Origin of the sequence: Phocaeicola sp. RTP21198st1_B8_RTP21198_201120 (genome assembly GCF_040929485.1) — a bacterium.
GTDB lineage: Bacteria > Bacteroidota > Bacteroidia > Bacteroidales > Bacteroidaceae > Phocaeicola > Phocaeicola dorei.
In genome coordinates this window covers 32,055-77,568 of sequence record NZ_JBCOCI010000014.1, presented here as the reverse complement: position 1 = coordinate 77,568, position 45,514 = coordinate 32,055, and the positions used below count along the sequence as shown (strand labels likewise).

The 45,514-nt window shown below is 42.8% G+C and carries 39 protein-coding genes and 3 tRNA genes; 14 read left to right on the top strand and 28 right to left on the bottom strand.

Going from position 1 to position 45,514, the window contains the following annotated elements; all coding sequences use genetic code 11:
* Positions 1–19: 19 nt before the first annotated feature.
* The 4 genes from AB5935_RS08695 to AB5935_RS08680 all read left to right on the top strand — a co-directional run bounded on the left by AB5935_RS08695 (position 20) and on the right by AB5935_RS08680 (position 1,176).
* Positions 20–823, top strand: a complete 804-nt coding sequence (locus AB5935_RS08695; protein WP_007835774.1) for an MBL fold metallo-hydrolase — start codon at positions 20–22, stop codon at positions 821–823.
* 88 nt (positions 824–911) lie between these two features.
* Positions 912–984: transfer RNA gene (locus AB5935_RS08690), tRNA-Lys, on the top strand.
* 25 nt (positions 985–1,009) lie between these two features.
* Positions 1,010–1,082: transfer RNA gene (locus AB5935_RS08685), tRNA-Lys, on the top strand.
* 21 nt (positions 1,083–1,103) lie between these two features.
* Positions 1,104–1,176, top strand: a tRNA-Lys gene (locus AB5935_RS08680).
* Between the two features lie 135 nt (positions 1,177–1,311).
* On the opposite strand, the gene AB5935_RS08675 is transcribed toward AB5935_RS08680, so the two are convergent.
* The 4 genes from AB5935_RS08675 to AB5935_RS08660 all read right to left on the bottom strand — a co-directional run bounded on the left by AB5935_RS08675 (position 1,312) and on the right by AB5935_RS08660 (position 5,216).
* On the bottom strand, positions 1,312–1,530 hold the full coding sequence (locus AB5935_RS08675; RefSeq protein ID WP_007835775.1) for a hypothetical protein: 219 nt from the start codon (positions 1,528–1,530) through the stop codon (positions 1,312–1,314).
* Between the two features lie 460 nt (positions 1,531–1,990).
* Positions 1,991–2,575: a DUF6845 domain-containing protein gene (locus AB5935_RS08670; protein ID WP_007844193.1), complete on the bottom strand. Its 585-nt coding sequence runs from the start codon at positions 2,573–2,575 to the stop codon at positions 1,991–1,993.
* 52 nt (positions 2,576–2,627) lie between these two features.
* On the bottom strand, positions 2,628–2,876 hold the full coding sequence (locus AB5935_RS08665) for a DUF6965 family protein (RefSeq protein WP_007835778.1): 249 nt from the start codon (positions 2,874–2,876) through the stop codon (positions 2,628–2,630).
* A 15-nt stretch (positions 2,877–2,891) separates the two neighbouring features.
* On the bottom strand, positions 2,892–5,216 hold the full coding sequence (locus tag AB5935_RS08660) for a BamA/TamA family outer membrane protein (protein ID WP_007844188.1): 2,325 nt from the start codon (positions 5,214–5,216) through the stop codon (positions 2,892–2,894).
* 101 nt (positions 5,217–5,317) lie between these two features.
* Between AB5935_RS08660 and AB5935_RS08655 the strand changes: the two genes are divergently transcribed.
* A complete protein-coding gene (locus tag AB5935_RS08655; protein ID WP_008656623.1) occupies positions 5,318–6,073 on the top strand; it encodes an RNA methyltransferase in 756 nt (251 codons plus the stop codon).
* Positions 6,074–6,144: 71 nt separating this feature from the next.
* Here AB5935_RS08655 and AB5935_RS08650 read toward each other — a convergent pair whose 3' ends face one another.
* From AB5935_RS08650 to AB5935_RS08610, 9 genes are all read right to left on the bottom strand, one after another.
* The gene (locus tag AB5935_RS08650; RefSeq protein ID WP_007835783.1) at positions 6,145–6,468 is read right to left on the bottom strand and encodes a hypothetical protein; all 324 of its coding nucleotides are present in this window, start codon (positions 6,466–6,468) and stop codon (positions 6,145–6,147) included.
* 15 nt (positions 6,469–6,483) lie between these two features.
* Positions 6,484–7,458 carry a DUF4296 domain-containing protein gene (locus AB5935_RS08645; RefSeq protein WP_008656620.1) on the bottom strand — a complete coding sequence of 325 codons (975 nt, stop codon included), beginning with the start codon at positions 7,456–7,458 and terminating at the stop codon, positions 6,484–6,486.
* A gap of 3 nt (positions 7,459–7,461) precedes the next feature.
* A complete protein-coding gene (locus tag AB5935_RS08640; protein WP_007835786.1) occupies positions 7,462–8,100 on the bottom strand; it encodes a lipoprotein signal peptidase in 639 nt (212 codons plus the stop codon).
* Between the two features lie 102 nt (positions 8,101–8,202).
* Positions 8,203–8,583, bottom strand: a complete 381-nt coding sequence (locus AB5935_RS08635) for a TraR/DksA family transcriptional regulator (RefSeq protein ID WP_007835788.1) — start codon at positions 8,581–8,583, stop codon at positions 8,203–8,205.
* A gap of 23 nt (positions 8,584–8,606) precedes the next feature.
* Positions 8,607–12,095, bottom strand: coding sequence for an isoleucine--tRNA ligase (gene ileS / locus AB5935_RS08630; protein ID WP_038609570.1), 3,489 nt, complete (start codon positions 12,093–12,095; stop codon positions 8,607–8,609).
* Positions 12,096–12,304: 209 nt separating this feature from the next.
* Positions 12,305–13,138, bottom strand: coding sequence for a helix-turn-helix domain-containing protein (locus AB5935_RS08625; RefSeq protein ID WP_007835792.1), 834 nt, complete (start codon positions 13,136–13,138; stop codon positions 12,305–12,307).
* 500 nt (positions 13,139–13,638) lie between these two features.
* Complete coding sequence (locus AB5935_RS08620; RefSeq protein WP_038609566.1) at positions 13,639–14,457, bottom strand: M48 family metallopeptidase; 819 nt, start codon at positions 14,455–14,457, stop codon at positions 13,639–13,641.
* Between the two features lie 254 nt (positions 14,458–14,711).
* Positions 14,712–15,386 (bottom strand): bifunctional 4-hydroxy-2-oxoglutarate aldolase/2-dehydro-3-deoxy-phosphogluconate aldolase, encoded by a 675-nt coding sequence (locus tag AB5935_RS08615; RefSeq protein ID WP_007835796.1) that lies wholly within the window; start codon positions 15,384–15,386, stop codon positions 14,712–14,714.
* A gap of 110 nt (positions 15,387–15,496) precedes the next feature.
* A complete protein-coding gene (locus tag AB5935_RS08610) occupies positions 15,497–16,519 on the bottom strand; it encodes a sugar kinase (RefSeq protein WP_038609564.1) in 1,023 nt (340 codons plus the stop codon).
* 242 nt (positions 16,520–16,761) lie between these two features.
* Here AB5935_RS08610 and AB5935_RS08605 point away from each other — a divergent pair, with 242 nt between their 5' ends.
* From AB5935_RS08605 to AB5935_RS08595, 3 genes are all read left to right on the top strand, one after another.
* Positions 16,762–17,835, top strand: coding sequence for a LacI family DNA-binding transcriptional regulator (locus tag AB5935_RS08605; protein ID WP_007835804.1), 1,074 nt, complete (start codon positions 16,762–16,764; stop codon positions 17,833–17,835).
* Between the two features lie 21 nt (positions 17,836–17,856).
* A complete protein-coding gene (locus AB5935_RS08600; RefSeq protein ID WP_007835805.1) occupies positions 17,857–19,347 on the top strand; it encodes a UxaA family hydrolase in 1,491 nt (496 codons plus the stop codon).
* A gap of 145 nt (positions 19,348–19,492) precedes the next feature.
* Positions 19,493–20,797, top strand: a complete 1,305-nt coding sequence (locus AB5935_RS08595) for a Na+/H+ antiporter NhaC family protein (protein ID WP_038609561.1) — start codon at positions 19,493–19,495, stop codon at positions 20,795–20,797.
* A gap of 161 nt (positions 20,798–20,958) precedes the next feature.
* Here AB5935_RS08595 and AB5935_RS08590 read toward each other — a convergent pair whose 3' ends face one another.
* Positions 20,959–21,810: a DUF4373 domain-containing protein gene (locus AB5935_RS08590; RefSeq protein WP_007835807.1), complete on the bottom strand. Its 852-nt coding sequence runs from the start codon at positions 21,808–21,810 to the stop codon at positions 20,959–20,961.
* Between the two features lie 626 nt (positions 21,811–22,436).
* Between AB5935_RS08590 and AB5935_RS08585 the strand changes: the two genes are divergently transcribed.
* Together AB5935_RS08585 and AB5935_RS08580 are read left to right on the top strand one after the other, a co-directional pair.
* Complete coding sequence (locus AB5935_RS08585) at positions 22,437–22,715, top strand: LysO family transporter (protein ID WP_005846617.1); 279 nt, start codon at positions 22,437–22,439, stop codon at positions 22,713–22,715.
* On the top strand, positions 22,712–23,335 hold the full coding sequence (locus AB5935_RS08580) for a lysine exporter LysO family protein (protein ID WP_007844166.1): 624 nt from the start codon (positions 22,712–22,714) through the stop codon (positions 23,333–23,335). The genes AB5935_RS08585 and AB5935_RS08580 overlap by 4 nt, the downstream gene beginning before the upstream one ends.
* Before the next feature lie 86 nt (positions 23,336–23,421).
* On the opposite strand, the gene AB5935_RS08575 is transcribed toward AB5935_RS08580, so the two are convergent.
* The 3 genes from AB5935_RS08575 to uvrA form a co-directional block, all read right to left on the bottom strand.
* Complete coding sequence (locus AB5935_RS08575) at positions 23,422–25,083, bottom strand: peptide MFS transporter (RefSeq protein WP_005853244.1); 1,662 nt, start codon at positions 25,081–25,083, stop codon at positions 23,422–23,424.
* Between the two features lie 106 nt (positions 25,084–25,189).
* Positions 25,190–25,675, bottom strand: a complete 486-nt coding sequence (gene ybaK / locus AB5935_RS08570; protein ID WP_007849745.1) for a Cys-tRNA(Pro) deacylase — start codon at positions 25,673–25,675, stop codon at positions 25,190–25,192.
* 14 nt (positions 25,676–25,689) lie between these two features.
* Positions 25,690–28,518, bottom strand: a complete 2,829-nt coding sequence (gene uvrA, locus AB5935_RS08565) for an excinuclease ABC subunit UvrA (protein WP_007835818.1) — start codon at positions 28,516–28,518, stop codon at positions 25,690–25,692.
* Between the two features lie 154 nt (positions 28,519–28,672).
* Between uvrA and AB5935_RS08560 the strand changes: the two genes are divergently transcribed.
* Together AB5935_RS08560 and AB5935_RS08555 are read left to right on the top strand one after the other, a co-directional pair.
* Positions 28,673–30,481 (top strand): LysM peptidoglycan-binding domain-containing protein, encoded by a 1,809-nt coding sequence (locus AB5935_RS08560; RefSeq protein WP_007844153.1) that lies wholly within the window; start codon positions 28,673–28,675, stop codon positions 30,479–30,481.
* Positions 30,481–31,164, top strand: coding sequence for a porin family protein (locus AB5935_RS08555; RefSeq protein ID WP_007835820.1), 684 nt, complete (start codon positions 30,481–30,483; stop codon positions 31,162–31,164). Before AB5935_RS08560 ends, AB5935_RS08555 begins: the two co-directional genes overlap by 1 nt.
* A gap of 107 nt (positions 31,165–31,271) precedes the next feature.
* On the opposite strand, the gene AB5935_RS08550 is transcribed toward AB5935_RS08555, so the two are convergent.
* The 3 genes from AB5935_RS08550 to AB5935_RS08540 form a co-directional block, all read right to left on the bottom strand.
* Positions 31,272–31,724, bottom strand: a complete 453-nt coding sequence (locus AB5935_RS08550; RefSeq protein ID WP_007844149.1) for a DUF4293 domain-containing protein — start codon at positions 31,722–31,724, stop codon at positions 31,272–31,274.
* A 249-nt stretch (positions 31,725–31,973) separates the two neighbouring features.
* The gene (locus tag AB5935_RS08545; RefSeq protein ID WP_005846636.1) at positions 31,974–32,309 is read right to left on the bottom strand and encodes a DNA-directed RNA polymerase subunit omega; all 336 of its coding nucleotides are present in this window, start codon (positions 32,307–32,309) and stop codon (positions 31,974–31,976) included.
* A 16-nt stretch (positions 32,310–32,325) separates the two neighbouring features.
* Entirely contained in the window at positions 32,326–33,162 is an 837-nt protein-coding gene (locus AB5935_RS08540) for an outer membrane protein assembly factor BamD (RefSeq protein ID WP_005853238.1), read from the bottom strand.
* A 166-nt stretch (positions 33,163–33,328) separates the two neighbouring features.
* Between AB5935_RS08540 and uvrB the strand changes: the two genes are divergently transcribed.
* Positions 33,329–35,362 (top strand): excinuclease ABC subunit UvrB, encoded by a 2,034-nt coding sequence (uvrB, locus tag AB5935_RS08535; protein ID WP_007844146.1) that lies wholly within the window; start codon positions 33,329–33,331, stop codon positions 35,360–35,362.
* Between the two features lie 78 nt (positions 35,363–35,440).
* Here the strand turns inward: uvrB and AB5935_RS08530 are convergent, their stop codons facing one another.
* The 3 genes from AB5935_RS08530 to AB5935_RS08520 all read right to left on the bottom strand — a co-directional run bounded on the left by AB5935_RS08530 (position 35,441) and on the right by AB5935_RS08520 (position 37,770).
* Positions 35,441–36,454 carry a porin gene (locus tag AB5935_RS08530; protein WP_038609558.1) on the bottom strand — a complete coding sequence of 338 codons (1,014 nt, stop codon included), beginning with the start codon at positions 36,452–36,454 and terminating at the stop codon, positions 35,441–35,443.
* A gap of 191 nt (positions 36,455–36,645) precedes the next feature.
* Entirely contained in the window at positions 36,646–37,248 is a 603-nt protein-coding gene (locus tag AB5935_RS08525) for an IMPACT family protein (RefSeq protein WP_007835825.1), read from the bottom strand.
* 33 nt (positions 37,249–37,281) lie between these two features.
* Positions 37,282–37,770, bottom strand: a complete 489-nt coding sequence (locus AB5935_RS08520) for a 3'-5' exonuclease (protein WP_368327392.1) — start codon at positions 37,768–37,770, stop codon at positions 37,282–37,284.
* A 197-nt stretch (positions 37,771–37,967) separates the two neighbouring features.
* On the opposite strand from AB5935_RS08520, the gene AB5935_RS08515 reads away from it, so the two are divergent.
* Positions 37,968–40,187 (top strand): patatin-like phospholipase family protein, encoded by a 2,220-nt coding sequence (locus tag AB5935_RS08515; RefSeq protein ID WP_008656600.1) that lies wholly within the window; start codon positions 37,968–37,970, stop codon positions 40,185–40,187.
* On the opposite strand, the gene uxuA is transcribed toward AB5935_RS08515, so the two are convergent.
* The 5 genes from uxuA to AB5935_RS08490 form a co-directional block, all read right to left on the bottom strand.
* Complete coding sequence (gene uxuA / locus AB5935_RS08510; RefSeq protein ID WP_038609555.1) at positions 40,170–41,348, bottom strand: mannonate dehydratase; 1,179 nt, start codon at positions 41,346–41,348, stop codon at positions 40,170–40,172. The genes AB5935_RS08515 and uxuA overlap by 18 nt on opposite strands.
* Positions 41,349–41,408: 60 nt before the next feature.
* On the bottom strand, positions 41,409–43,403 hold the full coding sequence (gene pulA / locus AB5935_RS08505; protein WP_007835840.1) for a type I pullulanase: 1,995 nt from the start codon (positions 43,401–43,403) through the stop codon (positions 41,409–41,411).
* Positions 43,404–43,407: 4 nt separating this feature from the next.
* Complete coding sequence (gene ruvC / locus AB5935_RS08500; protein ID WP_005846654.1) at positions 43,408–43,977, bottom strand: crossover junction endodeoxyribonuclease RuvC; 570 nt, start codon at positions 43,975–43,977, stop codon at positions 43,408–43,410.
* Positions 43,974–44,279, bottom strand: a complete 306-nt coding sequence (locus AB5935_RS08495) for a DUF4286 family protein (RefSeq protein ID WP_038609550.1) — start codon at positions 44,277–44,279, stop codon at positions 43,974–43,976. Before AB5935_RS08495 ends, ruvC begins: the two co-directional genes overlap by 4 nt.
* Positions 44,280–44,814: 535 nt before the next feature.
* Positions 44,815–45,060, bottom strand: a complete 246-nt coding sequence (locus AB5935_RS08490) for a DUF6722 family protein (protein WP_057250729.1) — start codon at positions 45,058–45,060, stop codon at positions 44,815–44,817.
* Positions 45,061–45,514 lie beyond the last annotated feature (454 nt).

Here is a 45,514-nt window from a genome sequence, read left to right as displayed (position 1 = left end):
GAATTGGGTGAGCAACAAAATGAAAATCAAATTTATAAGTCTCGCAAGCGGAAGTAGCGGCAACTGCTATTTTCTCGGAACAGACAGATATGGCATATTGGTGGATGCAGGCATTGGCATCCGTACAATAAAAAAAACATTAAAAGAACTTGGAATCGGACTGGATATTATCCGGGCAGTATTCATAACACACGATCATGCCGACCACATCAAAGCAGTAGGGCATTTAGGAGAGAAATTTGGAATTCCTGTTTACTCTACTCCGGAAGTACATGCAGGAATCAACAAAAGTTATTGCATGACCGAGAAATTATCGACCTGCGTACACTACCTGCACAAAGGTGAGACAATGGAATTGGAAGATTTCGCAATTACTGCCTTTGAAGTGCCTCACGACGGAACAGACAATGTTGGCTATTGCATAAATATAGACGGTAAAATATTTTCTTTCCTTACTGACTTGGGGCATATCACTCCCACTGCCGCCGAATATATATGTAAAGCAAACTATTTGGTATTGGAAGCGAATTACGATGAAGAGATGTTGAAAATGGGACCTTATCCCCAATATTTAAAAGAACGTATTGCCGGGCCTAATGGACACATGAGTAACCGCGAAACCGCCGATTTTTTGGCAGAAAATATCAATGAAAGTCTTAAATATATTTGGCTTTGTCATCTTAGCAAAGACAATAATCACCCCGAACTGGCATATAAGACAGTAGAACTCTCACTACGAAACAAAGGGATTATCGTTGGCAAAGATGTGCAAGTCATTGCCTTAAAGCGGAATACGCCTTCAGATATTTATGAGTTTGAATAAATTTCGATGAAAAGGTGAAAAAATGATGCAAAATGTTGGATGTTTAAAAGAAAACACCTACCTTTGCAACCGCAAATCAGAAAAGAATGCACTCTTAGCTCAGTTGGTAGAGCAACTGACTCTTAATCAGTGGGTCCAGGGTTCGAATCCCTGAGGGTGTACAAAAGAAAAAATAGTTTGTATTTTGCACTCTTAGCTCAGCTGGTAGAGCAATTGACTCTTAATCAATGGGTCCAGGGTTCGAGTCCCTGAGGGTGTACGGAAAAATAGTTTGCATTTTGCACTCTTAGCTCAGTTGGTAGAGCAACTGACTCTTAATCAGTGGGTCCAGGGTTCGAATCCCTGAGGGTGTACGAAAGGAGTAACAAAAGTTATTCCTTTTTTGTTATAAGTCCATCAAACAAAAGCGGCTACCCCTCCCGGGCCACCGCTTTAAAATACAAATGAGCGTACAGCCATCAATGACTGCACAAGGAAAATCAGTTATCTTATATTTTTAATAATTCGCTAAGTCTGCTCAAAACTCCCATATCCAAATCCTTTAACTCAATAACATTTAATGTATCTGTAATATAAAGGTCATTGCCTAAAAATAAATATTTTGCATGGAATATCCTATTATTATAAGAGAAATCCAAAGCTATCTCTCTGTCATTCTTTTTATTGCATAATTCTTTAATTCTATTTATAACATACGATTTTTCCATAACAAATAATATTACAGCACTTTTTTACAATTAATCTGCTACAAAGATAAAAAACACCTTATTAAACTTCACATTATTTATAGAAAAGTTATGTGAAAGTTATTAACAATTTTATTAAATTCAACCCATTAAATGGACAATTAAAACAATATCAGCAATCCATCTGAGTTCTATTTATCCTATATACATACCCTTTTGGCTTTTTCATCATTATAGCATAAACTTAAACAATAAAAATCTACAAGCAAGCATCTCCTACCGGAATGTCAAGTTTCTCTAAAGGGGAACGTATAAAAGATATATCTAAAAATAGTTCTTGAACAGACTGAAAATATTTAAGAGAAAAAATCAAGAAGATTGGAAATGAAATAGCTTCCTTAACAACAAAGCAGAGAACAACAAGGATTTAATTCACATAATACAATCCAAACAGGCAACCTTCCAGCTGCCTGTTATACTTCTATTTATCTTTAACATCTCCCTTTATAGGAGTCAGAGTTATTTTAGCCCCCTCAACCATCGGAGTTAATATATCAAAAATAACCTGTTTGTATTCAGATAAAGCAATACTCAATAATAGCTCCTCTTTTCTTATTTTATCCGCCAAAGCATTATTATCCTTTTTATATGATTGATCCTGCATATACAGCCGGTAAGTCTTATAGTTCTCATAAAATGCAGAAATCGACCGGAACAAACGGCCATAATTTTCCTTCAGATTCTGACGGTCATTCTCGTTGAAGTAATTTCCCGGATTAGAAACAAACACTGTATCTTGAACAGAAACCACAGGCTGTGATACCACAGGCAGAGAATCTACCGGCATCTTCTGATCCAAGTAGCCCAGCACCGCTTTTATCTCATTCTCATTAACTAAGTCTTTCAAGATTTTCAATGAGGTATCATAATACTTCATCACTTCATTCGCATTCTCCACACTCATGCTACTGCTATCCATAACGTGACTACTCTTGGAACCACCGGAACAAGAGGACATGGAGAGGGCGCAAAGAAATACACCATACAATAATAAATTCTTCTTCATACTGTCAGTATTAAATTATAATACCTTGATAACAATATGAAATGCTAATTGCTCACGCTCCTGCCCCGTTTTTTTCCAAATTGCTCTTAATTTTCTCTAACAAATAAAGACATCCCTGCATTTTAGGATTTTCGTAACATACATAGGCCTGCTCAAACAGCATATCTACCGTATCCTTTAAATTAGGAGTAAAAGCAGCCTTATCTATCTGCATTGTTGGAGGAAGTGATTGAGAATCAAACCATTTTTTCAACTCATTAACCTCCTCCTCAGTATATGTTCTCTTTCTTTCTTTCATCATATTATATATTTTTCTTTAAAATGGATAACCTACTGCAAAGTGAAAAGCAAAATCACGGCTAAAGCGCGGTCGGATAACAGGATATCGTTTTTTACCTGTTTCCACAGGATTTATGGCCTTCATGCCACCATCAAAACGCAAAATCAAATAATCCAGATCAAAACGGATTCCCAAACCGTATGCTACAGCTATCTGTTTATAAAACTCGTTAAATTTGAATAAACCACCTTCCTGTCCGGAGTCATCACGAATAGTCCAGATATTACCGGCATCCACAAAAGCCGCTCCATTCAATTTCCAAAACAAATGAGTACGATATTCTATATTCAAGTCCAATTTAATATCACCAGCCTGATTGATAAAGTCCATTCTCCCATCCTCACTACCTTTATAAACACCAGGCCCCAAAGAACGCACAGACCACCCACGTACACTGTTCGCGCCACCGGAAAAATATCTCTTTTCAAAAGGAAGCATTTTGGAGTTACCATACGGATAGGCCACCCCCACTCCTATATGAAACACAAATGAGTTACGCGGATCTATCATGAAATTCTTTGCAAAATCAAAATCTGCTTTCACATATTGAGCAAAAGGAATATTTGCCAGCACATAATCTTCTCCATCTTTCGGATTAGGGTGAACCAATTTGGAAGCAACATATAGTAAATTACCAGCCTCTTCAATATTGGCACGAATAGAATAGGAATTTTTAGTAGGTGTACGCATCATGGCGTTTCCTGCACTGTTATAGGTAAAGCTGTACCCTGTACGCACAACAAGCTGATTTTCATAACTGGCTTTCAAAGCTGAATTCCTCAGACTCATGCTGTCCAAATATTCCTGAAAAGCCGATGACTTTCTAGGCATATATACATAATTGACATCTACCAAATCCAAACGGTGTTGCATACGTTTCCTGTCAGTCCATTTATAACTCCATGAAGCAGAAGCCAGTGTACGCGAGAATTCCGGACGAACTTGCGATGTGAACTTTAAGCCGACCTCTGAAGTAGCTCTAATTTTCTTTTTAAAATTCGATGATAGAAAAGGAAACATGAACTGAGGGAAATTCAAGCTGCTTTCTATCCCATACTCCATGTAATTATCATTCACATAATCCTGTGAAGCCACCCCCAATCCCGTAATGGCCTCATAAGCGCCACGTACTTTCATCATAAAAGTTTCGGAACCTTTGAATACATTGCGGTGCTGAAAAGAAACCGAGGCAGCCGCTCCCAAGTCACCAGCCGAATTAGTTCCTTCTACTTCAAACGCCATGGATTTATTTTTGTTCTTTGCCAAAAATACGTACGCGTCCAGTTGCGTACCATTTTCTCCATTCACTTCACGAAAACGAATATTAGAGTATTTCAAGGCACGCAAACGCCCCAGATTGGAATAGGTGTTTTGCACATCCTGTTCACTATACAGTTCTCCCGGACGGATACGATTGAAATCAACCAACACTTGCGGACGGAGAAAAGCCTTTCCCTTGTAATACATACTATATCCTTTGTATCGCAAAGAGTCAAATTCTTCCAAAGTTCCTTCCTGCACCGACATGATTTCATCATCCGCCAGAAAGTTCACCTCCCCCACCTTGTATTGTCTATGCTTCCGCGGCAAATCTTCTTTTCTACGCTGATAAGGAAGTAATCGTAGAGTCAAATCCACCAAATAGGTATTTCTAGCCGTATCCGCCTGATAGACCAAAAAATCCTTGTTGAACTTATAATACCCCTTATTTTGCAATAATTTGGTAATCCGCTGCCGTTCAGTATCCAGCACATTCACATCAAACAACATACCGGGCGCCAACAAACTTTGGGCAGAGTCCTGCCGCATGTAGTTACTGATAACCAAATCATCTATATCATACACCACATGACGTACCCTATAAGGATGCCCGGCATGAATACGGTAAGCCAATTTTAATTTGTTCTTCTTCGTTTTTTTATCCAAGTGCACAGTAGCCCCCATATACCCCATATTACGTACCGCTTTCTCTATTTCCTCCTGGGATTTCAGGGCAACAGATTCATCATAGATTACCGGAGCATCACCAATCTTCCTAAAAAAACGATTAATCCATTTAGTGGAGTCCACGCCTGAGACGCAATAAGTGCGCATAGGTATCTTAACCAAATTAAACCATTTGGCATTAGGATTCTGACGAATATATGAATTGAATAGTGACGGCTTCACCTCTTTCGTCTCAGATACAATCCTGACCTCATCCAATAAATATTTATCCTCAGGAATAAATTTACTGACCGAACACGAGGTGCATAGTGCTATAATAAATGTGCATATATATGGGCGTGCGCTTTTCTTCATACAAATCCGTAACCTTCGCAAATTTATCTACAAAGATAGATATTAATTGAAAATATCTTCTTAGCTTTGCTCCAAATATTTGTTATTAAATAGAAATTATCATGCTGAGCAAAAACAAAATAAAATATATCCGTTCGTTGGAACTGAAAAAAAAACGCAAAGAAGAACAAGTTTTTGTGGCCGAAGGACATAAATTGGTAGGCGATTTATTAGGCTACTTCCCCTGCAAGTTACTGATTGCCACTTCCAATTGGCTGAAAATAAACCACCCTGTCACGGCCAACGAAATTATTGAAGTAACACAAGAAGAGTTGTCACGTGCCAGCCTTCAAAAGACCCCCCAAGAGGTATTGGCCGTTTTTGTACAACCTTTTTATGATTTAAATCCGGAAGTTATTAAAAGTTCTCTATGCCTGGCGTTGGACGATGTACAAGATCCCGGAAATCTGGGAACCATTATCCGCTTGGCAGACTGGTTTGGCATTGAGCATATCTTCTGCTCGGCAGGGACAGCAGATGTGTATAATCCCAAAACCGTACAGGCAACCATGGGGGCATTGGCTAGAGTAAAAGTTCATTACTGTTCTTTACCACAGCTTATTGAAAGCCTGGCCGATATTCCTGTATACGGCACTTTTTTAAGCGGGAACATTATTTATGCAGAATCCCTATCGGCTCATGGATTGATTGTCATGGGAAACGAAGGAAAAGGAGTAAGTCCTGAAGTAGAGAAGCTGATAAACAAGAAGTTATACATTCCCAATTATCCTCAAGAACGGGAAACCTCCGAATCATTGAATGTGGCAATTGCCACAGCAGTGGTTTGCTCGGAGTTCAGAAGACGTTTATTACCTTAAAATTCATATTTCCATCGGCATATCCAATAATTTCTGAATGAGAAATACTACAGCTCTACCCAAAGCATACATTATAAGCGTACCAGTCTGCTTCCTGCTGTAAACTCCTTTCCCGGCAAATCAAAATCAGCTATATGCCATGCATATACAGGTTGCTCAAGTTCTGTTTCCAGCATGGCACGGTGCAGGAAATCAACAAATTTCTCTCCGGAACAAATATCCAACTCATACATCGGAGAAATAATAATCACTCCGCCTATCCATTGTGTCGCACTAATCTCCTCCTTCAATGGAAAATATGCACGCACTCTATCGCTATCTTCCAACTCCACTACATATTTAGAATAACAGCCATCTGCCGAAACATAAAGATAATGACAAGCAAAACGTCTCATACCCACAAAAAATAATTAATTTCTGCGCTTGATTCTCTGAGGACGATCTGAGTGAGAATGATCTGCCGCATTATTCTCCTTCATCTCACGTGGATTCATACGGACGGGAACATTTTTCCTGATATCCACCGATTGAATCGAATCTGCTTTTTTCTCTGTTACCATCGAATCTGTTCCAACACGCCGTTCCACAGCCAAACTATCCTTTCCGGCAACTGTCATTGTATCTACCGGTTCATGATAACGGGTCAAAGTAATATTATTGATAATCAGTCCCGGCTTATTCGTTGACGAATCACTATCCATATAGTAAATAAATCCGTTCACACTCTTGATGGCAAAAGCAGAATCAGGCTTTATATACAAGGTCTGCACACCAGAACACGTGATATCCTTCACACGTCCCACCACAGAATCATTATCAAACAAAATATTGAACCCCATAGTGGCTCTCCGTTCTCCTTCCGAAAGGAATATACAATCAGCCGACCACAGGAAAGCATCCTTTGCTTTGAAATTACTATCAGCGGGAATCTCAAAAGTCACCTTATTCGCCAACGGAACATCTGTCAGCCAATAAAGTTTACGGTCATACCATACATCCACAGTATCTCCCGGCAACGATACAGCCGGTTTATTCTCACGCAATGCCAGTAACTCCTGCATGTGTTTTTTTTCACTGCGGAAGCGTTCCCCCAGCTTTTTATAGAGGCTGGCAAGTTCCTCTGTGTGACGTGTGTACCACACCATGGACGAATCGAATTCAGCTTCAGTAATATGATGCTTCTCGAAAACATAGTTCTTATATGCTTCCTTTTGATAATTATCAGAATAACTCAGATTATTGCCCATGGAGATACTTAAATGATAATCGTACAAGATATTCTCCATCCTGTCCGGCTGGATAATATTTTCAGGCACTTGCTTACCACACCCCACCATAAAAGCCGCACCCAGCAGCCACACCCAAGTAATATTCTTGCGACGCATCATTTATTCTTTAATTTCTTCTGCTGACGGGTGAATATTCTTATTCAGATATTTACCGTAAAATAACAACAACGCCACAATACCGCAACTGATGGCGGCATCGGCAAAATTAAATATCGGACTGAAAAATATGAAATGTTCCCCTCCTATTCCCGGTATCCATTCGGGCCAGTTGGTTTCAATAATGGGAAAATAGAACATATCCACCACTTTACCATGTAACCATTCCGAATACCCTTCACCTACCGGAACAAAAGAAGCGATGGTACTATGAGTACTTTCATTAAAAATAACTCCATAGAACACACTGTCTATAATATTACCGATAGCCCCTGCCAAAATTAAAGAGATACATACAATATAACCAGTCTTATAATTCTGTTTCACGATTTTTGCCAGATACCAGATAATCAATCCCACAGCTACAATACGGAAGGTAGTAAGGAATAACTTTCCAAATATTTCCATACCGAAAGCCATGCCGTTATTTTCTGTAAAATAGATATAAAACCAATCTGTTATGCGGATACTCTCATGCCAGTACATATTGGTCTTTACCAATATCTTTATTATCTGGTCGATAATCAGAATTCCAAAGACAATAAGAACAGAGAGCTGCCCCTTGGTGAGTAGTTTCTTCATTTATTAAATTGAAAATTAATTAATGGTTAATGATTAGCGGTTAATACTGTAACATGACAGTGAAACTCATTAACTATTAATCACTAACCATTAACCACTATTTTATTTCTTTCCTTCGTTCTTTGCCTCAATGCTCAGTGTTGCATGAGGTACTGCACGAAGCCTTTCCTTCGGAATCAACTTACCGGTTTCACGGCAAATACCATAAGTTTTATTTTCGATACGTATCAGTGCCGCCTGCAATCCTTGGATAAACTTCAGCTGACGTGCCGCCAACCGGGTTGTTTCTTCTTTAGACAATGTATTAGCACCTTCTTCCAAAACTTTATAAGTAGGGGAAGTATCGTCCGTATCATTACCGTCCTTATTCATGATACTACTTTTCAGTCTATCATAGTCGCGCTGAGCCAATTCCAGTTTTTCCATGATAATAGCACGGAATTCCTCAAGTTCCGCATCTGAATATCTAGTTTTTTCAGCCATATAACTTAGTTTTAAAAGGTTAATTATTCTTTTACGACACTCACATAAAGTGAGAAATCATCAAAATTTAATTCTGTACCGTTCTTCACTTCATCCACTAATTCCAAGGAGTTAGCAAGAACTTGGTTACAAATATAAGTATTATATTCATTTACCGCATCATCGGTTTGAGGATTTTTAGATAATGCCACTTTTATTTTGTCTGTTATCTCAAAACCACTACTCTTACGGATATTCTGTATACGGTTTACCAACTCACGGGCAACCCCCTCACGACGCAGTTCTTCGGTTACGGTAACCTCCAAAGCCACAGTCAGTTTGCCTTCATTGGCAACCAGCCATCCCGGAATATCCTCACTGAAGATCTCCACATCCGTTGTTTCGATAACCGTTTCCGCACCATCAAGCATAAAGGTATATTTACCATTTTTCTCCAATTCGGCAATAGCTTCTTGCGACATTCCGGCTACGGCTGCGGCAACAGCTTTCATCTGTTTGCCGAATTTCGGACCCAGTTTTTTAAAGTCACATTTCACCTTTTTCACCAATACGCCTGCAGCTCCGTCTACAAACTTGATTTCTTTCACATTCACTTCGTTCATAATCAAGTCTTTTACGGCTTCGATGTGCATTTTCTGCTCTTCGTCCACCACCGGAACCATGATACACTGCAACGGCTGGCGCACTTTGATATTGACTTTACGGCGCAATGCCAATACCATAGAAGTAACATCCTGAGCCATCTGCATACGCGCTTCCAGTTCTCCGTCTATCAATGCCTCATTACATTCCGGGAACTTGGCCAAGTGTACAGAAACCACGGTGTCACGACCTGTAACGGCAATCAAATCTGTATACAAACGGTCGGCATAGAACGGAGCGACAGGTGCCATCAGCCTAGCCACTGTTTCAAGACAAGTATACAATGTCTGATAAGCGGACAGCTTATCCTGTGACATAGCATTACCCCAGAAACGTTTACGGTTCAAGCGCACGTACCAGTTACTCAAATTATCATTTACGAAGTCTGTAATCAAACGTCCTGCCTTGGTCGGTTCGTAATCGTTGTAACAAGCGTCCACGTTCTTCACCAATGAATTCAGAACAGACAGAATCCAACGGTCTATCTCGGGACGTTCATTTACCGGCACTTCTGCTTCCTGATAAGCGAAACCATCCACATTGGCATAAAGTGCAAAGAACGAATAGGTATTATATAAGGTACCGAAGAATTTACGACGAACCTCATCCACCCCATCGGTATCAAATTTCAAGTTATCCCACGGAGAAGAATTGGTAATCATGTACCAACGCAAAGGATCGGAGCCATACTGTTCGATAGCGCCGAACGGATCCACCGCATTGCCCAGACGTTTTGACATTTTGTTTCCGTTCTTATCCAAAACCAAGCCATTAGAGATTACGTTCTTGTAAGCCACACTGTCGAATACCATCGTAGCGATAGCATGTAGCGTAAAGAACCAGCCACGGGTCTGATCCACCCCTTCTGCAATGAAATCCGCAGGATAATAAGTACGGTTGTCCACAATTTCCTTATTTTCGAACGGATAGTGCAACTGCGCGTAAGGCATCGCACCGGAGTCGAACCACACATCAATCAAGTCGGCCTCACGTTTCATCGGCTTGCCGCTTTCAGACACCAAGATGATATCATCCACATACGGACGGTGAAGGTCTATCTTATCATAGTTCTCCCCGTTATATTCGCCCGGAACAAAACCTTTTTCCTTATAAGGATTGGCGGTCATAAATCCGGCAGCTATTGATTTTTCTATTTCATTATACAATTCCTCTACAGAACCGATACAAAGCTCTTCTCCCTCTTCACTGCGCCAGATAGGCAGCGGAGTCCCCCAATAACGAGAACGGCTCAAATTCCAGTCATTCAAGTTTTCCAACCACTTGCCGAAACGGCCTGTCCCGGTAGATTCCGGTTTCCAGTTGATAGTCTTGTTCAGTTCCATCATGCGCTCTTTGGCTGCGGTAGATCGGATGAACCAACTGTCCAGCGGATAGTAGAGCACCGGTTTGTCAGTACGCCAGCAGTGCGGATAATTGTGCACATGCTTTTCTATCTTGAACGCCTTGTTGCCGGCTTTCATCATCATACAGATATAGATATCGAGTGATTCGGCGGCAGCGGCAGCTTTTTCATCGTACTTGCCATCTACAGTAAACTGAGGATCGTAAGCATTCTTCACCCACCGACCCTGATATTCCTTATATTTCTCTACGTCCACACATTCCTTCACGAAAGTCTCGTCCAGTTCGTCCAACAGATAGAATTTACCAGTCAGATCCACCATAGGACGGGTTTCACCCTTCTTGTTTATCATGAACAGAGAAGGAATACCTGCCGCACGTGCTACAAAAGCATCGTCCGCACCGAATGTCGGAGCGATATGTACGATACCCGTACCATCTTCGGTAGTTACATAGTCACCGAGAATGACACGGAATGCCTGACCGGCCGCTTCTTGCCATTTTCCGTTTTCATCTACCGTCACCGGTTTCACCCAAGGAATAAGCTGTTCGTATTCCATGCCTACCAGATCCGGTCCTTTATATTCACCCACTACTTTGAACGGAATCAGTTTGTCACCCGGCTTATAGTCTTCCAAGGCAAGTTCCTCCGCTTTCTTGTTAAAGTGAGTATAGAGCAAGGCTTTTGCCAATACTACAGTCATCTTTTCTCCGGTATATCCGTTGTAAGTCTGCACGGCCACATAGTCTATTTTCGGTCCTACGCACAATGCCGTATTCGAAGGCAATGTCCACGGAGTAGTTGTCCACGCCAGAAAATAAGGAGTTCCCCATTCCGCCATCTCGGGTTTCGGATTCTTCATCTTGAACTGTCCTACCACAGTGATGTCTTTCACATCACGGTAACAGCCCGGCTGGTTCAACTCGTGCGAGCTCAATCCTGTTCCGGCAGCCGGAGAGTAAGGCTGGATGGTGTAGCCTTTATACAGCAGACCTTTGTTATAAAGCTGCTTCAAAAGCCACCACAACGTTTCAATATAGCGGTTGTCATAAGTGATGTATGGATTCTCCAAGTCCACCCAGTAACCCATCTTATGAGTAAGGTCTGTCCACTCTTTGGTAAACTTCATCACGTCCTTACGGCAAGCCGCGTTGTACTCGGCAACAGAAATGGTCTTTCCGATATCCTCCTTGGTGATATGCAATGCTTTTTCCACACCCAGTTCCACAGGCAGTCCGTGAGTATCCCATCCGGCCTTGCGTTTTACCTGGAACCCTTTCATGGTTTTATAGCGGCAGAAAGTATCTTTAATGGTACGTGCCATCACGTGGTGAATACCCGGCATACCATTAGCCGAGGGAGGTCCTTCGTAAAACACGAAAGAAGGACATCCTTCACGTTCTGTCATACTCTTGGCGAAAACATCGTTTTCATCCCACTTCTTCAGCACATCTTTATTGACCTGTGATAGGTTGAGTTGCGAGTGTTCAGCAAATTTCTTACTCATAATTTTATATCGTTTTCTTGTATTCTCTAACTAAAAGGCAATACCTTCCAAAAATTAAGGTGCAAATTTACAAGAAAATTAGATAGATAGAAAGTTTTGATGCTTGTTTTTTTAATCAGATAACGGATACTGTTTCAGAATAACTACATAAAACATGGAAAAAGTCCCTGTTTTTATCAAAATTAATAGCAATAAGAACCGGTTCTTATTTATTGCAATCTTTTCCGGTATGCCGAGGTATTTTCCCCCGTCATATTCTTAAAGAAGCGGCTGAAAGTACCCACACTTTCAAAGCCCAAAATCACCGATATTTCTTTGATGCTATGCGAGGTATGCAGCAACAGCCGTTTCGCTTCGGTCACCACTCGTTCTTGTATAATCTTCAAAGGGGAAGGCATACCGTATGCGGCAAATAAATTGGAAAGCGTCTTGGGAGAACGATGCAACAAAGCAGCATATGCCTGTACCTGCTTTTTCTCCTTGAAATGATTGTCCACCAACACATAATAACGCTGGATGATGTCAAAACCTTTTTCATTAACCGGAAAGCCGGACAACTGCTTACGGGCCAACCGGGTACACAGAATGATGAAACGTTTCAGCAGCAGGCGGAGCATTTCTCCCTGCAGGTTATCCCGCAGAATGTATTCGGTAACCATTCTGTCCACCACCTCGTGCAACAGTTCGGAATCGGTTATCGGGAGCCGCAGATGCACTATACCGGAAGTTCCGCTAAACAGCACTCCACTGCACGACACTTCTTTCTCATGCTTGTAAATGCCGTAAAAATTCTCGTTGAAAAGAAGAGCAAGATACCTGCCCGATACATTCTTGAACTCCGTGCGGTGAAGATTACTCACAGAGATGATTTCATCCTGCTCCATCTCTATTTCCACATGGTCTACTATCAATGTCAGTTTGCCTTCCTGGACCCATATAAACTTATACAGACTACCATTGTCACAGATGACCCTGTCTGTGTGAAACGCTTCAGTCAGTATCATCGTTTCCTGCAAAGATGTATCGTATGCGTAATTCATCATGGCTAAACTGTTTTGTGCATTTCTTTCTGCTGGTTTATACAAAGATAGTGATTTTCACTTATATTAAGCCACCCTATTTTTGCATAGTCTAGAAACAATATACACTATTAACCTTCTGATTTACAACACATAGCATATAGCACAATGTAAAGAGAAGGCAAAGTATCAGAAAGAAAAAAGGAATTTTTGCCATCATTTTAGGAAATCTAGCTATGATATAACCCTACAGGGAATTCGGCAACCATTAAAATAAGCGTATCTTTGTACCAAGAGATTTCCTTCTATAATCTAGACGAAAAAGAACACTTGATTCTTTTAACCTGAACTTTGGACTTTGATTTTCTCCCAATAAGGATTTCTCTCATAATAAATTCAGATTTTATCCCGCCGGGAGGCAAGATAAGGTCATGCAAAAAAATCTCCCAAAAAAGAAGAGGGTGTCCACCATTGAAATGGACACCCTCTATTATGTGTATAACACCTACATTGCCGGAAACCATTTATTTCGCTGTTTCCTCCATCGTGTTTGCAGGTTTCTCAATACCTTCGCTTGTAGCACGTTCCTCCATACGCTGGATACGTGCGTCAAGATCGGGATGAGTAGAGAACAACTGATTCAGCTTGCTGCTTTTCTGTGCTCCTGCCTCTTCTTGCAATTTTTTCAATTTCTGGAATGATAATGCCATCGCCCAAGGATTCTTACCTGCTTTCTTCAGAAACTCGTAACCATAATCATCGGCGGCGCGTTCCTGTTTTTGTGAATAAGTAGCATTAACCAATGCCTCTCCCAAGTCACCCAACTGGGAATCTGTCAGGGCAGCCGCTTTTCCTCCTTGTGATGAAATACCATCTTTCAATGCCGATGTCAGCAATGCGGTACGGAAACCGTTCTTTGAGTCTTTGTGTGCCACATGACCTACCTCATGGCCTATTACTCCCAACAACTCTTCATCTGTCATGATATCCATCAGTGAAGAAAACACACGCACGCTGCCGTCGGCACAAGCAAACGCGTTTACATCAATCACATAATATACTTTGAAATTCAGCGGCATCCCTTCCACTTCGGTCAACCCTTCAGTCAGTTTTTTCAAACGGACAGTATACGGATCATCGTCCGCACAAACCTGATTATGCTTATCCATCCAGTCAATGTACTCCTTTACATACTCTGTCATCTGCTCATCGGTCAAAGTCACCGCCTTTGCAGCCTTTACGGCTCCCCCCACTGCCTTCTTCAAATTAAACTGGGCCATTACAGGAGTTACCCCCGCCAAACATAACAACATGACGGTTACCTTTAATAATGCTTTTTTCATTTTTGTGTGTTTTAGATTAAACGCTTCATTTTATTTTTTTAAGAAATGGTGCAAAAGAACAAATTTTTATTCTATCTACCAATCTTTACAAGAATATTTTTACCACCATCCCGCTTCAAGCACACGCCGGAAAGTGAAAAGCCACCGCGAATACACTTCGCGATGGCCCTTACCCATTTTATATACACCTTTAAACAAAATGATACTCACGCCCTAATTCACTAACCCCTTGCGGGCATGAGCTGATCTTTTTCTTATTTATTTGCGCGGGCTTCTGCAATGTAGCCTAATGCCTCTTTACACTTTGCAGTTACATACGCCCAGTCTTCTGCGGCTACCTTGTCGCCAGGGAACAATTTAGAACCCATACCTACACAGAACACACCTGCCTTAATCCAAGAAGTCAGATTTTCCTGAGTCGGCTCCACACCACCGGTCACCATCAGTTTAGACCAAGGCATCGGAGCCAGCAAACCTTTAACCAATTTTGCTCCCAATACATCACCCGGGAATATTTTGCAAAGATCACAACCTACTTCCTGAGCGAAACCCACCTCGGACACGCTTCCGCATCCCGGAGTATAAGCCACCAAACGACGGTTGCACACTTTAGCGATTTCTGGATTAAACAACGGACCTACCACAAAGCAAGCGCCTAGCTGCAAGTAAAGAGCAGCAGTAGCAGGATCAACGATAGAACCTACTCCCATAGCCATTTCAGGACATTCCTTTGCCGCGTATTTCACAACTTCCGCGAATACTTCATGAGCAAAGTCACCACGGTTTGTAAATTCAAATGCACGAACTCCGCCATCATAACAAGCTTTCACCACTTTCTTTGCCACTTCTGCATCTTTATGGTAGAACACAGGAACCATTCCGGTTGAACCAATCTTGTTCAACACTGCTATTTTATCAAAACGAGCCATAATTTCATATTTTAGTTTAAATGAAAGATTGGAACACAAATGATACAAATAAAACATGTATCAAAAATTTGCGTTATTTGCGTCATTCATGTTCCTTATAAAAAACAAATTTAGCGTTGTACACGTCCGCTGGCATCGCCACCGGCCAATGCTTCCACTTCGTCTACAGATACCAAATTGAAGTCACCGTTGATAGTATGCTTCAAAGCAGAAGCGGCAACAGCGAATTCAAGGGCGACACCTTGATTCGGTTTAGTCAACAGACCATGAATGATACCTCCGGAGAATGAGTCGCCACCACCTACACGGTCAATAATCGGGTTGATGTCATAGCGTTTTGATTCATAAAATTCTTCTCCGTTGTAAATCATAGCCTTCCAACCGTTATGAGTAGCCGAGAATGATTCACGCAAGGTAGACACTACATATTTAAAGCCGAATTCCTTTGCCATAGCCTTAAAGATTCCTTTGTAACCTTCCGCATTGGTTTCACCGGCTTCCACATTCGCTTCCGGTTTGAATCCCAGACAAAGTTCAGCATCTTCTTCGTTACCTATACATACATCTACATACTGCATCAACGGTTTCATGATAGACTGTGCTTTTTCTTTTGTCCACAGTTTCTTGCGGAAATTCAAGTCAACAGACACAGTAACACCATGACGTTTTGCAGCTTCACAAGCCAGCTTGGTCAGTTCAGCAGCCTTGTCAGAAATAGCCGGAGTGATACCTGACCAATGGAACCAGTCCGCACCTTCCATGATAGCATCAAAATCGAAATCGCAAGGATCGGCTTCGGCGATAGCCGAGTGGGCACGGTCATAAATTACTTTGCTAGGACGCATGGAAGCTCCTGTTTCCAGATAATAGATACCTACGCGGTCGCCACCACGACTGATGAAATCGGTCTTCACACCATATTTACGCAATGCATTCACAGCAGACTGTCCTATTTCGTGTTTCGGCAATTTGGTTACGAAATAAGCTTCGTGACCGTAGTTCGCGCAGCTCACCGCTACGTTCGCTTCACCACCGCCATAAACAACATCAAATGAATCCGACTGTACAAAACGTGTGTTTCCCGGAGTTGACAATCTCAACATAATTTCACCTAAGGTTACTACTTTTCCCATAATTTCGTGATTTTAAATTGTTATATATTTATTCGTTTAACTTCTAATCCAATTAAATTACTGGTTTACACACTTATAGACGAATCACATCATAACCTTGTACTCAACGGAGCACTCAAATAATTCATCCGTGTGCGTGCACAAAGGTACTATTTATTTTTTTAAAACCAAAAATTGTTATATATTTGTGTCGAAAAAAAATAAATTATTAGTGTGTACGAGCACAATATATATAATAAGGTATGAATAAACTGCCCGAAAGAATCAGAATTAAGGATATCGCCCGCCTGGCAGATGTATCAGTCGGCACAGTGGACCGTGTATTGCATGGCCGCACAGGAGTATCCGAAGCCAGCCGGAAACGGGTGGAAGAAATATTGAAGCAACTGGACTATCAGCCCAATATGTATGCCAGCGCTTTGGCGTCCAACAAAAAGTATCTGTTCGTCTGCCTGCTGCCACAGCACAAGGAAGGCGATTACTGGACCGATGTGGAGATGGGGATGAAAAGAGCCGTAGAGACTTTTTCTGATTTCCACATCACCCTGTCCGTGGTGTACTATGACCAATATGAATATTCCTCCTTCATCAACGCCGGTGAGGACATACTGAGAAAAGAGCCGGACGGCGTATTGCTTGCCCCCACTATTCCTGAAATGACGGCCAGATTTACCAACAAATTACAAGAACGGGAAATACCTTATATATTTATAGACTCCAATGTGGACAGTCTGAACCCACTGGCATTCTTCGGGCAGAAATCCGATCAAAGCGGATACTTTGCCGCCCGCATGGCCATGATGCTGGGAGAATGTCCCAAGGAAATTGTTATCTTCAGACAAATCAACGAAGGACGCCTGGGATCGAACCAGCAGGAAAACCGTGAAAAAGGATTCAGAAAATATATGCAGGAGCATTTTCCCGACTGCAAGATAGTGGAACTGAATCTCTATGCCAAGCGCCCGGACGAGGACGAGGCACTGATGAACCGCTTCTTCCAGGAGAACCCACAGATTACGTGCGGCATCACGTTCAACTCGAAAGTATACATTGTAGGCGAATATCTCATCGGACACAATATGAAAAATTTCAAACTGATTGGGTACGATTTGTTACGCCGGAACGTCTCTTGTCTGAAAGAGGGTGCTGTAGATTTCCTGATCGCGCAGCAACCTACCGCACAAGGATACAGCGGCGTAGAGAGCCTGTGCAACCACCTGATATTCAAAAAAGAGGTGAAGCAATGTAACTATATGCCTATCACCCTGCTTGCGGTGGAGAATGTGGATTTCTATCTGGACGCACATAAAAAGTAAATCTAATAACTAAAAATAGAAATGGAAACAAAGTATTTGAAAATTAATCCGGCTGATAACGTAGTGGTGGCTATCTCGGATTTAAAAGCAGGCGAAACCATCACGGTAGATGGTCATGTCATCACTTTGAAAGAAGACGTGCCCGCCGGCCATAAGGTGACACTGAAAGATTTCGCCCAGGGCGAGAACATCATCAAGTATGGCTACCCCATCGGCCATGCCCTGACCGCCGTGGAACAAGGACACTGGATTAACGAAAATCAGATAAAGACTAATCTTGCCGGTCTGTTGGATTATACCTACAATCCGGTCAGCGTAGACCTCAATATCCCGAAGAAAGACCTGACGTTCAAAGGATACCGCCGCAAGAACGGTGATGTGGGGATCCGTAACGAGGTATGGATTATCCCTACCGTGGGTTGTGTAAATGGTATCATCGGCCAACTGGCCGAAGCGTTACGCCGCGAAACCAACGGTGAAGGCGTGGACGCCATCATGGCTTTTCCTCACAACTATGGCTGTTCGCAGTTGGGTGATGACCACGAGAATACCAAGAAAATTCTCCGCGACATGATTCTGCATCCCAATGCAGGAGCCGTACTGATTGTCAGTCTGGGTTGCGAGAACAACCAGCCGGATGTTTTCCGCGAGTTTTTGGGTGATTATGACACAGACCGCGTGAAATTTATGGTAACTCAAAAAGTGGGGGATGAATTTGAAGAAGGCATGAAGATTCTGCGTGAGCTGTATGCCAAGGCCAAAGCCGATGTACGCGAGGACGTTCCTCTGTCTGAATTACGTGTAGGTTTGAAATGCGGTGGTTCGGACGGTTTCTCAGGGATCACCGCCAATCCGTTGCTGGGCATGTTCTCTGACTTCCTGATTGCTCAGGGTGGTACTTCGGTACTGACAGAGGTTCCCGAAATGTTTGGTGCGGAAACGATCCTAATGAACCGCTGCCGCACTAAGGAGTTGTTCGAACAGACCGTACATCTGATTAATGATTTTAAGGAATATTTCCTGTCACACGGCGAACCTGTGGGCGAAAATCCGTCACCAGGCAACAAGGCAGGTGGTATCTCCACCTTGGAAGACAAAGCGCTGGGATGTACCCAGAAATGCGGCAAGGCATACGTTGACGGCGTTATGGGCTATGGTGACCGCCTGAAAGTGAAAGGTTTGAACTTGCTTTCCGCACCGGGCAACGACTTGGTAGCGGCTACCGCCCTCGCCTCTTGCGGTTGTCACATGGTGCTCTTCACTACCGGCCGCGGTACTCCGTTCGGTACGTTTGTTCCCACCATGAAGATCTCTACCAACTCCACTCTGGCTAAAAACAAACCGGGATGGATTGATTTCAATGCCGGAGTCATCGTAGAAAACGAACCGATGGAAAAGACTTGCGAGCGTTTTATAGACTATATCATCCGGGTTGCCAGCGGAGAACCGGTAAATAATGAAAAGAAGAATTATCGTGAAATCGCTATCTTCAAGACAGGCGTGACACTATAATCCAATCTTATACTCAACTTTCCCAATACCCTTACAGCCCTGCCTTTCTTATTACGAAGGTGGGGCTGTGACCTTTTTCTCGCATATATTGTTATAAAACAAGTCTTTTTGTAACTTTGCACCTCATTTTATAAAATACAAATTCATGAACGGTGAAAAATTAACCCCAATAACAAATAAACCCAGCTTATGGGCACTCAGTCCATTACTGGTATTTCTATGTCTGTATCTGGTGACATCTATCATCGTAGATGATTTTTATAAAGTCCCCATCACGGTTGCTTTCATGGCATCTTCGGTTTATGCAGTATGCATCCCCAAAGGGCTGAGCCTGAACGAGCGCATGCTGCAATATTCCATCGGCGCAGCCAACAAGAATATCATGCTGATGATCTGGATTTTCATCCTGGCAGGCGCATTCGCCCAAAGCGCCAAAGATATCGGGGCCATTGACGCAACCGTGAATCTTACGCTTCTTCTGCTGCCGGACCATCTGCTGCTGGCAGGCATCTTCCTGGCCGCCTGTTTCATCTCGCTCTCCATCGGAACCTCGGTAGGAACCATCGTGGCATTAGTCCCCGTGGTAGCAGGCATTGCGGATAAAACCGATATGAACCTGGCCTTCATGGCGGGTATCGTGGTGGGAGGAGCCTTCTTCGGCGACAACCTTTCGTTCATTTCGGATACTACTATCGCCGCCACCCGCACCCAAGGATGCGCCATGCGTGACAAGTTCCGGGTGAACTTCATGATAGCCCTTCCGGCCGCCCTGATGGTTTTCGGCTACTACATCTTCAGGGGAATGGACGTGATGACCACCCATGACATCCAGTCGGTGGAATGGATCAAAGTCCTCCCCTATCTGGTTGTGCTGGGAACCGCCATAGCAGGGATGAATGTAGCACTCGTACTGATACTGGGCATCGCCACAACGGGAGTGATCGGCCTGCTCACAGGCAGTATCAGCCTGTTCGACTGGCTTGGCTCCATGGGCACAGGAATCACCGGAATGGGCGAACTCATCATCATCACCCTGATGGCAGGCGGTATGCTGGAACTGATCCGCTTTAACGGCGGAGTGGACTATATTATCCAAAAACTGACCAAACATGTCAACAGCAAACGCGGAGCCGAACTTTGCATCGCAGCTTTGGTGAGCATCGCCAATTTCTGTACAGCCAACAATACGATAGCCATCATCACAGTGGGACCATTGGCCAACGACATCGCTACCCGTTACAGGGTGGACAAACGCAAGAGTGCAAGTATCCTGGATACTTTCTCGTGTGTCATCCAGGGCATCATCCCTTACGGAGCGCAAATGCTGATTGCCGCCAAGCTGGCTTCCCTTTCTCCTCTGAGCATCATCGAATACTTGTATTATCCGGTAGCTATCGGAGTATTTGCTCTGCTGAGCATTTTTTTGAGATATCCCAAACGATACTCGTGAAAACAAGGGCAGGCGGTTATATTCCGCCACCGACAGCCCGGCTGAATCCATCTGCAACATCCAGACGATGAAGGCGAAAGATATATAATCTTACAGCTGTAAGATATAGCATCTTGCACGTGTAAGATCTATATCTATTCTCCGTAGTTAACGGCGGATACTTAGTGGTCAATAACTCTCAGCAATCCATGTGACGCGTAGTTTTTCTTGGGTGGTCCAATTCCCCTTTCTTCCAGAACCGACATCATACGCGCTGTAGCCGCCTGAGTCCGGACGGGGAAAGCCTCATTGATATAGCGTTTCCACCGAGGTGTAAATTCTATGTTTCTGAAAAGTTCAGCAACAACAGCAATTTTTCCGTCGACGTCGATGTTTCTTTGTATGATGTTTACATCATCTTTCTTTTTCTTCTCTTCTCTATTCTTTTCTTCTCTTATAAAGTTTTGCTTAACGCTTGCTTGCGAACACTCATTAACACATTCATTATCAATATATTGAATCGTATTTTCGGCTATATTTTCATCATCACTTTTTTCAATCGTATTTTTCATGCATTTTGCACCGTTTTCCTTATTGTTTGCTTCGTCATCCGCTTCTTTATCTGCTGCCACCAGCACAGTAGAAGTGATTACTTTTTCAGCTATTTGCGCAGTCTTTTTCTTGCTGCTTCTTCCGCCTTTGCTACCGGCGGCTGCACGTTGCTCCGAAAGCTTATTCTGATAACCCATCACCTCATCCAGATACAGGCATCGGAAATATCCGTCCTCCGTTATGACGAACAAGTTAAAGTCTTTAATGAGATGCTGCAAATTTTCCACTGTAGCCCCCCATTGTTCAGCCAACAAATCCAACTCGTTAAAATCGTGTTTGTATTCCTGTTGCCTTCGCAGGAACAATATCATTTGAATATATAATCCTATTCCCATGCATTTCATTTCGGCATTCAGCTTCATCATTTTGTAATCTGACATCAAGCTGCAATTCAGCCGGATAAACTGTTCGGTGTAATCCATTCCTTTGGTGTGTTAGTATATAAATAGATTACAAAGAAACAAAAAATATCAATAGGGTGTATAGATAATTGCCACCAATTATGACATTATCTTCATTTTTATCTCAAACAAATATAAACAACTAGTATACAAATACTTACATAGCATATTCAATTCAATAAAAAAGTATAATTCTCAAGAAAAGATAAAGTTCTTCTCCCCCTGCAATTCATGAATATTTTTTATCGCCAGAATTCGGAGATAAATTCCCAATAAATGATCCTATATTAAAAGACACGATGTATTCGGATAGAGGTAACAGAAGAAGATTTATGAATATTTATTTTGAAAATATGCACAAAAGACTTATCTTTGCACCGCAAATGAACGATTGATATGAACCAATTACAAACTACATACAGCATACATTGTCTTACACGGGGAAATAAAGCTCTGCGGAAGCATTTCATCGTGCACGTACATTGGTTCAGTGGATTTATTTAAATCCCCCATCTCACCCTTCATTTAATTACCAAACTTTCATCCGGCCTACCCCATGTGTACTTGATGAAAGACAGACTGCATGATGGTTTTATCTGATAAAACCACCTGGTTATATATGTGTTACTTTTAAAAAATTGATTGCTATGTTTACTATTATATCTATTATGTTTGTTGGTATCGGTATAGGATATGTATTGCGCAACTTACAGTTTTTACAAAAGATAGAAAAGAGTACCTCACTCACTATCTTCCTGCTGCTGTTTGTTTTGGGAATCTCCATCGGCTCCAACAGCTTAATCATTAACAATTTAGGTAGATTCGGATGGCAGGCGGCTATATTGGCTACATTAAGCATTTTGGGCAGTATGCTAGCTTCCTTCCTGGTATTTCATCTGTTTTTTAAGAAAGGAGGCAAACAATGAAAGGTAGTTTGGTTGTTGTCGCATTTTTTTGTGCAGGATGTATGATTGGAGCTGTCAATAATTTCCAGTATGACATGCACTCTGTTTCCATGTATGTGCTTTATGCACTGATGTTACAAGTAGGAATCAGCATAGGCAGCAATAAGAAATTGAAAGAACTGATTAAAAGCTTACGGTTGAAAATGCTCCTGGTGCCGATAGCTACCATTACGGGAACCTTGCTTTTCTCGGCACTTGCCAGCCTGCTATTAAGCCAATGGAGTGTATTCGACTGTATGGCGGTGGGTAGCGGCTTTGCCTATTATTCGCTTTCCTCCATCCTGATCACACAGTTCAAGGAACCGTCTATCGGGTTACAACTGGCCACCGAATTGGGAACCATTGCATTACTGGCCAATATTTTCCGGGAAATGATGGCCTTACTCGGCGCTCCGCTCATACGGAAATACTTTGGACAGCTGGCCCCTATCTCGGCTGCCGGAGTGAACTCGATGGATGTATTGCTGCCATCCATCACACGCTATTCGGGAAAAGACATGATTCCCTTAGCCATATTCCACGGAATACTGATTGACATGAGCGTTCCTGTTTTCGTATCTTTTTTCTGTAATTTAACGTAAGCCTGAGGATTCGCGCTAAATTACAAAAAAGGAAGCCCGCTTGCAAATCAAGCGGGCTTCCTTTTTTAATCTATATAAGGCATGAATTATTTCGCAACCTTTTCCAATTTCTTCATGATAGAGAAGATGAACAATGCAGAAAGCAAACAACATACGATCAATACACTCCATACCATCCACAACTGCATATCGCCCCACAAATAACCGATGATAGCCACCAGATAGTTACCGATAGCAGTAGCTACGAACCAAAGTCCCATCATAGCACCTTTATACTTGGGAGGAGCTACTTTGGAAACAAACGAGATACCCATCGGTGACAGGAACAATTCAGCAAAAGTCAATACCAAATAAGTTGAAATCAGCCAGTTGGGTGAAACCAATGCACTTTCGGCAATACCGTTCGCTTCTACTTCTGCAGGAGTAGGCAGACCGAATGAGCCAAACGCCAACAGCATGAAACCTACTGCGGCAATCACCATACCGATACCGATTTTACGCGGAGCTGATGGCTCTTTTCCTTTCTTTGCCAACGAACCGAATACAGCCAGTGATACCGGAGTCAGAGCTACTACGAAGAAGGGGTTAAACTGTTGGAAAATCTGAGGAAGAATAGGCAATGTAGGGTCCATAGTACCATAATTGACTCCTAAAACCACAAGAGCCAAGGTAGCAATAACGCCTGAAATCAATTTGCCCTTGCCTGTCTTGGACTGGAACAGTGAGAAACCTGCATAAACGGTTACAATAAGCAGAGCCAGATTCCATACGCTGAAGCCAAGGCGATCCAGACCGGTTACCTCATGTGCCGTGTAGTCACGGGCGAAGAAGGTCATGGTAAGACCGTTCTGATGGAATGCCATCCAGAAGAAAATAACCACAGCGAATACCAGCAACAAAGCGACGATGCGTTCTTTGGTCTGTGCAGGAGTCAGCTCTTCTTCGTGTACATTGGCCGGTTTAGCCTGCTTGGAGTTGTAATCGGCATGTTTGAATGTAGAACGGAAAATAACATAAATAGCCATAGAGGCAACCAGTGAGATACAAGCTACACCGAAACCATAATTATAGGCTTCAGACAATTTATCAATATAGGTAGTACAGAAATCGGCCATACTTCCTGTGAAATTCTGTGCGCTCTGCATGGCAGTCAGTGTGGCCTCACCTTCAGCCGTTATCGTACCGTCAAGGAACTGGTGTGCCAAAGAAGGTATCTGGGGTACATAGCTGAAACCTGCTTTGCCCAACACATAGTTGGTCATGGCAGTAGCGGCAGTCGGAGCGAACAGGGCGCCGATGTTGATTGCCATATAGAACAAACTGAAAGCGGTATCACGTTTCGCACTATACTCGGGAGCATCATACAGATTACCTACCATTACTTGCAGATTTCCCTTGAAAAGTCCGGTTCCCAAAGCAATCAGGGCAAGAGCGCCGAACATGGAATACAATCCGATATTAGTTGCCATCGGGATAGCCAGCAAGACATAACCGGCAAACATGATAACGATACCGGTAGTAACCATCTTGCCATAACCGAATTTATCAGCCAGAATACCTCCGATCAGCGGCATGAAATACACTCCTGCCAGGAAACTGGCAAAGATTGTTGACGTCGTGGCGGCTGTAAAGCCGAATTTCGCTTGCAGGAAGAGAGTGAAAATAGCAAGCATGGTGTAATAACCAAAGCGTTCGCCGGTATTGGCGAGAGCTAATGCGTATAAGCCTTTAGGCTGTCCTTCAAACATAGTTGATAAAGATTTAATTAATAGTTAGTATTCTTTTTTTGCAAAGATATAACTTTTAGTCTATCTGAAAAAAAAAGAGCCACAAATGTGACTCTTTTTGGCATATTTATTCGGTGAAAAGGGAACAAATCTCTGCTTTCGTTTCTTTTATCAGGTCATCGGGAGCTATTTTTATCTGTAATCCGCGGATACCGGCACTGATATAAATAAATGGAAATGTGATGCAAGTCTCGTGTATATAGGTGGGGAAATGTTTTTTCATGCCGATGGGAGAACATCCTCCCCGGATATATCCTGTCAGGGGAAGCAACTCTTTCATGGGGATCAGGTCGCATTTCTTGTTACCTGAGACTTTTGCCGCCATTTTTAAATCTACCTCGTGCTCGCCGGGTATGACACAGACAAAATATCCAGATTTATCCCCATGAAGCACCAAAGTCTTGAAGACTTGTTCTATGTTCTCGCCCAAACTGGCGGCAACGTGAACGGCGCTGAGGTCATTCTCGTCTACTTCGTATGGAATAAGCTCGTATGCTATCTTGGCTTTATCAAGCAGACGGGCTACGTTGGTTTTAGCTATCTTCTCTTTCATTGCTGGTATGCCGGTTAATTTTCCAATTCTTCTTTTATAAACTTCGGGGTATATCCTTTTTTGCTTTCGGCCACTTCCTCGGGAGTTCCGGCCGCAAGTACCTGTCCTCCGCCCCGTCCGCCTTCGGGACCCATATCGATGATGTAATCCGCCAGTTTGATAACGTCCAGGTTATGTTCGATAACCAGAACGGTATTGCCTTTTTCCACCAGTTTGTTCAGTACATTCATCAGCACACGGATATCTTCGAAATGAAGCCCGGTAGTAGGCTCATCCAGAATATACATCGTTTTTCCGGTATCACGCTTGGACAATTCCGTAGCCAGTTTCACACGCTGGCTCTCTCCGCCCGACAAGGTGGTGGAGGGCTGTCCCAGTTTAATATATCCCAACCCCACCTCTTGCAGCACTTTGATTTTATTCAGAATCTGAGGCACATTCTCAAAGAACTCTACAGCACGATTGATGGTCATGTCCAGTACATCGGCTATGGATTTACCCTTATAGCGCACTTCCAGCGTCTCGCGGTTGTATCGTTTGCCGTGACAAACCTCGCAAGGCACTAGCACATCGGGCAGGAAATTCATTTCGATGGTCTTGTATCCGTTACCACCGCAAGCCTCGCAGCGTCCTCCGGTTACATTGAACGAGAAACGCCCCGGCTTATAGCCACGGATCTTCGCTTCGGGCAGACCGACAAACAGATTCCGGATATCCGAGAATACCCCTGTATAGGTGGCCGGATTGGAACGCGGTGTCCTACCCAGCGGCGACTGGTCCACATTCACCACCTTATCTATATAGTCCAGTCCCTCCACACTGTCATAGGGCAGAGGTTCCTGCAAAGAACGGTAGAAATGCTGTGACAGGATGGGCTGCAAGGTATCGTTTATCAGCGTGGATTTACCACTGCCGGACACCCCTGTGACACAAATGAGTTTTCCCAAAGGAAATTCCACATCCACATTCTTCAGGTTGTTCCCCTTCGCCCCTCTCAGCCATAAGGATTTCCCGTTACCGGGGCGGCGTTCGGCCGGTATCTCTATCTTCATCTGTCCGTTTAAATACTTAGAAGTAAGCGTTCCTGTCTGAAGCATTTGTTTCGGAGTCCCCTGAAACACTACCTCGCCTCCCAGGCGGCCCGCCTTCGGTCCCATATCAACCACATAGTCTGCCGCCAGCATCATATCCTTGTCATGCTCCACCACGATGACAGAGTTACCTGTGTCACGCAACTTCTTCAAAGAGTTGATAAGGCGGAGGTTGTCCCGTTGGTGTAATCCGATACTCGGTTCATCCAGAATATAAAGCACGTTCACCAGCTGGGAGCCGATTTGAGTTGCCAGACGGATGCGCTGGCTCTCGCCTCCCGAAAGGGATACCGAGGTGCGGTTCAGTGAAAGATAATCCAGTCCCACATCCAACAAAAACTTAAGACGGGTACGGATCTCCTTCAAAATCTCGGCGGCAATCATGCGCTGCTTGTCTTCCAAAAAAGAATCGACCTGTTGCAACCAGTCATACAGTTCGTTAATATCCATGCTTGCCAGTTCATAAATGTTCTTGTCATGGATACGGAAATGCAACGCCTCCTTGTTCAGACGCGCGCCCTTGCATTCGGGACAAACATCGGTCTTGGCAAACTGTTCCGCCCACTTCTGAGCAGTGGCCGACGCATCTTTCTCCTGCATCATCTGGATGTACTTCACAATCCCTTCATAAGTTACAAAGTAATCGGAAGAGGTATGAATCAAGGTGCTCTTTATCTTGATACGCTCATCCGAGCCATAGAGTATTTCGTCTATCGCATCATCCGGCATATCCTTGACCGGCGTCTTGATCGTAAAATCATATTTTTCAAGCAACGCCTCTATCTGCCAGAAAATCATGGCATTTTTATATTTGCCCAAAGGCACGATGGCTCCTTCGTAAATGGAAAGATTCCTGTCGGGAATCACTTTGTCCACATCAATCAGATTCACATACCCCAGCCCCTTACAACGGGGGCAAGCTCCCTGCGGAGAGTTAAACGAAAAATTATGAGGAGCAGGTTCTTTATAAGACAGTCCGGTAACAGGACACATCAACCGCTTGCTGTAATGGCGCACCTCCCGGGTATCGGCGTCATAAATCATAATCAGCCCCTCACCCTGCTGCATGGCAGTGGCAACGCTCTGTTTCAGCCGTTTGTCATCCTTTTCCGATACGACCAACTTATCTATCACAACTTCTATATCATGATTTTTATAACGGTCCAGCTTCATGCCGTGTACAATCTCGCGCACCTCGCCGTCCACGCGGACATACAGATAACCTTTCTTGCGCACTTGCTCGAAAAGTTCTTTGTAATGTCCCTTACGGGTACGTACCAACGGGGCAAGCATAAATATCTTCTTACCCTGATAATCCCGGTGAATCAGGCCGATGATCTGTTCCTCGGTATATTTCACCATTTTCTCTCCCGAAAGATAAGAATAAGCAACTCCTGCACGGGCATAGAGCAAACGGAGATAATCGTATATCTCTGTCGTAGTCCCCACGGTAGAGCGGGGATTCTTGTTTGTCGTTTTCTGTTCGATGGAAATTACCGGACTGAGTCCTGTAATCTTATCCACATCCGGCCGCTCCAACCCTCCCAGGAAATTACGGGCGTATGCGGAAAAGGTCTCAATGTATCTCCGCTGCCCTTCGGCGAAGATGGTATCGAATGCCAAGGACGATTTACCGCTTCCGCTCAATCCGGTTATCACCGTCAGGCTGTTCCGTGGAATTTCAACATCTATATCTTTCAAGTTATGTACACGGGCACCGTATACATTAATCAGTTCTTTTTCTTCACTCATAGTCTTCTTACTCTGCGTAATCTTTGCAAAATTAATGCTTCCCGACGAAATATTTAATTAAAAAGCCTAATAATATTTTCTATTCTTTCTATATAATGTGAATAAAACAGTTTTTTTTGTACTTTTGCCACTCAGTTTAATCAACACACTGCAAATGAAATTTATTCGAGCATTATATCTTATCGCAGCCTTGTCTGCCAGCAGCACCGGAATGATGGCTCAAACACAGTCTTCCGGCTATTTCCTGCACACCATCACCAAAGGGCAAAGTCTTTATTCCATAGCCAGCATGTATAATGTCACTACCGGTGACATCGTTAAAATGAACCCCGGCAGTGACCAGAAAATTAAAACCGGTGAAACATTGAAGATTCCACAAAAGAACAGCGGAACGGAACAGCAGATGTTCCATACCATCCAGTCGGGTGAAACCTTGTACAAGCTGACACAACGCTATGGAGTAACCGCACAACGCATCTGCCAGGCAAATCCCGGGCTGAGCGCGGAGAATTTCCGTATCGGACAGGTTATCGTAATTCCCGCCAAAGTAACGGACAGCGAGGAGATAATTATGAACGAGGTGAAAGCTGCACAGACTACCAAGCCGGTCACCACTTCCACCCCACTGAAACCCAATTGCAGGGACATGCATAAAGTGGAACGCAAGGAAACCATATTCAGCATCAGCCGCCTGTATGGCATCACAGAAGCCGAACTGATTGCCGCCAATCCTGAACTGCGTACCGAAAAACTGAAAAAAGGAAAGTTCCTTTGTATTCCATATCCTAAGGATACAAAGACCGAAACACCTGTGAATAATACGCCTGCCGTAATTCCCACGGATGACCAGCTGTTTAATGAAAGCAAGAAGGAGGCACGCAAAATATCTACCATCAAAGCTGCCGTAATGCTGCCATTCATGACAGACGGTAAGGGCAACCGTGACGAACAGACACGTATGGTGGAATACTATGAAGGCTTCCTGATGGCAGTAGACAGCTTGAAGGAAAAAGGAGTATCCATCGACCTGTACTCATACGACACCCATAACAATACTTCTTCCATCAAGAACATTCTGGATAGAAGTGAATTGAAGAGCATGGATATTATCTTCGGCCCAGCTTATCCCGACCAGGTGAAACCGGTTGCAGAATTTGCCAAGAAAAACAATATCCGGCTGGTAGTACCTTTTACCTCCAAAGGGAATGAAGTTTTCAACAATCCCGCCATCTATCAGATAAATACTCCCCAATCTTATTTATATTCGGAAGTTTATGAGCATTTTACCCGCAAGTTTACAACCGCCAATGTTATCTTCCTGGATGCAGAAGATGGTGATAAAGACAAAGTGGATTTTATAAAAGGGCTGAAAGAGGAGTTAAAAAACAAACGCATTCCTTTTACCGAATTAAAAGGGGAAAATATTACTCCGGAATCATTGAAAGCCGCGATGAACCATAGTATGGATAATGTATTCATCCCGACTTCCGGCACCAACGTGGCATTGATAAAACTGTTACCACAACTGATTGTGACCTCCCGTGACAATCCCGACTACCGTATGCAGTTATTCGGCTATCCGGAATGGCAGACCTATACCAACGACCATCTGGCCAGTTTCTATGAACTGGACACCTATTTCTATTCTTCGTTTTACACAAACAATTTATTTCCGGAAGCCGTTCAGTTCTCATCGGCTTACCGCAAATGGTACAGCAAGGATATGCTCAACTCATTCCCTAAATATGGTATGCTGGGATTCGATACAGGATATTTCTTCCTGAAGGGCCTGTCCCAATACGGCAACAAACTGGAAGACAAACTGGACAAGGTGGCTGTCACCCCTATCCAGACCGGATTTAAATTTGAACGCGTAAACAACTGGGGTGGATTTATCAATCGCAAAGTGTTCTTCGTTCATTTTACCAAGGACTTTGAACTGATTAAACTTGATTTTGAATAATGGAAAAGTATAAGAAATTCGGGCTGCTTGTACTGACATTGCTCTTTGCATTGCCGGCAGCTGCACAGTTGGGTGAAGAACGTCATAATTTTGCCGTCGGCATCAATGGTGGTCTGAACATGAGTTCCGTCAGTTTCAACCCGAAAATCAAACTGAACACCTTGAACACCATGTCTATGGGGGTTACCATGAGATATATGTCCGAGAAATATTTCAAGATGATGTGTGGCGTACAAATGGAAATAAACTATTCACAACGCGGATGGGACGAAAAGATAGAAGACGATTCCGGCAATTCTTACAGCCGTACCATGAATTATCTGGAAATCCCTTTCATGGCACATCTGGCATTCGGCAAGGATGCATTGAACCGGGGAGTGAAGGTCTTTTTCAATGCAGGACCACAAATCGGCTTTTTCCTGGGTGACAACGAAAAGATAAACTGGACTACTTCTACAACAAGACCGGAACACGGTAAAGAGGTAGAGAATAAATTCGATTATGGTATCACAGCCGGCGCCGGTCTGGAAGTAAGTACCGGTATCGGACATTTCCTGCTGGAAGGACGTTACTACATGGGATTGAGCGACTTTTACAAGAATTCGAAAAGAGATTTTTTCGAAAGATCAGCCCATTCATTCATAGGCATACGGCTGAGTTATCTGATAGATATTACTAAATAAAAAAAAGATTTTATTCTGCAAATAGTCCGCGTTCCACTCTCTCTCATAACAACAAAAGCCTGCAAGATGGATCTTGCAGGCTTTTTATATCATAATATTCCCTCAGCTTACCTCAAACGGTCGTATGCTTTAACCAATACCTCATCCTTACCAATGGCGCGGATGGCAAGCCAATTCAAAATGATGGCAACCAACGGCAGACATACAGTCCATGAAAGAGAAAATGTCATTGACTCTTCTTTCAACATAAAAATAAAAGTGACCAACGTGGCATAATACCCGATCAACAAAATGGTGCTGAAAATAGTCAGACGAATTTGCAACATGCGTTTTTTAAACAAGAAGATAGTGCCGAAAGCAAGAACCGCAACAACCAGCAAAATCACAAACAAGGCCCATGGAGCATAATCTTTAGTACCATCCGCCATAGTAAGACACAGATTTGTTAAAGCGGAAACACTATAATCACTTCCTATGTATGAACCTACGGGACTACACAGGCAAATAATAATCAAGATGGTAACAACAAGTAAATAAACAGATTGAATGCGTTGTATCATAGTCTCTTTAATTTTAATCATACAACCTATCATTCTAAACGCAGTGAAAAACCTGAAAACACAAAGTGAATGGTTATCAGATTCTTCACTGCGTTCAGCATAACAGGGCTAATATAATGTGAGGTGCATCAAAATGTACCACAGATTACTCAGATTGATACAGTTTCCACACGAAATGACTCATGTATCAAAATAGAACGATCTGTGTAATCTGTGGTAAAGACCTTTTGCACAACCCCAAATGAAGAATCACTGTAGTTTCTCTTTTTCTTTAGCAGGATTACGGAAATAAACCTTGCCTTCTTCATATTCCTGAGCAGCGATCAATGTCGGTTTCGGAAGCTTTTCGTAATAACGTGAGATCTCGATCTGCTCTCTATTTTCAAAGACTTCTTCCAGGTTATCGTTGTATGAGGCAAACTCCTGCAATTTCTTTGAAAGATCATTCTTCATCTCAACACTAATCTGGTTGGCGCGTTTGCCAATGATAGCAACAGTTTCATAAATGTTACCTGTGTCTGCACATAAATCCATCATGTCACGGGTAACAGTATTACTTGGAGCGTTTGTCTTTTTGTAATCCATAATTTCTTATTTAGTTTTATTCATTAAATTCTTTTACATACTTATTGGCATCCTTGTAGATGCTCTCCACTTCTTTAGTATACTTGCTGTCAGGAAACTCGTTCTTGAAAGAATAATATTCATCTATCGTTTCACGCATACGCTCTTCTTTCTTTTCCTCCACACTCGCTTTCGCCATATCATATTTAGCACGCAAGACCAAGATAGAAAGATCTTCGCGCATCTTGGTATAAGGATAGTCTTTCAAAGCATTCTGAGCCGTAACGATACAAGACAAATAATTGTTACCGGTAGTACTATAAGTACTGTTTCCTGTATAAGAACCCAAATCATAATACAATTTCGCAGCCAGATAGTCTTTCATCACCAGCTTGTCCTGCAAATCAAAAATCATTTGCTGTGCATCCTGCCGACGGCTACTGGTTGGGAAATATTCCATAAACATCTGCAACTCCTGAATAGCTTTATAGGTGCTCGACTGGTCCAAACGAGGTTCCGGAGTATCCAAGAACAATGCTTTTCCTGAAAAATATCTGGCCTGTTCCGTATAGACCCCACGCGGATAAGTATTATAATAAGTGGTGAAATAATGCGAAGCTGTGATGAAGTCACCCTGATTATAGTAGGTCATACCCAACATATAAAGTGATTCCTCAGCCTTATCCGTTCCCTTCATGATGGTAATCAATTCCTCCAGAATGGTGGCCGCCTTAGTATTCTGCCCTTTGCCAAAGTAACTTTTGGCCGCTTCGTACTTGTATTCGTAGTCCGTGCTTTTTAAAACTTTGTTATACTCTCCACAAGACGTTAGAACCGTACCGGAGACAAGAGCTATAATGATATATTTTTTCATCTTATTCAAATAATTGCGCAAATTTACGCCTTTCCACCGAATAATGCAATATTTCCATGTTTTTAAATGCTAAAAAGTCGACAAGAGTCTATTTTTTAGAGATGAATAGATAATATCTAAGGAAATAACTGTATTTTTACATCTCATTAAACTAAACATACTATTTATGAATTTTGAATTGATTTCCGAATACCAACCCACCGGCGACCAACCGGAAGCTATCGCCCAGCTAACCGAGGGAGTGCTGGAAGGAGTCCCCGCACAAACTTTATTGGGGGTTACCGGGTCCGGCAAGACTTTCACGATTGCAAATGTAATTAAAAACATCAATAAACCCACCTTGATATTAAGCCATAACAAAACATTGGCGGCCCAGTTATACGGAGAGTTCAAGAGTTTCTTTCCCAACAATGCAGTGGAATACTATGTATCTTATTATGACTATTACCAGCCGGAAGCATACCTGCCGTCCAGCGACACCTATATAGAAAAGGATCTGGCCATTAATGAAGAGATTGACAAATTGCGGCTGGCTGCCACCTCTGCCCTGCTGTCGGGACGGAAGGACGTGGTGGTGGTGTCTTCCGTGTCCTGCATCTACGGTATGGGGAACCCGTCGGATTTCTATAATAATGTAATTGAGATAAAAAAAGGCAAACTGCTGGACAGAAATGTATTTTTACGCCGTTTGGTGGACAGCCTGTATGTGCGTAACGATATAGAGCTGAATCGCGGGAATTTCCGCGTAAAAGGTGACACGGTAGACATTTACCTGGCATATAGCGACAATCTCCTCCGGGTTATGTTTTGGGACGACGAAATTGATGCCATTGAAGAGATCGACCCTGTTTCGGGAATCCGTCTGGCTACTTTTGATGAATACAAAATTTATCCGGCCAATCTTTTTATGACCACCAAAGAGAGCCAGTTGAGAGCTATTCATCAGATTGAGGACGACTTGACGAAAGAGGTGGCCAAATTCGAGGAGGAAGGAAAAATGTATGAGGCGAAACGACTCTATGAGCGCGTGACATACGATATGGAGATGATTCGCGAACTGGGGCACTGTTCGGGCATAGAAAATTATTCCCGCTACTTTGACGGGCGTAATGCAGGTACCCGTCCTTACTGTCTGCTGGACTTTTTTCCGGATGATTTCCTGATTGTAATAGACGAAAGCCATGTCAGCGTACCGCAAATACGTGCCATGTATGGTGGTGACCGGGCCAGAAAAACCAATTTGGTGGAATATGGTTTCCGGATGGAGTCGGCTTTTGACAACCGCCCTCTAAAATTTGAAGAGTTCAAGGAACTGGCCAAGCAAGTGATTTATGTCAGTGCTACACCTGCCGATTATGAATTGGTGGAAAGTGAAGGCATTATCGTTGAACAGGTTATCCGTCCTACCGGACTGCTGGACCCGGTAATTGAAGTACGCCCCAGTCTGAATCAGATTGATGACCTGATGGAAGAGATACAGCAACGCATCGAGAAAGAAGAACGTGTACTGGTGACCACGCTCACCAAACGCATGGCAGAAGAATTGACCGAATATCTGCTGCGCAATGACATCCGCTGCAACTACATCCACAGCGATGTGGACACTTTGGAACGCGTTAAGATTATGGATGAATTACGTCAGGGCGTTTATGATGTACTGGTGGGTGTGAACTTGCTTCGTGAAGGTCTGGACTTGCCCGAAGTGTCTTTGGTCGCCATTCTGGATGCAGACAAAGAAGGGTTCCTCCGTTCCCACCGTTCGCTGACCCAGACAGCAGGACGCGCCGCCCGCAATATCAATGGAAAAGTAATCATGTATGCAGACCGCATGACGGACAGCATGAAAAAAACGATAGACGAAACCAACCGTCGTCGCGAAAAACAGCTGGCATATAACGAAGAGCATGGAATCACCCCCAAACAAATACAGCGTGCGCGTAATGCTGCCTTGTTGGGCAACAACAGCAACGAAGCGGCGGGAACCACTCAAGGCTCCAAGGCATATATTGAGCCATCTTCCAATACAATGGCTGCCGACCCGATTGTTCAGTATATGACCAAGCCACAGATGGAGAAAACGATAGAACGTACCCGGAAACTGATGCAGGAAGCTGCCAAGAAGCTGGAATTTATAGAAGCTGCACAGTATAGGGATGAATTGCTGAAACTGGAAGATATGATGAAAGAGAGATGGGGGTAGGCTTGTCTCCCGATAAGATAGCACGGATATATCGGTGAGTTCCGGGAAAAGTAGGGTCCCCTACTTGCCCTACTTTTTTCAGAACCGTACCATTAATTCCATAACAAACTTGTCTTGTTCAGACTCCTTTGCCAAAGAAAGTTTATCATAAAAATATTTTTCATAATTAAGACGCAAATCCGCTTGAAAAGCCTTTCCAAAGCTTAACGTCACACCTCCAGTCACACGCTGGCGGGAATAATCGGTAATGTAAAGTTTACCATCCTCATCCGCATTACCGTTACTATGATCTCCCATACTGTCATAACGTCCTAAAAATGAAATTTTCTGAAACAGACCTTTCTTGATAAACAAGTCGTAATTGACAAAGGCGTTGAAAGCATGTACATCATCAAATGAGTTTTTCGCATAAGTTTTATAAAGGTATTCGGCTTCTATATGCCAATTATCAAACTCGTAGTAAGTACCGATATCATACATATAGATGCTGATTTTATCGGGATGTATTTTCTGGGTACTCAAAGTCAAGTTATAATTTTTCCACGGCATCAATTGAAGCTTAACAGAATAATTCAACGTGTTGTGCCACTCTTTCTGATTGGTGAGTCCGGAGCCGTTGAACAGTCCGCCCTCCAGTTTCAACGGCAGTCCCTCCTTTAAAGAGAAAGCTCCGGTAGCCCCCACATCACGCACATTCCCCACCTGTTTGGCTATGAACGAACGGTTGGCAAAATATTGTTGGTGGGGAGATCGATGAGCGTCTATGGTGAAAGGCACACGCATCTGTCCTAGTGTGACATTCCATGTATCATTGGGGACAAAGCGGGCGTATGCATCCAGCATCTTGATATTTCCCTCATCGGACAAGTCTATTTCAGCTTTATAAGCGATTACCGGAAGAACCTTCCCGTCCAGACTGACACGGGCGTTACGTACTTGGAACCGTTGCATTCCGTTAGTGGTTTGAAGTTCATATTTACCGCGGATCGTTCCATGTACTTCCGGCAAATATTCTTTAGGAATAGTCAGCTGTGCGGAAGCAGTTGCAATACTCAGCATTGTAAAAGCAGACGCTACAAGTGTATTTCTCATTTTTATTAATGTGACTTTCTTTGTTTACGGCTGCAAAGATATAGGTTCGGTATATCTGTAACATTTCATTCATATTACAAATATGTTTCATTTGATATGGGGAATACATTTTACAGCCACATTCTGTATGCTTCTCATCTGCTGTGAACGCAGTGAATATGACCAAAAGAAATATCGACGTACCGACAGAGTTATTCAATAATACGGGCAGTTTCCACCTTCTCCAGACGTGCACGGAGTTTTCCCATCATGGATTTACGTATCCGGAGCCTCATCAGGCAATCCATATCATACGATTGCTCCAAGATGGCAGGCTCGTCCTCTTTCACAATGCGCATGATATCATTCATAAAAGGATATTCAAAGGATACGGTGATTTCTTCATCCACTGTTCTTTCCACTATATCAGCAGCAGCTATTGCTTCGGCAGCGGCGGCCTTGTAAGCGACAATCAGTCCGCTGGTTCCCAATTTTATACCTCCAAAGTAACGGACTACTATAACAAGGATATCCGTCAACTCATTGGAATTTATTTGCCCCAAAATAGGCTTTCCTGCGGTACCCGAAGGCTCTCCGTTATCATTTGCTCTGAAATCCTTCCTTTCATGCCCCAGCATATAAGCGTAACACACATGACGGGCATCGTAATATTTCTTCTGATACGCGTCAAGATGCTGCTTTATTTCCTCTATGGTACGTACCGGAATGGCAATAGCTATAAATTTACTCCGTTTCTCCGTATATATGCCTTCGGCAATGTCTGTAATGGTTTTATAAGTATCTTCTTGTATCATGGGTTTCAGAAATCATAAATCTTTAATTATAACTCACAGAATCTGTCTGGCAATCCATGCACACGCCTCAGCATCAGCCAGCGCATGATGGTGATTCTCCAATTCAAAACCAAAAAAACCGGCCACTGTATGTAACTGGTGGTTTCTCAACCCTTTCAGCTTCCGGGAAGCCTGATAGGTACAATAAAAGTCATAATCAGGATAATCCATACAATAAGTACGGAACACAGCTTTCAAACATCTCTCATCAAAGGCTTTGTTATGCGCAACTAGCGGAAGCCCCTCTATTTTAGGGGCAACCTGTTTCCATACTTCTGAAAAAACAGGAGCATGGGCAGTATCTTCCTGTGTCAATCCATGAATACGGGTGTTCCAATACAAATAGTAATCCGGTTCAGGATGGACGAGGCTGTAGAACCGATCGGCTATCTCACCATTTCTCACAATAACCACACCCACACTACATATGCTGGTATGTTCATTATTTGCCGTCTCGAAGTCTATTGCTGCAAAATTATCCATACTTTTTTCGTTACACAGACAAAGGTACGACAAAAAAGCGATATACAAAATTCTTTTTTCCGGTACAATTTCTTATCTTTGAAATCTCAGCAGCAAAATAGACCAATATCTGTGACAATCAGCACTTGTAAAAGCTGAAAGATTAAACCATCTTTGCACTGTTTTTGTTTTTTAACTTAGACTAGATTTATAGTAAGATGAAAAAGATGAAATTCTCTACCTTGTTAATAGCAGCAGGGTTACTTTGTATCTCCGTTCACATAACAGCCCAACCACACTCCCGAAAGAAGGTGGGTATAGTTCTCAGTGGCGGAGGAGCCAAAGGAATGGCACATATAGGTGCTTTAAAGGTCATAGAAAAAGCCGGCATTCCCATAGATTATGTAGTAGGAACCAGCATGGGATCAATCATAGGCGGACTTTACTCCATCGGTTATACTCCCGAACAATTAGACAGCATGGTTCGCCGGCAAGACTGGACTTTTCTGCTGAGTGACAAAATACCACGCAGTGAACAAAATATGGCGGAACGGGAGGCCGCTGAAAAGTATGTATTCTCTCTTCCATTCGGAAAAGATGCCAAAACACAAGCCATAGGAGGATTGATAAAGGGACAAAACTTGGCAAACCTGTTCAGCGAGCTGACCGTAGGATATCATGATTCCATCGATTTCAACAAGTTGCCTATTCCCTTCGCCTGTGTTTCCGAGAATATTGTAAATGGCAACGAGGTAAATTTTCATAAGGGTGTACTGGCTACGGCCATGAGGGCTAGTATGGCCATACCGGGAGTATTCACTCCAGTCCGGCTGGACAGTATGGTTCTAGTGGATGGAGGTGTGGTAAATAACTACCCTGTAAATGTTGCGCGTGCCATGGGGGCGGATATTATTATAGGAGTAGACGTACAAAGTGACTTGAAGCCTGCCAACGAACTGAATAGCGCCGGCAGTATTTTGGGGCAGCTCATCAACTTGATGGGATTACAGCTTTATAAAAAGAACCTGGAAGAGACCAATGCTTATATCAAGGTGAATGTGGAAGGATATTCAGCTGCCAGCTTCACACCTAATGCAGTGGATACACTGATCCGTCGGGGAGAAGAAGCGGCACTGGCACAAGAAGGTGCTTTAATGAAGCTGAAGCAGGAACTGGGTCTGGACAGCACCTATATGCCGAAACCTCTTCCCAGCTATCCGTACTCCCCCAGCCGCAAAGTGTATATAAAAGAAATCACTTTCGACGGGCTGGACGAGAAAGACAAGCGATGGCTGTTGAAACGCTGTGATTTAAAGGAGGATTCTGAAATAAGCATCCGCCGCATAGAAGAAGCAACGGCCATATTGTGTTCTAACCTGGAATATTCCAGCGCCACTTATAATCTGCCCGAAGCCCCCGGCGGAGGCTATAATTTACATTTCCTTCTAAGCAAGAAATATGAGAATAAACTAAACGTAGGGATTCGTTTTGATTCGGAAGAAACAGCCAGTCTGCTGATTAATGTCACCAGCAATTTCCGGGGAAAAGTACCCACTACGCTGTCTTTGACAGGACGACTGGGAAAACGTTATGCCGCGCGCATAGATTATGGATTTGAACCGGCTCCTTTGAAGAATATCGGGCTGGCATATATGTTTCAATACAATGATATTAATTTCTATCGTTATGGAGATAAGTCACATAACTCCACTTTCCGCTACCATTTGGGGGAACTGTCATTCTCGGATGTATGGTACAAGAATGTGCGTTTTGCTATCGGATTAAGGTATGAATTGTATGACTATGACAAATTTTTATACCAGGAAGGCAATCAGGGTTTTGACGTAGGAACAGAACACTTCTTCAGTTATTTCGCACAAATGCATTACGAGACTTTCGACAAGGCGTACTTCCCAACCAAAGGCATATCGGCAAGAGCCTCTTATTCGCTTTATACCGACAACTTTACCGGATATGACGGCCATGCCCCTTTTTCAGCCATAAAAGGTTATTGCCAGGGAGTGGTTCCTGTTACACGCAGATTCTCCATACTGCCTGCCATTTACGGCCGATTCCTGATAGGAAAAGATATTCCATATTCCAAACTTAATGCAATGGGTGGAGATGTGCAAGGACGCTTCCTGCAACAACAACTACCGTTTGTGGGAATAAACAATGTGGAATTAATGAGAAATACGCTACTGATAGGAAGCATGAAATTCCGCCAACGGATGGGAAGTGTACATTATCTGACGCTAACGGGAAATTATGCGCTGAGTGCAAGCAAGCTGAGGTATCTGTTGGAACAGGATACCATGTTCGGCTGCGGTATCGGCTACGGTTTGGATAGTATGTTCGGGCCCTTAGAGGCATCACTGAACTATGCAAACCGAGCCAATAAAGTGAGTATGTACGTCAATCTAGGATTTAAGTTTTGATTCCTCATTGATAACCGCCATCATACCTTCTATCTGAGCCAAAGCCATCATACGGCCATGAAACGAATAGCCCGGGTTGTATCCTTTGCCGGCATCATCCAGCATCATGCGCCCATGATCCACACGCATCGGGACACTCGGACGCTCTTTCTCAAAAATACGGATCAACTCTATCACATGAGCACGCCCTCCCAAATGAGATGCTTCTATAAAATTCCCGTTGGGAAATGCATTGGTACTGCGCAAATGTACAAAATGAGTACGGTGCGCAAACATACGTGCCAACGAAGGTACGTTGTTATGCAATCCGGCACTGAGCGAACCGGCGCAGAATGTCAGCCCGTTATGCGAGTTATCAACCGCATGGAGGAGCCAGGTGATATCTTCCTCACTGGTCACAATACGCGGCAAGCCCAATACCTGGAAAGGGGGATCGTCCGGATGAATGCACATATTTATGCCATATTCATCACACACCGGCATGACAGCCTGCAAGAAATAACGTAAGTTTTCACGCAGGGCATCACGGTCTATCCCATCATACAAAGACAAAAGACGGCGGAATATGGCTACCGGATGCCGGTCTCCCTCCTTTATATTACCATTTACAAATCCCTGCGTCTTGACTATAATGGTATCGACCAATTCGTTTTTCTCGGTTTCGGTTATAGTCTTATCCAATTCACGCACCTGTTGTAATTCCGAATCGGTATAGTCTTTCTCCGCCCCTTCACGCTGAAGAATCATACAATCAAAATAAGCGAACCGGATCTTGTCAAAGTACAAAGAACTGGTCCCGTCCTCCCAAGGATGTTCCAAATCGGTACGTATCCAATCAATGACGGGCATGAAATTATAGCATACGGTCTTGATACCCGCTTTACCTAAGTTGGCCAGACTTACTTTGTAGTTTTCTATCAATTGACCCCGTTCAGGACCGGCATATTTGATAGCTTCACTTACCGGCAGGCTTTCTACCACCGACCAGCGCAATTGGTAAGATTCAATGTAATCTTTTAAACTCTTAATAGCTTCCAAAGTCCATATTTCACCATTAGGTACATCATGAAGGGCGGTCACAATTCCTTCCACCCCGATTTGTCTAAGCATGGGAAGCGTTATCTTATCTTTCCTCCCAAACCATCTCCATGTCTTTTCCATTCGTATTATGTGTTTTAGTCTGTACGACAAAGTCTTTATTAATCTTCTTTGAGCCTTTTTCTATTGATGTATAATCATTGCAGAGCGTGCCGGTACCATAAGTTCAGCACCTGAAACCTGTCCCAGGCCTTTCATGTTTATTTTGCCATCCTTACAGATTACAGTGTATTTACCCGACGGAATGTCCAACTTGACAGGCTCTGCACGGCTGTTCAAAGCTACGATGATATTTTTCCATGAGTCACCATTTGCATTGTCTTTCAAGATAAAGGCAACCACATTCGTATTTTTTACAGGTAAAAACTCCAATTGCCTACGTACCATATCAGCATCCCCCATACGGAAAGCGGGATGTGCTTTACGCATGGCTATTAAACCTTTCACATATTCGAACACATCTTTATGCACGGTCTTATTTTTCCAATCTATCGTATTAATACTGTCGGGACTATTATAAGAATTATGAACTCCCTTCTTGTCACGCATCATCTCATCCCCTGCAAATATAAACGGTACTCCTTGTGAAGTAAAGACAAATGTTTCCGCTAACTTCTGCAAAGCTGCCAGTTCCTCTACCGAAGCATCTGGCATGGTAGCTTTCAGACGATCGGCAAGACACATGTCATCGTGACAACTTACATAACTTATCATCTGGGTAGGTTGTAACGCCCAAGGTTTCTTACTATAATTCACAGAATCACTTATAACCTGCGGATGTTCGATTGCTCCCACAACTCCAAATTTGATACTCATTTCGTGTCCCGGCTCCCCTACTAGAAAAGCTCCTTTGGTATCATCATCCCAACTACCTCGCAAACCATCACGCATTTCATCTGAGAAAGCGGCGATACGAGGCATCTTTTCCACATTGGCTTTCATTGCCAGTTTGTCTGCTTCTAATTGAGGAGAACTGGCAGCCCATCCTTCACCATACATGAAAATAGACGGATCTATTTTATCAATAGCCGCACGTATCTCATTCATGGTTTCAATATCATGTATCCCCATCAAGTCAAAACGAAAGCCGTCTATGTGATATTCATTAATCCAATATAGAATAGACTCTATCATATATTTACGCATCATGGCGCGGTCGCTTGCCGTTTCATTTCCACATCCCGAACCATTTGCCCATTGTCCGTCCTTCGTCTGGCGATAGAAATAACCGGGAACCGTACGTTCGAAATTGCTTTCGTCTGTATTGAAAGTGTGATTATACACCACATCAAGCACCACCCTGATTCCCGCCTTATGTAAAGCTTGTACCATTTGTTTGAATTCCCTGATACGAACATCGGGTTTATAAGGATCTGTAGAATAAGAGCCGTCAGGCACATTGTAATTTTGCGGATCATACCCCCAATTATATTGGGCCTTGTCCAGTTTTGTTTCATCCACCGAGGCATAATCATACGACGGCAATAAATGTACGTGGGTAATTCCCAGTTCTTTCAAATGGTCAATACCTGTCTTCTCGCCTGAAGAACTGATAGTACCCTGCTCTGTCAAAGCCAGGAACTTGCCTTTATTTTGAATTCCAGAAACAGAATCCAAAGAGAAATCGCGATGATGCATTTCATAAACCATAATATCAGCATAATTCTTCAAAGGAGGACGCACATCGTTCTCCCATCCTTCCGGATCTGTAGAACGAAGATCAAGCACAGCTGCCCGTTTACCATTTACCCCTACGGCTTTTGCCATAATTCCCGGAGTGTCTCCTAACCATTTCCCGTTCACCTTCACATTAAAGGTATAGAATTTACCCTTCAGGTCCTCTTTTATTGAAATAGTCCAGGTACCATTCTCTCCCATCTCCATCGGAAAAGTATTAGAAGCTGAACCTTCATTACCCGATTCAAATAAAAGGACACGCACCTCTTCCGCTGTAGGAGCCCAAAGTGAAAACTTTGTTTCGGCAGGTGAGTACTCCATTTCAGTCAGCGCATCTTCACGGACAGGATATTCATCAAACGAATTATATTCTTTTTTCACAGACTGACAACTAATAGTAGTAGAAACAATTGATGCCCAAATAACATGTCTCACATTCATAATCTTATCTTTTTATTTTATCAGGATTCTTATTTATAAAATCTTTCCAGCCGGAATATTCTTTAGTCAATGTCGGTCTGCCCATTTGTAAATAATGACAATAAGCAGCCGCCAACCCATCTGTTGCATCCATAAAAGGCAGCATATCACTCTCTGGTATATGTAACATCCTCTTCAACATATCAGCGACCTGTTCCTTGCTGGCTTGCCCATTACCGGTTATCGCCATCTTTATCTTCAACGGCGCATATTCTGTTATAGGAATATCACGGCTCAAAGCAGCAGCCATAGCCACCCCCTGTGCCCGCCCTAATTTTAACATCGACTGCACATTTTTCCCAAAAAAAGGTGCCTCAATTGCTAATTCATCAGGTAAATAGGCTTCTATTATACCAACCACCCGTTCAAAAATACGGCGCAGTTTTAAATAATGATCACCATATTTACGAAGATCAATGACCCCCATAGTCATTACCTGCGGTTTAGTACCTACTACTTTCAGCAGACCATACCCCATTATGGTTGTTCCAGGATCTATACCCAGAATGATTTTCTCTTTTACCGGCTGAATCACTTAATTACCTCCATCAAAGTGGGAAAGCCAACCACCTTATCTTTAAATATCTTCATCATTGCCTCATTCAGATGCATCCCCTGCTGAGTATGCCAGCGGTGTAAGGTCGCTGTATCTTCCACCTCCCATTGCAATGAAAAACATTCTGAATCCTGCTCTTTATGACTAAGGATGTGCGTAAGACGGGGATTTTGCAATATTCCCGTTTTTTCCACTTCGGGAATGTAGCTTTCACTAAGCCAAATGACAAAATTACGCGCATCGTCAATACCTGTTTGATAAGTTGTATTATAAATTAACATATTTATAGTCTTTAAGTTAAAAAAGACCTGCTCCGCAGACCTTCATTTTCTCATTAAAAAGTGGAGCATGCGAGACTCGAACTCGCCACCTTTAGACTGCCAGTATGAACTCTGATCTGCGCTTACTATACTGACAAGCAGAAGGTTATCTACCCATTCAAAATCCTCCAAGATTCGTTTTAGTAAAAATCATCTTGATTTTCTATTTTATTTTATTCATTATTTTCCCTGTTCTAACGTCCAAATACTAAAAAGCCGTTCAACTCACTACTATAATTGAACGACCATAAACATTCAAGGGATTTCCTTTTCATACATTAACCAAAATTGTAAGGCATCAGAGAGCACAGACCAGCCAACCACTTTTTGTTGCCAGACTAAAACCTAATGCATCCATAATACCCTCAATTTCCAATGAGAAGTACACTATAGATTTGCGAGCCATTTTTTCCCGGATTTTGTGTTAAGCCAAACAGCTATAATAGAACCTATCACAGCCATTACCGCAAATAAAGATATTAATGCTTCCATATAATTACTGTTTTATTATTTTATAACCTATGTATGAAAATATATAGGTAACAAAAATACCTATAAGTATAAGTATCCAATATTCTACTTTTTCTTGTTGTGTCGCAACAGAAACGACACTTCCTACCACTAATGCAGTAAAAGATATTTTTGCTAAATCATAAAAGAACTTACCAAGCGTTTCCCGACTTGTTTTCTCTTTTTCTTTAACTTCCTTCTTTACTTCCTGTTGTTCACTCCAACTTCCCATTCAAATTGAGATTTATTGCAAATATACGAAAATCAAACAATAAACAATAACATAAACCATTTATTTAACACACTTCACCCTTCGGCAAATTGGCCAGCACCTCATCTATGAAAATTGATCGGTAGTGCGGGCATTCCAGCACTCCCTTTTGCTTCGCTTCCCGATACACTCTGGAAAAGAGCTTTGCTTTCTCCTGGATTGTTACTGGAATCTCTTCGATAGGTGTCGTCAAGAACCGGCATCCCCACCCTTTGCATGAAGGGGAAAGCCGACAGTAGTCTTGATTTTTCCACTGACATGAACAGTCATATACTTTTTGAATCATATACTTAAATATTGGTTATTTTTGTCAAAATTCAAATTAAACAACCATGATGTTAGAAAGAATTCATTTGGCGCACACTCTTCTTCATGAGATAGAGAATATCCGACATAGAATTACCATTATCGGTAC

What these genes read in the sequence shown, in the direction of transcription:
- AB5935_RS08695 (WP_007835774.1), top strand. Translation starts at nt 20, where the DNA reads ATGAAAATCAAATTTATAAGTCTCGCAAGCGGAAGTAGCGGCAACTGC.
- AB5935_RS08675 (WP_007835775.1), bottom strand. Translation starts at nt 1,530, where the DNA reads ATGGAAAAATCGTATGTTATAAATAGAATTAAAGAATTATGCAATAAA.
- AB5935_RS08670 (WP_007844193.1), bottom strand. Translation starts at nt 2,575, where the DNA reads ATGAAGAAGAATTTATTATTGTATGGTGTATTTCTTTGCGCCCTCTCC.
- AB5935_RS08665 (WP_007835778.1), bottom strand. Translation starts at nt 2,876, where the DNA reads ATGATGAAAGAAAGAAAGAGAACATATACTGAGGAGGAGGTTAATGAG.
- AB5935_RS08660 (WP_007844188.1), bottom strand. Translation starts at nt 5,216, where the DNA reads ATGAAGAAAAGCGCACGCCCATATATATGCACATTTATTATAGCACTA.
- AB5935_RS08655 (WP_008656623.1), top strand. Translation starts at nt 5,318, where the DNA reads ATGCTGAGCAAAAACAAAATAAAATATATCCGTTCGTTGGAACTGAAA.
- AB5935_RS08650 (WP_007835783.1), bottom strand. Translation starts at nt 6,468, where the DNA reads ATGAGACGTTTTGCTTGTCATTATCTTTATGTTTCGGCAGATGGCTGT.
- AB5935_RS08645 (WP_008656620.1), bottom strand. Translation starts at nt 7,458, where the DNA reads ATGCGTCGCAAGAATATTACTTGGGTGTGGCTGCTGGGTGCGGCTTTT.
- AB5935_RS08640 (WP_007835786.1), bottom strand. Translation starts at nt 8,100, where the DNA reads ATGAAGAAACTACTCACCAAGGGGCAGCTCTCTGTTCTTATTGTCTTT.
- AB5935_RS08635 (WP_007835788.1), bottom strand. Translation starts at nt 8,583, where the DNA reads ATGGCTGAAAAAACTAGATATTCAGATGCGGAACTTGAGGAATTCCGT.
- ileS (WP_038609570.1), bottom strand. Translation starts at nt 12,095, where the DNA reads ATGAGTAAGAAATTTGCTGAACACTCGCAACTCAACCTATCACAGGTC.
- AB5935_RS08625 (WP_007835792.1), bottom strand. Translation starts at nt 13,138, where the DNA reads ATGATGAATTACGCATACGATACATCTTTGCAGGAAACGATGATACTG.
- AB5935_RS08620 (WP_038609566.1), bottom strand. Translation starts at nt 14,457, where the DNA reads ATGAAAAAAGCATTATTAAAGGTAACCGTCATGTTGTTATGTTTGGCG.
- AB5935_RS08615 (WP_007835796.1), bottom strand. Translation starts at nt 15,386, where the DNA reads ATGGCTCGTTTTGATAAAATAGCAGTGTTGAACAAGATTGGTTCAACC.
- AB5935_RS08610 (WP_038609564.1), bottom strand. Translation starts at nt 16,519, where the DNA reads ATGGGAAAAGTAGTAACCTTAGGTGAAATTATGTTGAGATTGTCAACT.
- AB5935_RS08605 (WP_007835804.1), top strand. Translation starts at nt 16,762, where the DNA reads ATGAATAAACTGCCCGAAAGAATCAGAATTAAGGATATCGCCCGCCTG.
- AB5935_RS08600 (WP_007835805.1), top strand. Translation starts at nt 17,857, where the DNA reads ATGGAAACAAAGTATTTGAAAATTAATCCGGCTGATAACGTAGTGGTG.
- AB5935_RS08595 (WP_038609561.1), top strand. Translation starts at nt 19,493, where the DNA reads ATGAACGGTGAAAAATTAACCCCAATAACAAATAAACCCAGCTTATGG.
- AB5935_RS08590 (WP_007835807.1), bottom strand. Translation starts at nt 21,810, where the DNA reads ATGGATTACACCGAACAGTTTATCCGGCTGAATTGCAGCTTGATGTCA.
- AB5935_RS08585 (WP_005846617.1), top strand. Translation starts at nt 22,437, where the DNA reads ATGTTTACTATTATATCTATTATGTTTGTTGGTATCGGTATAGGATAT.
- AB5935_RS08580 (WP_007844166.1), top strand. Translation starts at nt 22,712, where the DNA reads ATGAAAGGTAGTTTGGTTGTTGTCGCATTTTTTTGTGCAGGATGTATG.
- AB5935_RS08575 (WP_005853244.1), bottom strand. Translation starts at nt 25,083, where the DNA reads ATGTTTGAAGGACAGCCTAAAGGCTTATACGCATTAGCTCTCGCCAAT.
- ybaK (WP_007849745.1), bottom strand. Translation starts at nt 25,675, where the DNA reads ATGAAAGAGAAGATAGCTAAAACCAACGTAGCCCGTCTGCTTGATAAA.
- uvrA (WP_007835818.1), bottom strand. Translation starts at nt 28,518, where the DNA reads ATGAGTGAAGAAAAAGAACTGATTAATGTATACGGTGCCCGTGTACAT.
- AB5935_RS08560 (WP_007844153.1), top strand. Translation starts at nt 28,673, where the DNA reads ATGAAATTTATTCGAGCATTATATCTTATCGCAGCCTTGTCTGCCAGC.
- AB5935_RS08555 (WP_007835820.1), top strand. Translation starts at nt 30,481, where the DNA reads ATGGAAAAGTATAAGAAATTCGGGCTGCTTGTACTGACATTGCTCTTT.
- AB5935_RS08550 (WP_007844149.1), bottom strand. Translation starts at nt 31,724, where the DNA reads ATGATACAACGCATTCAATCTGTTTATTTACTTGTTGTTACCATCTTG.
- AB5935_RS08545 (WP_005846636.1), bottom strand. Translation starts at nt 32,309, where the DNA reads ATGGATTACAAAAAGACAAACGCTCCAAGTAATACTGTTACCCGTGAC.
- AB5935_RS08540 (WP_005853238.1), bottom strand. Translation starts at nt 33,162, where the DNA reads ATGAAAAAATATATCATTATAGCTCTTGTCTCCGGTACGGTTCTAACG.
- uvrB (WP_007844146.1), top strand. Translation starts at nt 33,329, where the DNA reads ATGAATTTTGAATTGATTTCCGAATACCAACCCACCGGCGACCAACCG.
- AB5935_RS08530 (WP_038609558.1), bottom strand. Translation starts at nt 36,454, where the DNA reads ATGAGAAATACACTTGTAGCGTCTGCTTTTACAATGCTGAGTATTGCA.
- AB5935_RS08525 (WP_007835825.1), bottom strand. Translation starts at nt 37,248, where the DNA reads ATGATACAAGAAGATACTTATAAAACCATTACAGACATTGCCGAAGGC.
- AB5935_RS08520 (WP_368327392.1), bottom strand. Translation starts at nt 37,770, where the DNA reads ATGGATAATTTTGCAGCAATAGACTTCGAGACGGCAAATAATGAACAT.
- AB5935_RS08515 (WP_008656600.1), top strand. Translation starts at nt 37,968, where the DNA reads ATGAAAAAGATGAAATTCTCTACCTTGTTAATAGCAGCAGGGTTACTT.
- uxuA (WP_038609555.1), bottom strand. Translation starts at nt 41,348, where the DNA reads ATGGAAAAGACATGGAGATGGTTTGGGAGGAAAGATAAGATAACGCTT.
- pulA (WP_007835840.1), bottom strand. Translation starts at nt 43,403, where the DNA reads ATGAATGTGAGACATGTTATTTGGGCATCAATTGTTTCTACTACTATT.
- AB5935_RS08495 (WP_038609550.1), bottom strand. Translation starts at nt 44,279, where the DNA reads ATGTTAATTTATAATACAACTTATCAAACAGGTATTGACGATGCGCGT.
- AB5935_RS08490 (WP_057250729.1), bottom strand. Translation starts at nt 45,060, where the DNA reads ATGGGAAGTTGGAGTGAACAACAGGAAGTAAAGAAGGAAGTTAAAGAA.